The organism is Mesorhizobium sp. ES1-3, from assembly GCF_020164795.1.
In the GTDB taxonomy this organism is placed as follows: Bacteria; Pseudomonadota; Alphaproteobacteria; order Rhizobiales; family Rhizobiaceae; genus Mesorhizobium.
Map to the genome: position 1 here is coordinate 110,302 of NZ_JAIUGW010000008.1, position 55,000 is coordinate 165,301.

At 65.2% G+C, this 55,000-nt stretch carries 59 protein-coding genes (2 of these 59 running past the window's edge); 23 read left to right on the forward strand and 36 right to left on the reverse strand.

The genetic code is table 11. The features are described 5' to 3' along the window. Positions 1-482 carry the 5' portion of an ATP-binding protein gene (locus LB536_RS13805; RefSeq protein ID WP_224593253.1) on the reverse strand. It extends 1,021 nt beyond the left edge of the window, so 482 of the gene's 1,503 nt are visible here — the first part of the coding sequence; its start codon is at positions 480-482; its stop codon lies off the left edge, out of view. 522 nt (positions 483-1,004) lie between these two features. Between LB536_RS13805 and LB536_RS13810 the strand changes: the two genes are divergently transcribed. Both LB536_RS13810 and LB536_RS13815 read left to right on the forward strand, forming a co-directional pair. After that, complete coding sequence (locus LB536_RS13810) at positions 1,005-1,313, forward strand: hypothetical protein (RefSeq protein ID WP_140762202.1); 309 nt, start codon at positions 1,005-1,007, stop codon at positions 1,311-1,313. A gap of 153 nt (positions 1,314-1,466) precedes the next feature. Next, the gene (locus LB536_RS13815) at positions 1,467-1,790 is read left to right on the forward strand and encodes an endonuclease domain-containing protein (protein ID WP_263489052.1); all 324 of its coding nucleotides are present in this window, start codon (positions 1,467-1,469) and stop codon (positions 1,788-1,790) included. Between the two features lie 86 nt (positions 1,791-1,876). Here LB536_RS13815 and LB536_RS13820 read toward each other — a convergent pair whose 3' ends face one another. The 3 genes from LB536_RS13820 to LB536_RS13830 form a co-directional block, all read right to left on the reverse strand. Beyond that, positions 1,877-2,707, reverse strand: a complete 831-nt coding sequence (locus LB536_RS13820; protein WP_224593258.1) for an aldo/keto reductase — start codon at positions 2,705-2,707, stop codon at positions 1,877-1,879. A gap of 85 nt (positions 2,708-2,792) precedes the next feature. Next, positions 2,793-3,425 carry a DUF5074 domain-containing protein gene (locus LB536_RS13825; protein ID WP_224593261.1) on the reverse strand — a complete coding sequence of 211 codons (633 nt, stop codon included), beginning with the start codon at positions 3,423-3,425 and terminating at the stop codon, positions 2,793-2,795. 33 nt (positions 3,426-3,458) lie between these two features. Further along, positions 3,459-4,679 carry a helix-turn-helix domain-containing protein gene (locus LB536_RS13830; protein WP_224593264.1) on the reverse strand — a complete coding sequence of 407 codons (1,221 nt, stop codon included), beginning with the start codon at positions 4,677-4,679 and terminating at the stop codon, positions 3,459-3,461. Positions 4,680-4,972: 293 nt separating this feature from the next. Here LB536_RS13830 and LB536_RS13835 point away from each other — a divergent pair, with 293 nt between their 5' ends. Continuing rightward, positions 4,973-5,719, forward strand: coding sequence for a DUF899 domain-containing protein (locus LB536_RS13835; protein WP_224593277.1), 747 nt, complete (start codon positions 4,973-4,975; stop codon positions 5,717-5,719). A gap of 97 nt (positions 5,720-5,816) precedes the next feature. Continuing rightward, positions 5,817-6,080 (forward strand): hypothetical protein, encoded by a 264-nt coding sequence (locus tag LB536_RS13840; protein WP_224593280.1) that lies wholly within the window; start codon positions 5,817-5,819, stop codon positions 6,078-6,080. 13 nt (positions 6,081-6,093) lie between these two features. Here LB536_RS13840 and LB536_RS13845 read toward each other — a convergent pair whose 3' ends face one another. Beyond that, positions 6,094-7,092, reverse strand: coding sequence for a bestrophin family protein (locus tag LB536_RS13845; protein ID WP_224593283.1), 999 nt, complete (start codon positions 7,090-7,092; stop codon positions 6,094-6,096). Between the two features lie 421 nt (positions 7,093-7,513). On the opposite strand from LB536_RS13845, the gene LB536_RS13850 reads away from it, so the two are divergent. Further along, positions 7,514-7,786 carry a hypothetical protein gene (locus tag LB536_RS13850; protein ID WP_140762182.1) on the forward strand — a complete coding sequence of 91 codons (273 nt, stop codon included), beginning with the start codon at positions 7,514-7,516 and terminating at the stop codon, positions 7,784-7,786. Positions 7,787-7,904: 118 nt separating this feature from the next. Here LB536_RS13850 and LB536_RS13855 read toward each other — a convergent pair whose 3' ends face one another. The 4 genes from LB536_RS13855 to LB536_RS13870 form a co-directional block, all read right to left on the reverse strand. Continuing rightward, entirely contained in the window at positions 7,905-9,290 is a 1,386-nt protein-coding gene (locus LB536_RS13855) for an amidase (RefSeq protein WP_224593286.1), read from the reverse strand. A 68-nt stretch (positions 9,291-9,358) separates the two neighbouring features. Next, on the reverse strand, positions 9,359-9,814 hold the full coding sequence (locus LB536_RS13860; protein WP_224593289.1) for a carboxymuconolactone decarboxylase family protein: 456 nt from the start codon (positions 9,812-9,814) through the stop codon (positions 9,359-9,361). A gap of 109 nt (positions 9,815-9,923) precedes the next feature. After that, positions 9,924-10,889, reverse strand: a complete 966-nt coding sequence (locus LB536_RS13865; protein WP_224593293.1) for an RNA polymerase sigma factor — start codon at positions 10,887-10,889, stop codon at positions 9,924-9,926. A gap of 231 nt (positions 10,890-11,120) precedes the next feature. Further along, complete coding sequence (locus tag LB536_RS13870) at positions 11,121-11,741, reverse strand: TetR/AcrR family transcriptional regulator (protein ID WP_224593296.1); 621 nt, start codon at positions 11,739-11,741, stop codon at positions 11,121-11,123. Positions 11,742-11,993: 252 nt separating this feature from the next. Here LB536_RS13870 and LB536_RS13875 point away from each other — a divergent pair, with 252 nt between their 5' ends. The 6 genes from LB536_RS13875 to LB536_RS13900 all read left to right on the forward strand — a co-directional run bounded on the left by LB536_RS13875 (position 11,994) and on the right by LB536_RS13900 (position 19,653). Next, positions 11,994-12,491: a (2Fe-2S)-binding protein gene (locus tag LB536_RS13875; protein WP_140762169.1), complete on the forward strand. Its 498-nt coding sequence runs from the start codon at positions 11,994-11,996 to the stop codon at positions 12,489-12,491. After that, positions 12,488-13,546, forward strand: a complete 1,059-nt coding sequence (locus LB536_RS13880; protein ID WP_224593298.1) for an FAD binding domain-containing protein — start codon at positions 12,488-12,490, stop codon at positions 13,544-13,546. Before LB536_RS13875 ends, LB536_RS13880 begins: the two co-directional genes overlap by 4 nt. Then, positions 13,536-15,794: a xanthine dehydrogenase family protein molybdopterin-binding subunit gene (locus LB536_RS13885; RefSeq protein ID WP_224593301.1), complete on the forward strand. Its 2,259-nt coding sequence runs from the start codon at positions 13,536-13,538 to the stop codon at positions 15,792-15,794. Before LB536_RS13880 ends, LB536_RS13885 begins: the two co-directional genes overlap by 11 nt. A gap of 90 nt (positions 15,795-15,884) precedes the next feature. Continuing rightward, positions 15,885-16,367: a (2Fe-2S)-binding protein gene (locus LB536_RS13890; protein ID WP_224593302.1), complete on the forward strand. Its 483-nt coding sequence runs from the start codon at positions 15,885-15,887 to the stop codon at positions 16,365-16,367. Beyond that, positions 16,364-17,347, forward strand: coding sequence for an FAD binding domain-containing protein (locus LB536_RS13895; protein ID WP_224593305.1), 984 nt, complete (start codon positions 16,364-16,366; stop codon positions 17,345-17,347). The genes LB536_RS13890 and LB536_RS13895 overlap by 4 nt, the downstream gene beginning before the upstream one ends. Next, complete coding sequence (locus LB536_RS13900) at positions 17,344-19,653, forward strand: xanthine dehydrogenase family protein molybdopterin-binding subunit (protein ID WP_224593307.1); 2,310 nt, start codon at positions 17,344-17,346, stop codon at positions 19,651-19,653. The genes LB536_RS13895 and LB536_RS13900 overlap by 4 nt, the downstream gene beginning before the upstream one ends. Before the next feature lie 200 nt (positions 19,654-19,853). On the opposite strand, the gene LB536_RS13905 is transcribed toward LB536_RS13900, so the two are convergent. Then, positions 19,854-20,864, reverse strand: a complete 1,011-nt coding sequence (locus LB536_RS13905; protein WP_224593309.1) for a zinc-dependent alcohol dehydrogenase family protein — start codon at positions 20,862-20,864, stop codon at positions 19,854-19,856. A 97-nt stretch (positions 20,865-20,961) separates the two neighbouring features. On the opposite strand from LB536_RS13905, the gene LB536_RS13910 reads away from it, so the two are divergent. Continuing rightward, complete coding sequence (locus tag LB536_RS13910; RefSeq protein ID WP_224593510.1) at positions 20,962-21,891, forward strand: LysR family transcriptional regulator; 930 nt, start codon at positions 20,962-20,964, stop codon at positions 21,889-21,891. A 41-nt stretch (positions 21,892-21,932) separates the two neighbouring features. On the opposite strand, the gene LB536_RS13915 is transcribed toward LB536_RS13910, so the two are convergent. Continuing rightward, complete coding sequence (locus LB536_RS13915; RefSeq protein WP_224593311.1) at positions 21,933-22,604, reverse strand: helix-turn-helix transcriptional regulator; 672 nt, start codon at positions 22,602-22,604, stop codon at positions 21,933-21,935. A gap of 14 nt (positions 22,605-22,618) precedes the next feature. Here LB536_RS13915 and LB536_RS13920 point away from each other — a divergent pair, with 14 nt between their 5' ends. Then, positions 22,619-22,873, forward strand: a complete 255-nt coding sequence (locus tag LB536_RS13920; RefSeq protein ID WP_224593514.1) for a helix-turn-helix transcriptional regulator — start codon at positions 22,619-22,621, stop codon at positions 22,871-22,873. 179 nt (positions 22,874-23,052) lie between these two features. Beyond that, entirely contained in the window at positions 23,053-23,178 is a 126-nt protein-coding gene (locus LB536_RS31095; RefSeq protein WP_263489054.1) for a hypothetical protein, read from the forward strand. A gap of 157 nt (positions 23,179-23,335) precedes the next feature. On the opposite strand, the gene LB536_RS13925 is transcribed toward LB536_RS31095, so the two are convergent. The 4 genes from LB536_RS13925 to LB536_RS13940 all read right to left on the reverse strand — a co-directional run bounded on the left by LB536_RS13925 (position 23,336) and on the right by LB536_RS13940 (position 26,650). Beyond that, complete coding sequence (locus LB536_RS13925; RefSeq protein WP_140762149.1) at positions 23,336-23,626, reverse strand: hypothetical protein; 291 nt, start codon at positions 23,624-23,626, stop codon at positions 23,336-23,338. A 322-nt stretch (positions 23,627-23,948) separates the two neighbouring features. Next, complete coding sequence (locus LB536_RS13930) at positions 23,949-24,707, reverse strand: slipin family protein (RefSeq protein WP_140762146.1); 759 nt, start codon at positions 24,705-24,707, stop codon at positions 23,949-23,951. Next, the gene (locus LB536_RS13935; RefSeq protein WP_224593313.1) at positions 24,704-26,071 is read right to left on the reverse strand and encodes an NfeD family protein; all 1,368 of its coding nucleotides are present in this window, start codon (positions 26,069-26,071) and stop codon (positions 24,704-24,706) included. Before LB536_RS13935 ends, LB536_RS13930 begins: the two co-directional genes overlap by 4 nt. 219 nt (positions 26,072-26,290) lie before the next feature. Beyond that, positions 26,291-26,650: an SPW repeat protein gene (locus LB536_RS13940; protein WP_140762141.1), complete on the reverse strand. Its 360-nt coding sequence runs from the start codon at positions 26,648-26,650 to the stop codon at positions 26,291-26,293. 452 nt (positions 26,651-27,102) lie between these two features. On the opposite strand from LB536_RS13940, the gene LB536_RS13945 reads away from it, so the two are divergent. Further along, positions 27,103-27,729 (forward strand): DUF1326 domain-containing protein, encoded by a 627-nt coding sequence (locus LB536_RS13945; protein WP_140762138.1) that lies wholly within the window; start codon positions 27,103-27,105, stop codon positions 27,727-27,729. Positions 27,730-27,860: 131 nt separating this feature from the next. Continuing rightward, complete coding sequence (locus tag LB536_RS13950) at positions 27,861-28,661, forward strand: DUF2182 domain-containing protein (RefSeq protein WP_224593316.1); 801 nt, start codon at positions 27,861-27,863, stop codon at positions 28,659-28,661. A 40-nt stretch (positions 28,662-28,701) separates the two neighbouring features. On the opposite strand, the gene arsC is transcribed toward LB536_RS13950, so the two are convergent. The 3 genes from arsC to LB536_RS13965 are packed head-to-tail and all read right to left on the reverse strand — an operon-like array spanning position 28,702 to position 30,175. Continuing rightward, positions 28,702-29,121, reverse strand: a complete 420-nt coding sequence (arsC, locus tag LB536_RS13955; protein ID WP_224593319.1) for an arsenate reductase (glutaredoxin) — start codon at positions 29,119-29,121, stop codon at positions 28,702-28,704. Continuing rightward, on the reverse strand, positions 29,118-29,825 hold the full coding sequence (locus tag LB536_RS13960) for an aquaporin (protein ID WP_224593336.1): 708 nt from the start codon (positions 29,823-29,825) through the stop codon (positions 29,118-29,120). The genes arsC and LB536_RS13960 overlap by 4 nt, the downstream gene beginning before the upstream one ends. Then, positions 29,822-30,175, reverse strand: coding sequence for an ArsR/SmtB family transcription factor (locus LB536_RS13965; protein ID WP_224593340.1), 354 nt, complete (start codon positions 30,173-30,175; stop codon positions 29,822-29,824). The genes LB536_RS13960 and LB536_RS13965 overlap by 4 nt, the downstream gene beginning before the upstream one ends. Positions 30,176-30,217: 42 nt before the next feature. Between LB536_RS13965 and LB536_RS13970 the strand changes: the two genes are divergently transcribed. Continuing rightward, positions 30,218-30,757, forward strand: coding sequence for a DUF6428 family protein (locus LB536_RS13970; protein ID WP_224593343.1), 540 nt, complete (start codon positions 30,218-30,220; stop codon positions 30,755-30,757). A 66-nt stretch (positions 30,758-30,823) separates the two neighbouring features. On the opposite strand, the gene LB536_RS13975 is transcribed toward LB536_RS13970, so the two are convergent. From LB536_RS13975 to LB536_RS14000, 6 genes are all read right to left on the reverse strand, one after another. Then, entirely contained in the window at positions 30,824-31,510 is a 687-nt protein-coding gene (locus LB536_RS13975) for an aspartyl/asparaginyl beta-hydroxylase domain-containing protein (protein ID WP_224593352.1), read from the reverse strand. A 58-nt stretch (positions 31,511-31,568) separates the two neighbouring features. Then, complete coding sequence (locus tag LB536_RS13980) at positions 31,569-33,062, reverse strand: efflux transporter outer membrane subunit (RefSeq protein ID WP_224593355.1); 1,494 nt, start codon at positions 33,060-33,062, stop codon at positions 31,569-31,571. 11 nt (positions 33,063-33,073) lie between these two features. Further along, positions 33,074-36,229, reverse strand: coding sequence for an efflux RND transporter permease subunit (locus LB536_RS13985; RefSeq protein ID WP_224593358.1), 3,156 nt, complete (start codon positions 36,227-36,229; stop codon positions 33,074-33,076). Between the two features lie 4 nt (positions 36,230-36,233). After that, on the reverse strand, positions 36,234-37,508 hold the full coding sequence (locus tag LB536_RS13990) for an efflux RND transporter periplasmic adaptor subunit (RefSeq protein ID WP_224593517.1): 1,275 nt from the start codon (positions 37,506-37,508) through the stop codon (positions 36,234-36,236). 222 nt (positions 37,509-37,730) lie between these two features. Next, positions 37,731-37,958: a hypothetical protein gene (locus LB536_RS13995; RefSeq protein ID WP_224593363.1), complete on the reverse strand. Its 228-nt coding sequence runs from the start codon at positions 37,956-37,958 to the stop codon at positions 37,731-37,733. Between the two features lie 102 nt (positions 37,959-38,060). Further along, positions 38,061-38,741, reverse strand: coding sequence for a hypothetical protein (locus tag LB536_RS14000; protein WP_224593366.1), 681 nt, complete (start codon positions 38,739-38,741; stop codon positions 38,061-38,063). 207 nt (positions 38,742-38,948) lie between these two features. Here LB536_RS14000 and LB536_RS14005 point away from each other — a divergent pair, with 207 nt between their 5' ends. Together LB536_RS14005 and LB536_RS14010 are read left to right on the forward strand one after the other, a co-directional pair. Next, positions 38,949-39,677, forward strand: a complete 729-nt coding sequence (locus LB536_RS14005; RefSeq protein ID WP_140762106.1) for a response regulator — start codon at positions 38,949-38,951, stop codon at positions 39,675-39,677. Continuing rightward, complete coding sequence (locus LB536_RS14010) at positions 39,674-40,915, forward strand: ATP-binding protein (protein WP_224593368.1); 1,242 nt, start codon at positions 39,674-39,676, stop codon at positions 40,913-40,915. The genes LB536_RS14005 and LB536_RS14010 overlap by 4 nt, the downstream gene beginning before the upstream one ends. Positions 40,916-41,011: 96 nt before the next feature. On the opposite strand, the gene LB536_RS14015 is transcribed toward LB536_RS14010, so the two are convergent. Continuing rightward, the gene (locus LB536_RS14015) at positions 41,012-42,478 is read right to left on the reverse strand and encodes a hypothetical protein (protein WP_224593370.1); all 1,467 of its coding nucleotides are present in this window, start codon (positions 42,476-42,478) and stop codon (positions 41,012-41,014) included. Positions 42,479-42,658: 180 nt separating this feature from the next. Between LB536_RS14015 and LB536_RS14020 the strand changes: the two genes are divergently transcribed. Both LB536_RS14020 and LB536_RS14025 read left to right on the forward strand, forming a co-directional pair. Next, the gene (locus tag LB536_RS14020; protein ID WP_263489056.1) at positions 42,659-43,012 is read left to right on the forward strand and encodes a sulfotransferase family protein; all 354 of its coding nucleotides are present in this window, start codon (positions 42,659-42,661) and stop codon (positions 43,010-43,012) included. Positions 43,013-43,043: 31 nt separating this feature from the next. After that, positions 43,044-43,307, forward strand: coding sequence for a sulfotransferase (locus tag LB536_RS14025; protein ID WP_318013447.1), 264 nt, complete (start codon positions 43,044-43,046; stop codon positions 43,305-43,307). An 84-nt stretch (positions 43,308-43,391) separates the two neighbouring features. Here the strand turns inward: LB536_RS14025 and minE are convergent, their stop codons facing one another. The 3 genes from minE to minC form a co-directional block, all read right to left on the reverse strand. Further along, the gene (gene minE, locus LB536_RS14030; RefSeq protein ID WP_023774842.1) at positions 43,392-43,664 is read right to left on the reverse strand and encodes a cell division topological specificity factor MinE; all 273 of its coding nucleotides are present in this window, start codon (positions 43,662-43,664) and stop codon (positions 43,392-43,394) included. Then, a complete protein-coding gene (minD, locus tag LB536_RS14035) occupies positions 43,661-44,476 on the reverse strand; it encodes a septum site-determining protein MinD (RefSeq protein WP_140762098.1) in 816 nt (271 codons plus the stop codon). The genes minE and minD overlap by 4 nt, the downstream gene beginning before the upstream one ends. Positions 44,477-44,634: 158 nt before the next feature. Further along, positions 44,635-45,477: a septum site-determining protein MinC gene (minC, locus tag LB536_RS14040; RefSeq protein WP_224593373.1), complete on the reverse strand. Its 843-nt coding sequence runs from the start codon at positions 45,475-45,477 to the stop codon at positions 44,635-44,637. Between the two features lie 714 nt (positions 45,478-46,191). Between minC and LB536_RS14045 the strand changes: the two genes are divergently transcribed. After that, positions 46,192-46,716, forward strand: a complete 525-nt coding sequence (locus tag LB536_RS14045; protein ID WP_224593376.1) for a DUF4145 domain-containing protein — start codon at positions 46,192-46,194, stop codon at positions 46,714-46,716. A 74-nt stretch (positions 46,717-46,790) separates the two neighbouring features. On the opposite strand, the gene LB536_RS14050 is transcribed toward LB536_RS14045, so the two are convergent. The 8 genes from LB536_RS14050 to LB536_RS14085 all read right to left on the reverse strand — a co-directional run bounded on the left by LB536_RS14050 (position 46,791) and on the right by LB536_RS14085 (position 51,314). Then, positions 46,791-46,940: a hypothetical protein gene (locus LB536_RS14050; protein ID WP_149906712.1), complete on the reverse strand. Its 150-nt coding sequence runs from the start codon at positions 46,938-46,940 to the stop codon at positions 46,791-46,793. 56 nt (positions 46,941-46,996) lie between these two features. Continuing rightward, complete coding sequence (locus tag LB536_RS14055) at positions 46,997-47,284, reverse strand: PRC-barrel domain containing protein (RefSeq protein WP_224593379.1); 288 nt, start codon at positions 47,282-47,284, stop codon at positions 46,997-46,999. Between the two features lie 210 nt (positions 47,285-47,494). Then, complete coding sequence (locus tag LB536_RS14060; protein ID WP_224593382.1) at positions 47,495-47,818, reverse strand: DUF2934 domain-containing protein; 324 nt, start codon at positions 47,816-47,818, stop codon at positions 47,495-47,497. 124 nt (positions 47,819-47,942) lie between these two features. After that, on the reverse strand, positions 47,943-48,524 hold the full coding sequence (locus LB536_RS14065; RefSeq protein ID WP_224593384.1) for a BA14K family protein: 582 nt from the start codon (positions 48,522-48,524) through the stop codon (positions 47,943-47,945). Positions 48,525-48,624: 100 nt separating this feature from the next. Continuing rightward, the gene (locus LB536_RS14070; RefSeq protein ID WP_224593385.1) at positions 48,625-49,140 is read right to left on the reverse strand and encodes a DoxX family protein; all 516 of its coding nucleotides are present in this window, start codon (positions 49,138-49,140) and stop codon (positions 48,625-48,627) included. 340 nt (positions 49,141-49,480) lie between these two features. Beyond that, positions 49,481-49,960 carry a tetratricopeptide repeat protein gene (locus LB536_RS14075; RefSeq protein ID WP_224593387.1) on the reverse strand — a complete coding sequence of 160 codons (480 nt, stop codon included), beginning with the start codon at positions 49,958-49,960 and terminating at the stop codon, positions 49,481-49,483. Positions 49,961-49,990: 30 nt separating this feature from the next. Continuing rightward, on the reverse strand, positions 49,991-50,968 hold the full coding sequence (locus LB536_RS14080; protein ID WP_224593389.1) for an MBL fold metallo-hydrolase: 978 nt from the start codon (positions 50,966-50,968) through the stop codon (positions 49,991-49,993). Positions 50,969-51,092: 124 nt separating this feature from the next. Further along, positions 51,093-51,314, reverse strand: a complete 222-nt coding sequence (locus tag LB536_RS14085; protein ID WP_224593391.1) for a DUF680 domain-containing protein — start codon at positions 51,312-51,314, stop codon at positions 51,093-51,095. 634 nt (positions 51,315-51,948) lie between these two features. Here LB536_RS14085 and LB536_RS14090 point away from each other — a divergent pair. Further along, positions 51,949-55,000: the 5' portion of a Pls/PosA family non-ribosomal peptide synthetase gene (locus LB536_RS14090; protein WP_224593393.1), read on the forward strand. Its footprint extends 1,061 nt past the window's final position; the window shows 3,052 of its 4,113 coding nt (coding positions 1-3,052); it begins with the start codon at positions 51,949-51,951; its stop codon lies beyond the right edge, outside the window.

Sequence of the window (55,000 nt, forward strand, 5' to 3'; positions counted from 1 at the left end):
AGCGAGAGCTTGCGCGCCTCGTCCGACACCTCGCCGGCCACCGCCGGCGCGAACAGCTGCGCCTCGTCGACCACCACCAGCATCGGGTACCAATGGTCGCGCGCGACCTCGAACAGCCCGCCGAGGAAGGCGGCCGCGCGCCGCATCTGGTTCTCGGCATCGAGCCCTTCGAGATTGAGCACGGTCGAAACACGGTGGATGCGCGCCCGCTCGCCGGCCGCCTGCAGGCCGCGCTCGGTATGCTCCTCGGCATCGATCACCAGATGGCCGTAGCGCTCACCCAGCGAAACGAAGTCGCCTTCCGGGTCGATAATGGTTTGCTGCACCCAGGGCGCGCTCTGTTCGAGCAGCCGTCGCAAGAGATGTGACTTGCCGGAGCCCGAATTGCCCTGCACCAGAAGGCGGGTCGCCAGCAGCTCCTCGAGATCGAGGTTCGCCGGGGTGCCCGCCGTCGTGTTTCCCATCTCGATCGCAACGGTCATGCCAGACTCATCAACTCCTTCGCAGACGGGCTTACCAACCCGATCGCGGCCCGTCGAGCGGCGCGGAGCCTGCGATTCGCGTTGCGCACAGCCGATAGAACGATGACGTGGCCACGATGGACGACCGGAAACCGGCGGGCCGCCTGCCGTTTACAGCCGCGGCCCTGTGGATAGTAACCACCTGTTCACCATGGGCCGGTGTTCCAATTGCGGACACCAGGCATCCGCCTAACCTGACCCTGCATCGCGCCCCAATGTGATGCACCCAACGCCCCCAAATGGCGACCGGCGTCTTCAAGTTCTTCTGTGTATGCGCCGGTCGTCAGCACGTCACGTCATCGCATCCTGCCGTGATACCGGCGGCAACTGCGGTGCGGCTGGTGCAATCCGACAATCATACATGCCCCGCGGACCGGGCGGAACAAGCAGCCCCATCGAAACAGGATGGGCGTGCAAAGTTTGGGTTGACCGCCTCCGATGGCGAGGCGACACTTCATCCCACAGCAAGGCAGGAGAAAAACGATGGATGAGCCCGACCGCTGGCGCCACATGTCCAGCGCGCCGAAAGACGGCAGCCGGATACTCGTTACGGTCCGCCCGTCCGAACAGGGGCCAGCGGAAGTCGACCTCGCCTATTGGTCACGCGCCGATCAGTTCGGTGACGAAGGCTGGCGTGCCTCCGATTCCTCGCCCGGCCGCGTCGTCGAATATGTCGAGCCGGAGCTGAAATGCTGGATGCCGATGCCCTCGGCCAATCTCAGCCGGGGCGCCTCGATGCCGGCGCCATGGGAAGGCGACGACGCGCAACAGCTGGACGGCTCGGGGATTTAACGCGCCGAGGGCTATGGCGCCGATCTCCCCCCTCGTGGGGGAGATGTCCGGCAGGACAGAGGGGGGCGCCGTAGAGCGCCAACCTCAATCACAATCGAAACTGCCATGCCGCATAGGCCATTGCCCCCACAAAACCGCGCAAACGCTCGATCGATGCGCAAGATCATGACCGACGCAGAGTTGAAGCTCTGGAATGAACTTCGCGCGCATCGGCTGATGGGACTTGGCTTTCGAAGACAATTTCCGATTGCCGGCTATATCGCCGACTTTGCGTGCCCGCAGAAGAAGCTCGTCGTCGAACTCGATGGATCGCAGCACGGCGACGCAGAGCTTGCAGCGGTCGACACCTTCAGAACGAAGCGGCTGGAACAGGACGGCTGGACCGTGCTCCGGTTTTGGAATGACGATGTCATCCGCGACATCGACAATGTCTGCCAGCATATTGTCATTGTGGCGGGTTTGGGTGGTACTGACTGAGTGGCCGGCGGGACAGTGCCCCCCTCTGCCCTGCCGGGCATCTCCCCCACGAGGGGGGAGATTGGCAAGCTTCAACGCCAGCTCCTTTAAAACAAAAACGCTGCCGTCGCCGGGTTCGGCCCGTTACGGCCGTCGGCCGAATCCATGCCGCCGATCGTCTCCAGGTCTTGCGCGTCCAGTTCGAAATCGAAGACGTCGAAATTGGCCGAGATACGGTCCTGGCGGACCGACTTCGGGATGACGATCAGCCCTTGCTGGAGATGCCAGCGGATCATCGTCTGCGCGGCGGACTTGCCGTGTTTGCGGGCAATGCCTGATATGGTCGGGTCGCTCAGCAAGCGGCCGCTGCCCAGCGGACTCCAGCTTTCCGTATGGATGTCGTGCCGGGCGTGAAACTCCCTGAGCGCGCGCTGCTGGAAGCGCGGATGTAGCTCGATCTGGTTGACGACGGGTGTCACGCCCGTCTCGCCGATGATGCGTTCCAGATGATCAGGATTGAAATTCGAGACGCCGATCGACTTGATGCGGCCGGCCTGCTTCAGCTCGACGAGCGTCTTCCACGCCTCGACATATTTGTCCTGGCTGGGCACCGGCCAGTGGATCAGGAACAGGTCGAGCTGCTCGACGCCGAGCTTCTGCATCGTGTCGTCGAAGGCACGAAGCGCCGCATCGCGCTGGTGGGCGCCGTTGCGCAGCTTCGAGGTGATGAACAGCTCGCTTCGCGGCACGCCGGCGGCACGGATCGCCTCGCCGACCCCTTCCTCGTTCTGATAACCCTCGGCGGTGTCGATCAGTCGGTAACCGGCCTGGATCGCCCAGCCCACCACTTGCGCGGTGATGTCGTGATCGACCTGCCACACGCCAAGGCCAAGCTGGGGAATGGCGGCGCCGTCGTTCAACGTGATCTGTTCGGGCATGGTCTGGTCCTTTTGCGGGGGATGGTCCAGCCTATCTAGGCTCGACATCGCGCAGCGGCCAGTCGGTGGGGGAAAATTCGTGTCCTCACTTCGGTCGGCGCACCGCCCGCACCACGCCGGCGTTTCCGCTGCCGCAGAAGAGGCGGTCGCGGCCATCGGATTCCAGCCCCGAGACGCCCATGCCGGCAGGCATGTCGAGCTTCTCCAGAACCTTGCCTGTCCGTGGGTCGATGCGGCGCAGATCGCTTTCGTCGCCCTCCCAGGTGGCGTGCCACAACTCGCCGTCGACCCAGGTCACCCCGGTGACGAAACGGTTGGATTCGATGGTGCGCAGGATCGCCCCGGTCTCGGGATCGATCTGGTGGATCTTGCGCTCCCGGTGCTGTCCGACCCAGAGCGCGCCCTCTGCCCAGGTGAGCCCGGAATCGCCGCCATTGCCGGGTGCCGGAATGGTGGAAAGCACCTCCCCCGTGTCGGGATCGATCTTCTGGATGCGGTCCTTGGCGAGCTGGAAGAAATGCCGGCCGTCATAGGCGGTGCCGGCATGTGCGGCGACATCGATCGAGCGCAACGCCTGACCGCTCTCCGGATCGAAGGCGTTCAGCCTGTCGCCCGAGGCAAACCAGACGTTCTTGCCGTCAAAGCTCACCCCGGCCACCGTATTGGCACCGGGAAAGGGTCCGTATTCCCTCAAAATTTCGGCCGCTGAATGTTTCATGTCTTGATCCTCGATGGTGGTCCTCATCGCTTCCTAGCCGTTCGGCAGCGGCGCCGGGAGTAACAAGGTGGTCGTGAAACCCGCCACCGGCGGCGTCATCCAGCGGCGCGCCCGGCCATGGCCGAAAGACTGCACCTTGCCGGCCTCGGCAAGCGGCTCGAGCGCCCGCTGCACGCTGCGCTGGCCGGTTCCAAGCGCCAGCGCCAGGGCCGAGCTCGACCAGGCCTCACCGTCGGCCAGCAAGGCCAGCACGGCCGCGTGCCGCTCTTCGATCGGCCGCGCCAGCACCATCACGGCGCGCGCCTGGCGCGGCGCCAGCGTGAAGCCATGCTTGGTGGCGCTGATGCCGGCCAGTGCGCGAAGCTCGGCGCGCAGCCGCCCGATCTCGACGCGCAGGCGCGCGCGGTGCGATTCATCGGCATGCCTGCCGCCGAAGGCCCGCGCCACGAGTTCCCCCCGCGACACGTCCCCGGGCCAGGCTTCGGCGAGCGAACGTGCCAGCGAAAAAAGCACCGGCCGGCTCGCCAGCGAGACCGTGACCCCGCTGCTGCGCACGGCGTAGCGGAAAGCATCGACGACCAGCGCCGGCGATCCCTGCAATGCCTCGACCTCTTCGAGCAGCAGCGGCTGCTCCCTGCCCTGCACGATCAGCCGCGCAGCGGGTGTCTCCAGCGCCAGCCATGCGCTGTCGACCTCCGCGATCAGGCCGGGAATGCCGGCCTTGCGGGCGGCATGGCGCGCCCACTCCAGCGCCGCGCGCGCCGGCCTGGTCCGCAGGCGCCGCATGGCGATGCCGGCGACGGCGAGTTCGTGCGCGGCCCTGGCCGCCGGCGGAAGCGGCGCGGGGTCGAGCCCGGCCAGCACATGTTCGGCCTCGTCGAGGCGGCCGATCAGCAGCAACCGCCGCACCTTGAGATGGCCGGCATGCGCCGCGTTCAACCGGTCGCCATGCTTTTCCAGCGCCGTGCGGGCCGCGTCGAGCGCCTTTGCCGGCCAACCGAGATCACGCGAGACCAGCGCGATCTCGGCCTCGGCGACGACGCATCTGGCGCGCGCCACCGCCTCTTTCGGGCTGAAGGCGCGCACGGCCCGCCGCAACAAGAGCTTGGCGCGATCGAAGTCGCCGAGCTGCGCCATGGCGATGCCGCGCAGCGCCAGCGCCGGCGCATCCTCGCGCAGGGCGACGCGATCGAGCGCGCCGAGCGGATCGCCGGCCGCCAGCGCCAGCGCCGCCGAGGTGATCAGCGAGTCCATTCAAATCCCGTCACACTTGTAACTCCCACCTCGGCGCCGCGCCGCCCTAACTTAAGTCAGTACCGTCAACCAGCAAGCCGGCAATGACGGCACGCATTGGAGAACAAGAAGATGCCTGCTTCCACTGACCTCCAGCTCGACGTCGAAGCGTCGAATGATACGGCCAAGCACGCCGGACGCCACCCCTGCTGCGCCGGGCCGGATCTCTCGGACACCGCCGTGCCTGCGGCACCCCGACATCCCCAGGCAACACCACACCGCAACGACGCCACGACTGGCAAAGGAGAAGACCAATGACCATGACGATGAAGACCCCGCCGATCGTTTCACGGCAAGATTGGGAAGCCGCCCACCAAAAGATGCTGGTGAAGGAAAAGGCGACGATGCGCGCCAGGGACGCGCTGTCGGCCGAACGCCGGCGCATGCCATGGACGGAAGTGGACAAGGCTTATGTCTTCGAGGGCCCCGATGGCAAGGTGAGCCTGCTCGACCTGTTCGAAGGCCGCCGCCAGCTGATCGTCTACCGCGCCTTCTTCGAGCCCGGCGTCTATGGCTGGCCGGAGCACGCCTGCCGCGGTTGCTCGCTCGGCGCCGACCAGGTCGGCCACCTCGCCCATCTCAACGCCCGCAACACCACGCTTGCCTATGCCTCGCGCGCCCCGCAGGCCGACATTGCGCGGCTGAAGCAACGGATGGGCTGGGAGATGCCCTGGTACACGATCACCGACAGCTTCGACAAGGATTTCGGCGTCGACGAATGGCACGGCCACAACGTGTTCATCCATGATGGCGACCGCATCTTCCGCACCTATTTCATCAACAACCGCGGCGACGAGGCGTTGGGTACTGTCTGGAGCTATCTCGACGTCACGCCGCTCGGCCGCCAGGAGACCTGGGAGGACTCGCCCGAAGGCTACCCGCAGACCCCGCTCTACAGCTGGTGGAACTGGCACGATAATTACGAAGCCGGAGCCGACAAGAAATGGGCCGAAGTGTCCGCCGCCGGCGAGGCCGCCTTCCGCGACAAGGCCAACCAGTAGCCGGCGCGAGACTGTCCAGCCTGGGTTCCCCTCCCGCCTCCGGCAGGGCCGAGGAACCCAGGTCCCGACGGGTCGCAACCACCAAGGGAATAAGACCATGAGCGATATCCATTCCGGCATCGGCAGCGCCGAAAATGCCGCCCCTCGTGGCATCGCCGACTGGCTGTGTCTCGCCGCGGCGCCCACCTTCGCGGTGATGGCGCTGGTCTCCTGTCTTCAGGGTGGCGATGCCGCCATGCTATGCATGGACGCTAATCCCTCGCCGCTGGCCGGCCCGATCCTGACCGGAATGCCTGCCATGTATCTGCTGATGAGCGCTTTCCATCTGGCGCCCTGGCTGCGGGTGATCTCCCGCCGGTAGGCGCCTGCCCACCTCACATGGCGATGTCGTTGACCGGCAGCAAGGGCTTGGGAAGGTCGCTCTCGCCGAGCCCGGCGCGCATCTCGATCTCGATGTCGCGGCAGATTTGCGAGATCGGCACATCGTTGGCGTTGCCCTCGAAGGGGTTGGCGCTGCTCTCGCCGACCTGGTCGAGGGACATGTAAGCCCAGCCCAGCAGCGTGCTGAACGGGATCGTCAGCCAGATGGCGATGGAGCCGAGCATGCCGTCCAGTTTGCCCATGTCGGCGAACACCGGAACAACGCCGAACGGCAGCAGCGTGCAGAAGATCATCACGAACATGGAACTGACGATGGCGTATTGCCGGGGATAGGGATTGTTCTTGATGCGGTCGCAGCGCGCCTGCTGGTCGTGGAAGTCGCGGATCAGCTTCGTCAGTTCGACATAGACCTGCGGCGGGACCTTGGCGTCCTTGAGCAGCCCGTTGACCTGGACCGACTGCAATTCGAGCAAGGCTATCGCCGGGCGAGGCGATTTCAGGACAGCCGCGGTCTGGTCGCCCAGCAGCGGGCGCAAGTCGTCGGCGATCGAGCCCTTGTCCTCCTGGATGTGGTAACGGCGCCGGTATTCGATGTTGGCGGCCTTCCCCATCGATTCCCACGGCATCGGCCGCCGCAGCGCGTATCGCAGCGCCGTCATCCAGGCGATGTGGCGGTAGACGAGCTGCCGAGCCGTCGGCGCATCGAGGAAGTCCCGGCAGAAATTGGACCACATCCGGCTGCTGGCCGTGATCTGCGTGAAAGCCTGCAGCGCCTCACCGCTGCGGGTGAACACCTGCGAATTCTTGAAGCCTGCGACCAGCGACACCGTGGTGCCGAGCACCAGCACCACCGACCATGGCACGGAGAACCCGGCAATGCCCGGCAGGCGGTAGGCCGCCACGGCCAGCCCGCTCACCACCACCATGTAAAGGACGCTGCGCCGCGACCAGAGCGCGAAATCGACCACCTTGTAGGAACGGCCTACATACATTGAATGCCCTCGAAAACGTGGATAGCGGACAAATCGAGCTATCCTGCCGTGACGCCTGGCGCAATTCCAGGAAACGCTCCGCCGCTCTAGCATGCCGCATGTCCGGGATGAATGGCCGTTCTTGGTAGAGAGCCGCACAAGGCCGGCGCATGTGGTCGCGCGCCGTCCGGGTCCTCGGGCTCCGGCCCGGTGGCCTTGAGCGGACCGTCCTTGGCGATCTCGATCGCCGACTGCGGGCCGGGATCGACCGCGGCGATCGACGACAGCCCTTCCAGCCGGCATTCGCGAGGGCGCCTCGCCGCTCACTGGCCCCAGCAATTGCTAATTGACAGGTCGAAGGAAACGGCGCTCACTCGCTCGCGAAGGTGGATCGCTGCGAAAGGCGGGATCTCGACCGTCGGCGCCACCTCGGGAGGATGCCATGCCGACAGTCATTGCCCACCACAACATCACCAAAGATGCCAAGCACTGGCTCAATTCACCCAAGCGGGCGGAGCTTTTCGGTGCGCTCGGGGTAACCAACATCCGCACATTCATCGATCCCCAGAACCCGACCCGGGTGGCGGTCATGATGGACGTTCCCGACATGGCTAAGTTGGCGGGAATGATGCAGAGCAAGGCTGCCGCCGATGCGATGGCCCATGACGGCGTGGTGCCGGAATCCCTCGTGGTCCTGGTCGAAGCGAGGAAATAATCGCTTCGCTACAGCGTCGAGAGGAAGTCTTGGCGTCGTTGCGGTTCGGCTTGACCTTCAAGCACGCGGACACGACACCGTGACCGCGGCGGCGCGGACCGCCGCACGCCGCGACCGTTCACAGTCCAGGCGGCCTGACAAAGCCGTCGGTGAGCCTGGCCAGTGCCCGAGCAATGGCAAGCAGTCTCAGGTCCGCGTGGCGGCGGCCGACGAGCTGGACGCCGATCGGCAGGCCCTCACGGTCGAGGCCGATCGGGATGACTGCCACCGGATGGCCGGTCAGGTTGAAGCGGCAAGCGTGGCTCAGCGCGGCCCAGTACGGCGTTTCGACGCCGTCGACCGGGATCGGCACGCCCATCTCTCGGTGGAGGAAGGCGGTGCATATCGTCACCGGGCAGACGAGCACGTCCCAGTCGTCGAAGAAGCGCTCCCAGGCGAAGATGAATTCATCGCGCTGGTTGAGCGCCTCGATATAGGCCGACAGCGACGGCGAAGCGTCGCGCGGCAGCTGGAAGACCTGCGAGTACCAAGTGATCAGGTCCGAGAACAGCGCCCGCTCGGCAGCGAAATCATGCGACGGCAAGGCCTGCCCCACGCGCGCGCCGCCGGCCTCGATGACGGCGGCGAAGCCGGCGATCGCATCGGCGATGTCGAGCGCGACCGGCACCCGGGGAAAAGTCGGCGCCCAGGCGACCCTCAGCCGGTCGAGCGGCGGCTCCGGCCCTTCTTCCAGCGCGACCGGCGGAACCTCCGTATCGAGGCCGTCGGCGCCGGCGATGATGCGATGAGCGAGGATGAGATCGTCGACATCGCGGGCCAGCGGCCCGATGCCTAACAGCAGGCGGAAGCTGCGCGGCATGTCGGGCGGATCGCCATAGCTGCCGGTGATCGGCACCGTCGCCTCCGTCGGCTTGAAGCCATAGATGCCGCAGAAATGCGCCGGTACCCGGATCGAGCCGCCGGCGTCGCTGCCGATCTCCAGCGGCACCAGCCCGGCAGCGACCGCGGCCGCGGCGCCGCCGCTGGAGCCGCCCGGCGTGCGTGCGACATCCCAGGGATTGAGTGTGCGGCCGAAGATCGGGTTCCAGGTCTGCAGGTCGCGGAGCCTGGGCGGAACATTGGTCTTGCCGATGATGATGGCGCCGGCCTTGCGCAATCTGGCGGCAATGGTGCTGTCCGTTGTCGGAATGTGATCGGCCCAGGCCGTCAGGCCGACCGTGGTGCGCATGCCCGCGGTGGCGTGGCCGTCCTTCAGGGTAATCGGCACGCCATGCAGCGGGCCGACGGCATCGCCGCGCGCGATCGCCATATCGGCGGCCTTCGCCCCGGCGCGGGCCGCCGCCTCGTCGAGAGTGACGATGGCGTTGATGAGCGGATTGACCAGGGCGATACGGGCCAGCTGCGCCTCCATGGCCTCGCCGGCGCTGATCCGCCGTTCGCGGATCGCCGCCGCCAGACGGGTGGCGGTCATGAAGGTGGAGTCGTTGGCGAGGGCGTCGTTCATGTCCTTATCCTCCCTGAGGAGGGAACTGGGGAATAGGGAGTGCGGATCGACCACATTCCCCTATTCCCCTACTCCCCGGCCATCTCCTTCTTGAACGTGTCGAAATCGACCTGCATGCCGTTGAAGATGGTGCTCCAGTGGCGCGTCAACGCCGACATGGCGACCGCCTCCTGGATCTCCTGGTCGGTGGCGCCGGCCTTCCTGGCGGCCTGCGTGTCCGACCAGATGCAGTAGCTGCACGGGATCTGCGCGGCGACCGCCAGTGAGATCAGCGACTTCACCTTCGGCGACAGCGCTGTGTTCTCGCTGAGCTCGATGGCCTTGACCTCGGCCCAGGCGCCGGGCAGGCCGGCCTTCGGGAACTGCTTCACGAAGCTCGGCACGCCGCCCATGGTCGACTGGATGTCCTTGAGGGTAGCGTCGTAATCGTCGGCATGGGCGGGAGCCAGGGCCGGAATGGCGAGGACCGAGCCGAGAACCATGGCACGGGCGAGAGTGTTGCGAATACGGCTGACGGCAGACATGATATTCCTCCTTTGCTGTGGGTTGGCGCGCCGGAAGCCGGCCGCGTGACCCAGAAAGGATGAAGCGGCCAACCGGAAAGTTCGCCGCCGCCGGATTTTCACGAAGACGTTATTCCTCCGAGCGGGCCGGCCGTGCGGAATTGTAGATGCGCATGCCGCGCACCTGGTGCTCGCCATGGAACAGAACGAAGGCAAAGCCCGGCGGGCAGTGGAACGGATCTTCCGGCGGATTGAGGAAATTGCCTTCGAGCACGGTGACATTGCCGCTGGCCAGCGCCCGCACCGGCTCGGCGCGCACGCCATCGCCGGTGTCCTCGTCGACGATCTCGGCAAACAGATGACGCCCGAGGCGCCGCGGTCCCCCCGCCAAGCCGATTTCGAGGTCGTCGGCGTAGTGGGCCAGGAAGCGGTCCCTGCCACCGCCATAGAGCGAGCGGAATTCCGCGACATAGAAAGCAAGACGCTCCGCCACCAGCTTCTGGTGATCCCTGTCGGACAGGCCGGCCGATGCCAGCAAGAGCTCCGAAAGCCTGACTTTGGCGTTGGACAGCCGGCTGCGCACCGTGCCGACCGGCACGCCCAGGATGGCTGCAATCTCCTCATAGCTCGGCGAGCTGCCGAAATAGCGCAACATGACGGTGGCGCGTTGCATCTCCGGCAGCCGGCCAAGCGCTGCCCACACCCAGTCCCGCAGGTCGCGGCTTTCGATCCGGCTTTCGATGCGCTCCTCGTCCGCGAGCTCGCGGAAAACACGGTCGGTTTCGGCCGGCTTGGCGCAGGGCCGGCGCCGGCGCAGCGCCATCAGGCAGTGGTTCCTGAGGATGGAATGCAGCCAGCCGCCGACCGCGGCGGGATCGCGTAGGCCATCCAGCCGTGTGAGCGCGGTGACGAAAGTTTCGTGGACCGCGTCCTCGGCATCGCTGGTGTAGCCTAGCATCGACAAGGCGATGGCATAGAGCTGCGGCCGGTAGCGTTCCAACAGCAGGCCGAGACTGGGCGCCTCGCCACCGCGTGCCGCCATCACCAGCTCCGCGTCGGGCTTGCTACCGTCACGGTGAAAATTGGGCTGCCCCATGTCTGCATTCCCTGCCGCGATCATATCACAAATGGACAGGATGCGCTGAGGGGTCGGAAAGTTCGGCGGGGAAGGCCGGCGCGTCGGACTCCTCGCCAGGAAACGTGGTCGAATTATGCCGGGCCGGAGCTCAGATGCTGGATGCCGCTGCTTGCGGCCAGCCCATGGCTAGAACGAATCCGGCGTGCAAGCCCGATTGCGCCGCGCCGATGCCGATCGTCCGAACTGTTCTCATTCCGGCCGCTTCACGGCCCCGAACCGCAACCCGTCCATCAACAGCTTCACCAGCCGGCGCGAGCGGTCGCGCCATTCTGGCGTGTCGGGCGCCGAGTAGATGCCACCGAGCGCATGCAGCACGTCGGAGGCATCGACGTCGCCGCGGATCGTGCCGTCGGCCACCGCCGCCTCGACCAGTTGCCGCAAGGCCTGCGACACGCGTCCCGACGTGTCGGAAAACAGCGTCGAATTGGTGGTGAACAGGATGCGCAGGCTGGTCGCCAGGCCGCGCTTGGTGGCGATGTAGTCGACGAAGCGGTGCATCCACTCTTCCAGAGCGACATCGGAGGGATGTTTTGCCGCAAGCTCGCCGGCGGCAGCGCACAGCGCCTCCGCCTCGCGGCGGTAGACCACCTCGACCAGATGCTCGCGCGTCGGGAAATGCCGGTAGAGCGTGCCGATGCCGACGCCGGCGCGCCGCGCGATCTCCTCCAGCGAGGCGTCGATGCCGCGTTCGGCAAACATGATGGCCGCCACCTCGACCAGCTTGTCGCGGTTGCGCCGCGCGTCGGCGCGCAACGGCTTGTCTGCGGCGGCGGGGTTTTGTTCGACAGTCGTGACAGGCTCAAAAGCCAATTTTTTTCTCCACCAGGGATATGGGGGCTTGAACCATGCGTGGCCAGCCCCCACGTAAATAAACGGAGGCACCTCCGCTTTTAGTGGAGAACCTTTATCATATAATCAGGGAGCCCGGTATGTCACGTCTTTCGAAGCCGCAAGCTGTCACCTTCCCCGCCTGCGGCGGATTGGCTGTCGCCTGACCTTGTCCTTCCCTGCCAAAGCGCCAGATCATCCCCCTCAGCGTCAAGCAACTGGAGCCAGACGCCCATGACCACCCTTCCCCTCTCGCTTACCGTCAACGGACACCACCATGAACTCGAGGTCGACACCCGCGTCACCTTGCTCGACCTGCTGCGCGAGCGGCTTGAGCTCACCGGCACCAAGAAGGGCTGCGACCGCGGCCAGTGCGGCGCCTGCACGGTCCTGGTCGACGGCAAACGCATAAACTCCTGCCTAGCGCTGGCGGTCAGCCATGACGGCGCCGAGGTGCTGACCATCGAAGGTGTCGCGCACGGTGAAGAACTGCATCCGGTGCAGGCCGCCTTCATCGCCCATGACGGCTTCCAGTGCGGCTTCTGCACGCCCGGCCAGATCATGAGCACGCTCGGCCTGATCGCCGAAGGACAGGCTGGCGCCGATCCCGAGCGCATCCGCGAGGGACTGAGCGGCAACATATGCCGCTGCGCCGCCTATGGCGGCATCGTGGAGGCCGTCCTGGAAGCCCAGCAACAACTTGCCAGAACCGACCGGAGGACCGCGGCATGAGAGACTTCGATTACGTCAGGCCGGCCACCATCTCCGAAGCCATAGCGGCGGCGGCCGGACCGGGCTCGGCCTATCTCGCCGGCGGCACCAATCTGCTCGATCTGATGAAGGGCGGCATTACCAGCCCCGAACGGATCGTCGACATTACCCGCCTGCCGGAACTCAATCGCATCGAAACGCTCGATGATGGCGGCTTGCGCATCGGCGCCCTTGTCCGCAATGCCGATCTCGCACACGATCCGGCCTTCGCCAAGGCCTATCCTGCGGTGGCCGAAGCGCTGCTTTCGGGCGCCTCGGCGCAGCTTCGCAATGCCGCCACCGTCGGCGGCAATCTGCTGCAGCGCACGCGGTGCAGTTACTTCTACGACACCGCCAGCGCCTGCAACAGGCGCGAGCCCGGTTCCGGCTGCTCGGCACTGGGCGGCGAGAACCGCCTGCACGCCATTCTGGGTTGGAGCGATGCCTGCATCGCCACCCATCCCTCCGATTTCTGCGTGCCGCTGGTGGCGCTGGATGCCGTGGTCGAGATCGAGGGCAAGCAAGGCCGGCGCCATGTGACACTGGAGGAATTCCACCGGCTTCCTGGCGACACCCCTCAGCGCGAGACTGTGCTGGAGCCGGGCGAGTTGATCGTTGCAGTGCGCCTGCCGGCGGAAGCAGCCTCCTTCGCCGCTCACGCCCGCTACCTGAAAGTGCGCGAACGCACCTCCTATGCCTTCGCCGTCGTTTCGGCGGCCGCGGCACTTGTCGTCGATGGCGGCAAGATCCGCGGCGCAAGGCTGGCGCTGGGCGGTGTCGCGGCCAAGCCATGGCGCGCGCGTTCGGCGGAAGCCGCTCTGCTCGGCGCCGATGCCGACGAGGCGAGCTTCGTTCGCGCCGCGGACGCCGCGTTGGCAGACGCCAGCCCCTCCGGCGACAATGCCTTCAAGATCGAGCTTGCCCGCCGCATTGTCGTCAGGGCGCTGATATCAGCAAAGGCCGGAACGCCCGAGCGGATCCCGGCCCTTCCTGCCTCACCCTTTTCCTCCATTCCAGGAGTGCGCCATGACGCTTGAACTCGGCCTCAACCAGCAACACGCCCATACGCGTCAGGGCTCCAGCATCGGCCAGCCGCTGACCCGCCGCGACGGATTCTTGAAAGTCACCGGGACGGCGCGCTACGCCGCCGACAACCACCCGCCCGGCATGCTTTATGCGGTGCTCGCCGTCTCGAGCATCGCGCGCGGCCGGGTCGTGTCGCTGGATATCGAGGCGGCCAAGGCGCATCCGGGCGTGGTCGAGGTTATGACGCCACTGAACCGGCCGGCGCTCGCCGTCGATCCGGATGCCAAGGACCATCCCTTCATGTTCCGGCTCGACCTGCTGCAGAACGATGCGGTTCGCTACGCCAACCAGAGTATTGCCGTGGTGATCGCGGAGACCCTGGAAGCGGCGACCGAAGGCGCGGCGCTGCTTTCGCCGCGCTATGAAGCGGAGCCGGCGCGCGTTGGTCTCGACGGCGCCAAAAGCTTCGTGCCCCGCGGTGTTGGCGTCGGCAACCCGGCGGTGCAGCGGAAGGGCGATGTCGAAGCCGGCCTCGAATCGGCAAGGACGCGGATCGAGGCGACTTACGAGACGCCAGCGCAATACCACAACGCCATGGAGCCCCACGCAATCGTCGCTGCCTGGGATGGCGACCGGCTGTCGGTCGACACGCCGAGCCAGGGCCTTGCCATGGCGCAGGGCCGCATCGCCGGCCTGTTCGGCATCGCGCCGCAAAACGTCCATATCCGCAGCCCGTTCCTGGGTGGCGGTTTCGGCTCCAAGGGCATGATTTCCGGGCCGCAAGTGCTGGGCATACTGGCGGCGAAGCTCGTCGGCCGCCCGGTCAAGCTGGTGCTGCGACGCGAGCAAATGTATGGACCGGTCGGTCATCGCGCCCCGACGCGCCAGACATTGCGCATGGGTATGGATGGCGAAGGGCGGCTGACCGCGATCTCCCATCACGCCAGGACCACATCGAGCACATTCGACGATTTCTTCGAACCGGCGGCCGACGCATCGCACACGCTCTATGCCAGTCCGGCCATCGCCACCTCGCACGATGCCGTGCGGCTCGACACCGGCACGCCGCTGTTCATGCGCGCGCCGGGCGAGGCCACCGGCTCGATCGCGCTGGAAAGCGCTATCGACGAGGCGGCGCATGCCTGCGGCATGGACCCGCTGGAATTCCGGCTCAGGAACTATGCCGAAGTCGAGCCCATGACCGGCAAGCCGTTCTCCTCCAAGGCGCTGCGCGAATGTTACGAACAGGCGGCCGAGGCGTTTGGCTGGGCGAGCCGCCCGCCGCAGCCGCGGCGGATGCGCGACGCCCACGGTTTCCTCACCGGCTGGGGCATGGGCACGGCGACGTTCCCGGCCCTCATGTTCCAGGCCGAGGCACGCGCGGTGCTGAGGGCCGACGGCAGCGGCTTGATGGAGACCGGCGCCCAGGACATGGGGCAAGGCGCCTGGACCGCCTTTGCCCAGATTGCAGCCGACGGGCTGGGGCTCGACATCGACCAGGTCGATTTCAGGGCCGGCAGTTCCGACCTGCCCAATGCGGGCATCGCCGGCGGGTCGGGTCACACGGCAACGGCCGGCATGGCCATCCACAATGCGGGTGCGGCGGTCATCGCCAGACTTGCCGACCTCGCCACCCGCAACGAAGCCTCGCCCCTGTTCGGCGCCGGCAATGAAGGCGTGCTGGCGCGCGGCGGACGCCTCTACCGGCGCGACGATGAAAGCCGCAGCGAAAGCTATAGCGAGATCCTTGCCCGCGCGGGCCTTGCCGAGATCGAAGGCCATGGCAAGGGTGCACCGGATCCGGCGTCGCAGGAGGCCTACGCCAAGCACGCGCATGGTGCCGTCTTTGCCGAGGTCAAGGTCGACCCGGATTTGGGCCAGATCCGCGTCACCCGGCTGGTCGGCGCATTCGCTGCCGGACAGGTCATCAATCCGCGGCTGGTGCGCAGCCAGTATTATGGCGGGATGATCTGGGGCGTTTCCTTTGCGCTGCATGAGGAAGCCGTCACCGACCGGCGCTCCGGCCGGATCCAAAATGCCAACCTCGCCGAATACCATGTCCCGGTGAATGCCGACGTGCCGTCGGTCGAAGCGCTGCTGGTTCATGAGGACGATCCTCACGTGAACGCACTCGGCATCAAGGGCGTCGGTGAAATCGGCATCACCGGCACGGCCGGCGCCGTCGCCAATGCAGTCTGGCATGCGACCGGCGTGCGCCCGCGGCGCTTTCCGATCCGGATCGAGGACCTGCTGGGGTGAGGAGCGGTCCGCCCGAAGGAACGGTTGGACCCTCCCTACCCCTAACTCCAATGCATCCCCCAAGCGTCAAGCAACTGGAGCCAGACGCCCATGACCAGCAAGACCACAATTCCCGTCCATCTCGATATCAACGGCAAGCATCACACGCTGGAACTCGAACCGCGTGTCACACTGCTCGACGCCCTGCGTGACCGGCTCGGCCTGACCGGCACCAAGAAGGGCTGCGACCATGGCCAATGCGGTGCCTGCACCGTCCATGTCGACGGCGAGCGCGTGCTGGCCTGCCTGACACTGGCCGCGCAAGCCGAGGGCCGCACCATCACCACCATAGAGGGGCTTGCACGGGAGGGCGAACTGCATCCCGTGCAGGCTGCCTTCCTCGAACAGGACGCCTTCCAGTGCGGCTATTGCACGCCAGGCCAGATCATGTCGGCGGTCGCCTGCATCCGCGAGGGCCATGCCGGATCGGACGAAGAAATCCGCGAATACATGGCCGGCAATCTCTGCCGCTGCGGCGCCTATCCGCACATTGTCGCCGCCGTGCGCCAGGCAGCGCTGGAGGCCGCGTCATGAGGGATTTTTCCTATCTTCGCGCCACCTCGGCCGACGCCGCCCGCCAGGCGGCCGCGCTCCCCGGCGCCATGCTGCTTGCCGGCGGCACCACGTTGGTCGACCTCGCCAAATGCGGCGTCGCCAACCCCGACACGCTGGTCGACATCACCCATCTCGAGGGGCTGGACCGGATCGAGATCGACGAGCGCGGCGCCATCATCGGCGCGCTCGCCAGGATGGGCCATGTCGCCGACCACGCGGACATCAAGAACCGCTTTCCCGCCATCTCGGAGGCGCTTTGGCAAGCAGCCTCGGCGCAGATCCGCAACATGGCAACCATTGGCGGCAATCTGATGCAGCGCACCCGTTGCCCCTATTTCCGCGATCCCTCGAATTTTGCCGCCTGCAACAAGCGTGTATCAGGCAGCGGCTGTTCGGCGATCGGCGGCGTCACCAGGGGCCATGCCGTGCTCGGCACCAGCGAAGCCTGCATCGCCATGTATCCCGGCGACCTCGCCACCGCGCTCGTCGCCTTCGACGCAACAGTCCATCTCGGCGAACGGCGCATCCCGGTCGACGACTTTTTCCTGTCGCCTGGCACGACACCGGACAAGGAACACGCGATCGAGCCGGGCGAGATGATCACCGCCATCGAAATCCCCTCCTCCGCCGCCGCCCGCCGTTCGACCTACCTCAAGATCCGCGACCGGCAATCCTATGAGTTCGCCGCGGCCAGCGCTGCCGTCGGGCTCGAACTGGAGTCCGACGGACGCACCATCCGAGACCTGCGCGTGGCGCTCGGTGGCGTCGCCACCAAACCCTGGCGGGCACGCGCCGTCGAAGACGCGCTGAAAGGCAAGGTGCTGGAGCCGGAAGCTGTTCGCGCCGCAAGCCTGCTCGCCGTCGAAGGCGCCGTCGACCATGGCGCCAACCACTACAAGATCGAGCTCGCGCCGCGCGTCGTCGCACGGGCTATTCTCAAGATGGGAGAAACGGCATGACCGTTCACAGCATCAGAGTTGGTGAATCGAAACGGGGCGACGCCTCCGACGGCGGCGCGGAAGCCGTCGGTGGCCGGCTGTCGCGCGTCGACGGCCCGGCCAAGATCACGGGTGCGGCCAAATACGCCGTCGAGCAGCAGCTCGAAGGGCTCGCCTATGCCGTGCTGGTCGAAAGCACCATAGCATCCGGCAAGGTGCGCGCCATCGACAGCAAGGCGGCCGAGGCAGCACCGGGCGTACTCAAGGTGCTGACACCGGACACGATCATCAGCCTGAAAACCGCCTCGGACTGGTTCGGCACCCCGCCGCCCGACAAACCCTACTGCCCGCTGGCGCGCGACGTCACCTTCTCGGGCCAGCATGTCGCCGCCGTCGTCGCCGAGACCTTCGAGCAGGCCGTGGCCGCCGCAGCGATGGTCAAGGTCAGCTATGACGAGACGCCGGCAATCGTCGACCTCAGCGATGGCAAGGCCGGCGACGGCATTCCGATCGACGCCATGACCAAGGAATGGGGCGACGCGCAGGCCGCCTTCGCCTCCGCCCCGGTGCGCATCTGTGCCGCCTACAACACGCCGCGCGAATACCAGGCGCCGATGGAACCGCATGGCCTTATCGCCCGCTGGGAGGGCGACCACCTCACCGTGTGGGAGCCGAGCCAGTGGCTGGACGGCATGGCGCGCACCTATGCCGAATGGTTCGGCGTGCCGTTCGAGAATGTGCGGCTGGTGTCGCCCTATATCGGCGGCGGCTTCGGTTCCAAGGCGCTGGCGCTCAGCCATGGCGCGATTGCCGCGAGTGCCGCGAAAATGCTCGGCCGGCCGGTGCGGCTGGTGATGACGCGGCCGCAGACCTTCACCGGTTACGGCGGCCGCGCCGCGACCCGCCAGACGGTGACGATCGGCGCCGACCATGACGGGAAAATCCAGTCGATCGTGCATCGCGGCGTCAACGAAACCTCGATCGACGGCATGTGGGTCGAGCCGCTGGGCTCGGTCACCTCGATCATGTACGCGACGCCGAATTTCTCCTCGAAACAGAATGTCGTGCGGGTGAATTCGGTGGTGCCGGGCGCCATGCGCGCGCCGGGCGAAAACCCTTCGGCCTTCGGCATCGAAAGCGCCATCGACGAACTCGCCTACGAGGTCGGCATCGATCCGCTGGAGATCCGGCTGCGCAACTACGCCGAACAGGACCCGCACGCGAAAAAAGCCTGGTCGACCAGGCAGTTGCGCGAGGCCTTTGCAGCGGGCGCCGACCGCTTCGGCTGGGCCAGGCGCACGCCTGAGCCACGCTCGATGCGCGATGGCAACCACCTGATCGGCTGGGGCGTCGCCGCCGGCACCTATCCGGTACGGCGCGCCTATGGCGAAGCGATCGTGCGCATCCTGGCCGACGGTTCGGTCGAGGTCGAAAGCTCCTCGATCGACATGGGCCAGGGCACCTACACCATCCTGGCGCAGACCGCCGCCGAGACGGTCGGCGTGCCCGCCGACAACGTCGTGGTGAAGCTCGGCGACTCCCGCTTTCCCCGTGCCGGCGTCGCCGGCGGGTCACGGCTGGCCGGCGTGATGACGGGCGCTGTCCACAAGGCGGCGACCTCGGCACTCGACCATCTGATCGGTCTGGCGATCAGCGATCCGCGCTCGCCCTTCCACGCGCTGCAGGCCAACACTTTGGTCGTCGCCAATGGCCGCATCACCGCACCACGCGGCGAAGGTCCCGATGTCTCGATCGCCGAACTGCTCAACAGCGTCGGCCGCGACCGCGTCGAGGCGACCGGCGACACCATGCCGGCCAATTCGACCGCCGAGGATCGCTACAAGAACTACACCACCATCGCCATGGCGCTGCCACACACCGAGGGCGATTATTCCCGCCACTCCTGGTGCGCGCATTTCGTCGAGGTGCGCGTCGACGAGGATTTCGGCACGGTGCGCGTGTCGCGCGTGGTGTCGGCGCTGGATTCGGGCCGGCTCTACAATCCGAAGCTGGCCGAAAGCCAATGGAAGGGCGGCATCATCATGGGTATCGGCCAGGCGCTGCTCGAGGAAGGCATTGTCGACCGCCGCCACGGCCGCATCGTCAACAACAACCTCGCCGACTATCTCGTCCCCACCAATGCCGACGTCCCCGACATCCAGGTGATCTCGGTCGGCATCCCCGACCTGCACTCCTCGGTGCTTGGTGGCAAAGGCGTCGGTGAACTGGCGATCGTCGGCATGGCGCCGGCCATTGCGAATGCTGTGTTCCACGCGACGGGCAAGCGGATTAGGGATCTGCCGATCACGTTGGAGAAGCTGATCTAAGGGTGGAACTGCCAATCTCCCCCCAAGTGGGGGACATGGCCGGCAGGCCAGAGGGGGGCGCTGTCCCGCCGGCATGTCAGCAGTTTGCGATCGCAAGTTTATGCAGATCCTCAGCGCTCTCAGATTGACCGAAAGGCCGCGATCCTTCGCGCCCCCTCTGCCCTGCTGGGCATCTCCCCACGAGGGGGAGATCGGCTACTTCACCACTCCAGCCCGAACACCAGCTTGCCGAAATGCAGGCCGCCGGCGGCCATGTGGGTGTAGGCTTCGGTCGCTTGATCGGGTGAAAACATCTTGTCGACCACCGGCTCGATCCGGGCCGCGCCGATGGCACGGGCGGCGTCGAAGAGATCGGACACGGATCCGGTGTTGTTGCCGACCACCTTCAGCGCCTTGATGATGATCGGCAGCAGATTGACCGTGGCCTCGGCGCCGGTGACGAAGCCGATGGTGAACAGCGTGCCGCCGGGCGCGGTGGCGTTGACGGCGCGGGCGAAGGTTGCGGTTCCGCCGGTCTCGACGATGAGGTCGGCGCCGAGACCGCCGGTCAGCTCCAGCACCTTGCCGTCCCAGTCGGGCGTCGCGCGGTAGTTGATGAGATGATCGGCGCCGAGTGCCTTCGCCCGCTCCAGCTTTTCGTCCGACGACGAGGTGATGATGACGGTGGCGCCGGCGGCTTTCGCGAGCTGCAGGGTGAAGATCGAGACGCCGCCGGTGCCAAGCAGCACGACGACCGAACCCGGCCCGACATTGGCGGCGCGGATGGCGTTCCAGGCCGTGGTGCCGGCGATCGGCAGCGTCGACGCCGCCTCGAAGGAAAGATACGCCGGGACCGGCACCAGCGAATTGGCCGGCAGCGCCACATATTCGGCCAGCGATCCCGGCAGCGAGATGCCGCGCATCTGTGTCATCTCGTAAGGTCGCGGCGGCCCACCGATCCAGCGCGGCTTGGCATGCGCGACGACGCGATCGCCGATGGCGAATCTGGTAACGTCCTCGCCCAGCGCGACGATCTCGCCGGCGGCGTCGGCGACGGGGATGAGCGGGAAGCTCGGTCCGGGATAATTGCCGCTCGCCACCGCCACATCGACGAAATTGAGGCTCGCCGCACGCTGACGGATCAGCACCTCGCCACGCTGCGGTTCGGGGGTTGCAACGGTGACGGCGCGGAAGGCGTCCAGCCTGGGCTGGCTGAGTTCGATGGCTTTCATGGTTTCACTCCGGTGGGACGATTGATGGATTGAGTGAACCTATTTGCTGCGCTATCTCTGGATAATCCTTGTTTTCTGCAATTGAGAACTGTGAATGATGCAGCAATCTCACGAACCCGCGGCCCTTGCCGAGATGGCCGCCTTCGCCGCCATCGCCGAGGCGCGCTCCTTCACCCGCGCGGCGGCGCGTGTCGGGCGCGACGCGACCATCCTGTCGCGGCGCCTGCAATCGCTTGAGACGCGGCTGGGGGTGAGATTGCTCTCGCGCACGACGCGCAGCGTGTCGCTGACCGAAGCAGGCGCCGAATTCCTGGTGCGTGTGCGCGCCATCCTCGCTGCCGTCGACGAGGCCGAGGCCGTCGCGTCCGCGCATGCCGGGGGCGGCCCGCGCGGCGTGCTCAGGCTGGCCCTGCCCGGCACGTTCGGGCGCATGTGGATCGGGCCGCTGCTGCCTCAATTCCTTGCCGAATTTCCCGATGTGCGCATCGAGGCCGAATTCTCCAACCGCTTCACCGATCTGGTCGCCGAGAATTTCGATGTCGCCGTGCGGCTGGGCAGCCTGGAGGATTCGCGCCTGGTGGCACGCAAGGTGGCGACGCGACGCCGGCTGCTCTGCGCCGCCCCCTCCTATCTTGCCCGCAGGGGCAGGCCGGAGACACCGCAGGCACTGCTCGACCATGCCTGCCTGGGCTTCTCGGGCTTCCAGACCTTTCCGGCCTGGGAGATGACCGACCGCGAGGGCCGGCGCGCGCGCGTTGAGGTTTCCGGGCCATTGGTCACCGACGATGCCGAGGTGCTGGTCGACGCCGCCGTGCAAGGCGTCGGCCTGATGATGAGCACCGACTGGCTGGTCGGCCGCGAGCTTGCCGATGGACGGCTGGTGCCCGTGCTGGAGGAGTGGACGCTGGCGGACGAAGGCGCGGTCTATGTCGTCACGCCCTCGGCCAAGGGAAAGGCCGCCAAGACCCGCGCCTTCGCCGACTGGATCGGCAAGCGCTTCGCGCCGGAGCCGCCCTGGCGGCGGTGAGGCCTCTGACCCGCTGGCGGTAGAGACCACGCGCTCCGCCCTCAGGGTCCATGAGCCGCCAGCGGCGTGCCGATGTCCGACACGAGTTTGACGAGGTCGGCTTGGCGTCTCGTGCCGGTTTTGGCGAAAATTCGATTGAGGTGGGTCTTCAAGGTGTTTTCACCGATGCCGAGCGACGACGCGCTCTTGGAGGCTGACAATCCGCTGCCGATCCGCAGCAGCACCCGCGCCTCCGCGGGTGTAAGGTCGAACAGCGTGGTCAGAACGGCCTCCGGGAGGGGAGAAGCCGATGTCGTCGTCGATATGAACACAGCCGCGCATGCCGGCCGGAAAACCGCGCGCGCCGTTCCTTCAGTCAGCGGCAACACATAGGCAACGGCGGGCGGCTGGCCCTGGGCCGAAACCGGCAGCCCTATGCCGCGCGCGCCAAGCGAAGCATCCGCGCTCGCCGCACTGGCGATCGCGTCCAGCAGGGCGCGAGCCACCACCGGATTCTGTGCCTGGAGCAGGCCGTTCCTGGAGAGAATGGGACCCTGCGCCGAAAACATCTGTTCGGCGGCCGCATTCGCATGGAGGATTGCTCCGTTGGCGTGGGTAAGCACGAAAGGCACAGCCAGATGATCGAGCGCCTGGCGATAATGATGGGTGATGACGCGGCCCTGATCGAGCAGATCGCCGATCAGCGAAGCACGGCGCAGATGCGGCGAGAGCAATTATCGATCCCGGCATTTCCGCCCAAAGTGTCGCGCAACAACTCGGCCTGTCGGTGCGCTATGTCCACGACCTCCTTCAAGAGACGGGAATGAGCTTCTCTGAACGCGTTCTGGAACTGCGTTTGCAGAGCGCCCACAGGATGCTCTCGCACAAACACAGCGACATGCGGGTCAGCGACATCGCCCTGACAAGCGGATTCAGCGACGTATCGTACTTCAACCGCTGCTTTCGTCGCCGCTTCGGCTATACGCCGACAAGCGCCAGATAAGTTTTGCAGCTTTCGGCAGCTGTCCGATACCAGCCCGTGCGAGGCCGAGACCGATGACGCCGAACTGCCACAGTGCGCGCAAAAGACGCTGCTTTTCGCTCCAGTCCAATTCCAGTGCGGGCCTACCCAAGACAAGGCCGGGCTCCAATGACATGTCAGCCTCAGGGTGAAACAGCGCGGTGATCGAGACCGGCTTCGACCTGCCGATGTCGGCCAATGCGACACTCGGCCTGTCCTATGTCGGCCAGTTCGGCGGCCACAACACCGACAACGGGGCCAAGGCAGATCTCAGCGTCAGGTTCTGACAGTGAGAAAAGATCAGGCGGACCCAGCAAGGACGCAATATCTGGCGGGACAGCGCCGTTCCTGCCGGGCGACCGCCCAGGGATGGACAAAAGAGACCTCGCGGCCCTGCGGACCGCGAGGTTCAGCGATGCTAAAAGGCTTTGTAGCCGCTCTAACCTATCTATCCTTGCCAAGGCACGGATCGAACACCGGGATCAATGCCAACAACACCGCGGCTTCCTGGATCAATCCGGCCAATGCATGGTCGGCGAGCACGCAATCAGGACACAGCTGTCGCACCCTTTTCATCACATAATTGGTGGAAATTACTGAGCGGCGACGATAGCCCCGCAATGTAAGGAGAATGGCTGTCTGAAGCTCCATTGCCCCATGATGTACCGATTTTGACTGCTCGGACAGGCTATCCTGTTTATTCCGGTATTCTGAACTCAAATGAAGGGTCGACATCCGCCATCCTCTCCAAAATATCGCAGCGGACGCCCTGTTACCCGAAGAAACCACTCTCGACTTTGATCTAGGACAAAGACTTATGGTTTATTTCTCACTTATTTTGAGTGTGCCTTGCAGTGCGTAAGAACGCCTTCTTGACGGAAACTGTTCCACATTTTTCCTGGACTTGTTGTTGTAGCGTTGAGCCAGACCAGGCCGAGCCGAGAGTGGACGATATCGAGAGCCCGGAAGCGAGCGTATCTGACGTCCGTGGGACCGGAAGCGCAGGAACCTGCAGGCTGGCTGAACTCACCCAGTTGGGAGGCGGAAAGGGGGTTGCTTACTTCCCCTGCCCCTTCAGGAATTGACCGAGCAGGTCCACCGGCAACGGGAACACCACGGTGGAGGAGCGCTCGCCGGCGATGTCATGCAAGGCCTCGAAATAGCGCAGCTGCATGGCCTGCGGCTCGGCCGCCAGCATGCGGCCCGCCTCGACCAGTTTCGCCGCCGCCTGCTGCTCGCCTTCGGCATTGATCACCTTGGCGCGCCGCAGCCGCTCGGCCTCGGCCTGCTTGGCGATGGCGCGGACCATGTTCTCGTTGAGGTCGACATGCTTGATCTCGACATTGGACACCTTGATGCCCCACGCATCGGTGCGCTGGTCGAGGATTTCCTGGATGTCGCTGTTGAGCCTGTCGCGCTCGGCCAGCATCTCGTCGAGTTCGTGCTTGCCGAGCACCGATCGCAGCGTGGTCTGCGCCAGCTGGTTGGTGGCGGCCATGTAGTCCTCGACCTGGATGACCGCCCGTTCGGCGTCGACGATGCGGAAATATAGCACGGCATTGACCTTCACCGAGACGTTGTCGCGCGAAATCACGTCCTGCGGCGGCACGTCCTGCACCACCACGCGCAGGTCGACCTTCACCATCTGCTGGACGAAGGGAACGAGGATGATGAGCCCGGGCCCCTTGACCCCGGTGAAGCGGCCGAGCGTGAAGACCACGCCGCGCTGATATTCCCGGAGGATGCGGATGGCCGCGGACAGGAATATGACCACAATTAGCGCTAGTACCAGATAGGCCACATAGCCGATGTTCATTGCCTTGCTCCATTCCTTCCCGCGTCGCGCCGCCGCACGGTCAGCACGAGATCGCTGATGTCCGTCACCTCGACGCTGTCGCCGGCCGCGACGGGTTCATCGGCCTTCGCCCGCCAGCGCTCGCCCAGGGCCAGCACATGGCCCTCGCCGCCCTGCCAGTCGAGGATCTCGGCCGGCTGGCCGCGCATCGCTTCGCCGCCGACGCGCGGTGGGTTCCGGCGCGCCGCCCAGAGATAGGTACCGCTCAGCAGCGCCAATCCAAGCGTCAGCGCGGCGGCCGGACCGATGACGGCCCATGACATGGCAAAGCCCGGCCCCTCGACCCGCAGCAGCATGGCGGCACCGAACAGAAAGGCGGCCACGCCGCCGAGCCCAAGCACGACGGTGGGATTGAAGGCCTCGATGATGAGGAAAACGATGCCGAGCAGCATTAGGGCAAGGCCGGTATAGTTGATCGGCAGGAGATCGAGCGCATAAAGGCCGAGCACGAGACAGGTGGTGCCGATGACGCCGGGCGCGACCGCGCCCGGGCTGGTGAACTCGAAGACGATGCCATAGACGCCGACCAGCATCAGGATGACGGCGGTGTTCGGATCGGTGATGACGGAAAGCAGCTGGATGAACCAGCCCGGCTCCAGCGTCTCGACCGGCAGCCCCTTCGTCGCCAGCACCACTTTCTTGCCGGCCACATCGACGGTGCGCCCATCGGCCAGTTGCAGGAGTTCGGTGGTGTCGCGGGCGACGAAATCGATCACATGTTCCTGCAATGCCGCATTGGCCGACAGGCTCGCCGCTTCGCGCACGGCCTTCTCGCCCCAGTCGCCATTGCGATTGCGCAGTTCGGCGAGCGAGCGGATCAGGGCGACCGCGTCATTGGTCACCTTGGTCATCATCGCGTCGCCCGCCGGCCGTCCGGTGGCATCCTTCTGGTTGTCCTTCTGGTCGCCCGGAAGCGCCGGCAGCCCGCCCATCTCCACCGGTGTCGCGGCACCCAGATTGGTGCCGGGCGCCATGGCCGCGACATGGGTGGCATAGAGGATGTAGGTGCCGGCACTCGCCGCATGGCCACCGGCCGGCGCGACATAGCCGATGACGGGCACCGGCGAAGCCAGGATATCGGCGATCATCTCGCGCATCGAGGTGACCAGCCCGCCGGGCGTGTCGAGTTTAAGGATGAGAACCGCGGCGTCCCGCTTGGCGGCGACGTCGAGCGCTTCCTCGAGCTGCCTTGCGCTTGCCGGCCCGATGGCGCCATCGATCGCCATGCTCAACGCAACCTTCTCGCTCCCGGCCGAAGGGAAGAGAGAAACGACAGCTGCGGCGACTAAGGCCGCGGCGAAAAGGGCCACCCGCGCGAAGATCACGCTCAAACTCCTACCCAAGATATGGGTTCGATCTCATCGAAATCCATGGGCGGGCCTGCCGATCGCAAGCGATGGCCAGATCGGCACGGGCGGACCGGCAAAAAGATGCCGGCACCGGAGCGCCAGCCCAAATTTCGCGTACCTTGGGCGCGCAATTCCAGATCTGCGGGAGGAGCCCGTCACTCGCGCGCCGAGCCCCCACCCTTGGTCCGTCCCAGATCACGCGTGCGCGTGCGGGTGACGGAAGTCCCAGACGGCCCAGCCGGATACGGCAACCACCAGCACGCCGAGAACGACGTCGGTGGCCATCGCATGTGTGTTCGCCATGAAACCGAGTAGCCAGGGCGAAACGATCAGCCAGAGCCCGAGAACGACACTCACCCATTCTTCCCACTCGGCGAATGCGGTAAGCGCTGCCAGAGCCATGACACCCAGCACGACGCCAACAACCCAGGCGTTCCATGCAGGTGCGGTCTCAGCAGCGAAGCCGATTACCCAAGGTGAGATGAACAGGCAGATGGCAAGGACCAGATTGAGCCAGTCCTGGCCCTTCTTTCCTTCCATGAGCATATTAGCCATGACAACCTCCATAGATGAAGCTTGACCAAAGCAATTCGCGTGCGACGCACGCTTACCCATTGATGTAATTATGCTTCACGTGGCCTTCAAGAGCTGCTCGGCGGCAGGCTCGGCCGGGCGTAGCTAGGGTTCCCTGCACCCTTTGCGGTCGCCTCGCTCCCGAACGGGATCAGTGCGCGGCATTCCCAGTGCAGGGATTGCAGCCGAGGTTTTGCCCCGGGGCGCGAATCCCAGGGTTGTCGTTGCCGACAATCGTGAGAAATTCGAAGCGCGGCACCTTCTCCGCTGGTGCTTGACAGTGCCGGGCAACGGCGTAGCGTATGCCTACTGGTCTGGCGCGCCGATCGTTCGCGGGGTTGGACTGTCTGCCGCTCGAAAATGCAAAGAAAAGCGGCGCCACCTGGCCAAGAAAGCGGCGATATTCCGGCCCGCCTCGCACTCGGGAGGAGCCAATGGCAACCAGTTGGCAGTTGTCCGGAAATTATTTCGAAAATTGTAACTGCGACGTCGTCTGTCCCTGCCTGATGTCACCCAAAGCGCAACTGACGTCAAAGCCGACGCAAGGCGTCTGCGACGTTGCCCTGGCCTTTCACATCGACACCGGCAATTTCGGTGATGCGCGGTTGGACGGCCTCAACGTCGCGATGGTCGCGCGCACGCCCGGTCCGATGGCGGAGGGCAACTGGACGGCCGCTGCCTATATCGACGAACGGGCCGATGACACGCAAATGGAGGCGCTGGGCGCGATCTTCACCGGCGCCGCAGGCGGCCCGATGGCTATGCTCGCGCCGATGATCGGTACAAACCTGGGAGCCAAGAAGGCGCCGATCAGGTACCAGATCGATGGCAAGAAGCGGTCGGTGGAGATACCGGGGGTCATGCATGTTGCGGTCGAACCGCTGCCAACGATGCGCGAGGACGGAGAGATGTGGGCGGCCACCGGCCATCCCATCAACCCCGACAAGCTGTTCATGGCGATGGGCGTGCAGGACAGCACGTTCAGCGACCACGGCATGCGCTGGGACAATTCCCGCCGCAACGGGCACTACGCGTCGATCAACTGGTCGGGCCAACAATAGGTCCGGCCGCCAGAGCGAGACGCTCCACTCGGTCAATGGGTCCCGCTCTGTCTCTTTGTTTCAGGGGTGTTTCTGCAATGCCGGCGGACTGAGTTCGGCTGCGAAATGCTCGATCGGAACGGACTTGGGCCATGCTCGATGCTGGGACCCCGTCACTGGCGCTGCAGCGAAACATCATCGCTGCGCTGCTGATCGCCGTTGCCGCCGCGGCCTGGGCCATGCTCATCCGGTGGCAGATCGGCATGGACATGCCGATGGCCATGAACACGCCCACGATGGGCATGAATGCGCTACTGTTCCTCGTCGTCTGGATCATCATGATGGTCGCCATGATGTTCCCGACGGCCGCCCCCATGATCCTGACGTTTCACCAGGTCCAGGCCGGGCGGCGGGGGCCCGGCGCAACCTTTGTCTCGACCTGGGCATTCGTGGGCGGGTATATGCTGGTCTGGGGCCTGTCGGGCGTACTCGCTTTTGCCGGCGCGGCGGGCGCGGAGAATATTGCCGGGCGAGAGGGAATGTCCACGGCGACGGCCGCTCGCATCGGCGGCGCGCTGCTGATGGTTGCGGGTGCCTACCAGCTCTCGCCGCTGAAGGATTTGTGCCTGGCCAAATGCCGTACTCCAATGAGCTTCATCCTGACCTCATGGCGCGACGGGCACTGGGGCGCGGTGCGCATGGGCTTGGAGCATGGGCTCCTTTGCCTGGGCTGCTGCTGGCTCCTGTTTCTCACTCTCTTCCCGCTCGGGATCATGAACATCGCGGTCATGGCCGTGGTCACGCTGCTGGTCTTTGCGGAAAAGACCTTCCCGATGGGAGAGAGGGTAGCAAGGCTGGCGGGCGCCGCCTTGCTGCTCTACGGGGCGGCGGTGCTGGTCGTTCCACGGTTGCTGCCGACTTTTCCGGCAGCCGAAGCCATGGCTGGAATGTAATGACTTGATCGCATTCGACGGCGCCCGAGCCCCTCTACAGTCAGTCTGGTATCGTGCCACGGTCACCGGTGACCACCTCGCCGTCTTCCTTGGTGAAATGGTTCACCGGATGGTCAAGCAGGTCGAGTACAAGCTCGGACGGCCGGCACAGCTGCGTCCCCCTGGGTGTTTCGACGATCGGCCGGTTGATCAGGATCGGATGCTCCAGCATGGCATCGAGCAGCTGCTCGTCGGTCCATTTGGCATCAGCCAGGTCAAGCTCGGCATAGGGCGTGCCCTTTTCGCGCAGCAAGGCGCGCACCGGAATTCCCATGGCGGCGATAAGCTGGCGCAGGCGCTCCCGGCTGGGCGGATGTTTCAGATATTCGACGACGACCGGCTCCTCGCCGCTCGCCCTGATCATGGCAAGCGTGTTGCGCGAGGTGCCGCAGTCGGGATTGTGATAGATGGTGACGGTCATGGCCTGGCCTCGACGACAAGAGGTTGGATTTCGGATTGCGGTTGCAGCAGCCACGTCATCAACGCCAACGCTAAGCCGGCGCCGGCGAGCTCGGCGGCGATGAAGCCGGGAAGGCTTGCCCAGCTGATTCCGGAATATGTGTCGGTGAACGCCCTCGCCACCGCGACCGCGGGATTGGCGAAGGACGTCGAGGCGGTGAACCAGTAGGCAGCGGTTATATAGAGGCCGACAAGCCAGGGCACGGCCGCGCGTTCGAAGCGCAGGCCGGCCAGAATGACCGCGAGCAGGCCGAAGGTGGCAACGCCCTCCGAAAGCCATTGCGCGGCGCCGGTGCGGCCATGCGTCGACAGCGCCAGCGGCGCCAGGCCGAACATCAGATGAGCGATCATCGTTCCGGCGATGCTGCCGGCAAGTTGGGCCAACATGTACAAGATGCAATCGCTGGCCGACAGGCGGCGCGAAAGCGTCAGGGCGAGCGACACTGCCGGATTGAAATGGGCACCGGATATTGGGCCGAGGATTGTGATCAGCACGACCAGGCTCGCACCGGTTGGCAGCGTGTTGCAGAGAAGTGCCAGTGCGCCGTCGGTCGTCAGCGACTGCGCCATGATGCCTGAACCGACGACCGTAGCCACAAGCAGCGCCGTGCCGAGGCCTTCGGCGACCAGGCGTCGCGGCAGGTCGAATTGACGCTCGACTGTCATCGAACCATCTCCTGCGCATCGGCCGCGCAGCAGCTCGGCGCCAGCGCCGGAGCGCAGATTTCGGGCCTTCCGGAGCAGCAATCCTCCATCAAAAAGCGGATCAGCCCGCTCAGCGCGTCATATTCGGCGCTGTAGACCATGGATCGGGAATCGCGGCGCACGCTCACCAGCCCTGCCCGCTCGAGCTCCTTCAGGTGGAAGCTCGCATTGGACGCCGAGACCTCGACTTTCTCTGCGATAGCGCCTGCGGCAATTCCATCCGGACCCGCAATCACCAGATGCCGCAGGATGCGCAGACGCGTCTCCTGCGAAAGGGCCGCGAAGGCAGACAGGGCTTGACGTTCATCCATATTTCAACAATCCTAGAAATGTTGAAACAAGGATTACCGCACATGCTCGTCTCTGACAATCGGGAATTTGAACCCACCATCGTCAGTGATCCCGAGGACATCGCCATCGCTGGCCTCCTGGGGTTTCTGGCCGGTCACAAGGACAGGCCGTTGGTGTTTTTCCATGATGGCCGACCGGTAAAGCCCGGCTACCACGTCACCGAGGTGAAGGCGGGCACGTTCGCCGCGCTGGATTGCGGCGCCAATCCGGAAGCCTGGGCCGAGATCTTCATCCAGCTCTGGGACGTCGACGAGGGCGACCGCACGCATATGCCGGCCGGGAAATTCTCCGCGATCATCCGCAAGGTGACGGAGCATGTCGACCTCGACCCGTCCGCCCGGCTCACTTTCGAGGTCAGCGACGGTGTACGCCCGATCGCGCTTTATCGGGCCGCCCTTCCCCGGCTGGCCGACGGCGCGGTACATGTCGAGCTTTCGCCCCGGCCTGCAAGCTGCAAGCCGCGCGACCGTTGGCTGGAGGAAGAGCGGAAAGCCAAGGCCTGTTGCGAGCCTTCCGCCGGCTCGCAACCTTGCTGCGGATAAATCGCTCGCCTCAAAGCAGGAAAGGCCCTCGCCTCACTCAGAGATAGGGTGCTCGCGCTCCCAGGTTCAGCCGGAGAAGGACACGCCCCTGTGGCGCATCCCCGCCTGGACGCCGCGCACGATCAGCCGGGACAGGACTTCCATGTCCAGCGGCATTCCTGGACGCCAGACGTCGAGCAGCAGCGCAATGCGGGGCTCGTCGGCGTTGTTCATCACCTCGTGCGGGAAAGTGTCGTCCCAGAGCAGGCCTTCGCCATCCGTGATCCGCTTCTCCTGATGATTGATCATCATGATGGTCGCCGGGCGGCCATCGGCCTGCCGCGGTATGACCAGGCCGAGGTGAAAGCGCATGATGCCGCGAAACGGTCCGCGATGGCTGGGAATGTGCTTGCGCGGCGCCAGGAACGAGATGGCCGCCGATTTGACTTCGGGGCACTCGGCGAGCAACTGGCTCAGAACCGGCATCCGCGCCAGGTTTTCGGGGATGCCGATGTCGTAGGCCTTGAGCACGAACATGCGCCAGTCGAGACCGTCATTGGCCGAGATGTCGGCCTGTTCCGGCATGATGTCGTGGAAGCGCGGCGCCCCGCCCAGCCGCACGGCAAGCGCTTCGTCGCGTATGCCGCGCCAGGCGGCGGTGAATTTCGCCGCGTTCGGAAAATCGCTGGCGGCATCGAGGATAGCCGGCGCGTCTATGCGCTTTTCATAGACACGCCGGACCCCATTGGATGCAAGATCATAGATGCGCGACATCTCATAGCCTCAAGGACACTATAAACGGACTGCCGATGGTTCGGGTTGCACATTTTGTTCATTGCGTCGTGAGCGTCGATACTATCCGTGGCGCGGTCCTGACGTCGACGATCTCAGGCCTGGTGCTATCGACCGCGCCGTTCCAGCCGCCGCCGAGCGCCTTGTTGAGGGCGATGTAGTTGGTCGCCAGCAAGACGCGGCTCTGCAACAATGAATCCTCGGCCGAGTAGAGCGAGCGCTGGGCGTCGAGCACGTCGAGAAGACTGGTCTCGCCGGCCTTGTAGAGCGTGCCTTCGAGACGTGCCGCATCGCCATAGGATTTCGCCGACGCGGCAAGCTTGCCGAAGCGGATACGCTCCTGCGCCAGCGCAACGAGTGCGTTCTCGACATCCTCGAGCGCGGTCAGCACCGAAGACCGGTAGGCGATGAAATACTGGTCGCGCTGCGCCTGGGCGACCTCGACGGCCGCTTTCAGCTGCCCGGCATTGAACAGCGGCACGCTGAGCGTCGGCCCGAAGGACCAGCCGATGGACGAATTCTTGCCGAGGTCGCCGAGATTGAGGGCCGCCGTACTGATGTTTCCCGTCAGGCTGACCGTGGGATAGCGCGCGGCCTCCGCCTGGCCGACCTTGGCGTTGTATTGCGCGTATTGCCGCTCGGCCATGCGCACGTCGGGACGCGACAGCAGGATATCGGCGGGAATCCCGGTCGGCATCGGCAGGCGTGGCGCCGGGATCGGCTTGCTGCGCTTCAGGCGCTCGTTGAGTGCCGCCGGCGGCCGGCCGGTGAGCACCGACAAGCGATGCAGCGCTTCGGCATAGCTTGCCTCCAGCGTCGGCACCGCGGCCTCGGTGCTGGCCGCTTGGCCCATCGCCTTGGCAACATCGGCGGCGGTCGCAGTGCCCGCCTGCGCCATGGTGCGGGTGAGTTCGGCGGTCTGCCGCTGCGACGCGGCCGAACGCCGGGCGAGCGCGATGCGCGCCTGGTAGCCGCGTGCCTGGGTGTAGTCGGACGCGACATCGCCGACCAGGGTCAAAAGGGTCGAGCGCAATTCCTGCTCGGACGCGTCCACCCCATAGCGTGCCGCCTCGACACCTCTGCGGTTGGCACCGAACAGGTCGAGTTCCCAGCTGGCGTCGAAGCCGGCCTGGTATTCCGCGTAGACGGAATTGGTGCCAGATGTCGTCTCGGCTGACTTGTTGCGCGTGACCGAGCCGGACCCATCCGCCGACGGCGCCAATGTGCCGGCGGACTGGCGATAGCTTGCGCGCGCCTCGCGGATCTTGGCTTTCGCCGTGGCGACATCGAGATTGCCGGCGACCGCTTCCTCGACAAGCGTGTCGAGCTGCGGGTCGCGCAGGCGCTGCCACCATTGCGAAAGCTGCGCCGGCTGGACGGACTTCGTCGGCTTCTGGCCGCTCCAGTTTGCCGGCATCGGCAGGATGGCTGTCCGGTAGTCCGGGCCGACGACGCATCCCGCGAGCAAGGCCGCGCCGAGAACAGGCGCAAGGAGCCGCCCCGCGGCCAGCGGGCCACGTTCAAAACCTGTCATGTGAAGAACCCTTATTGCTGGTTGGCCGTCACCGGCGTTTCGCCCGTATCCTGCCCGGGATCTGGTTTGGCCACCCTGCCCTTGAAGATGCGCCGCACCGTGACGAACAGCAGCGGCACCAGGAACACGCCGATCACGGTCGCCGCGATCATGCCGCCCATCACGCCGATGCCGACGGAGTTCTGCGCGCCCGAGCCGGCGCCGCTGGCGATCGCGAGCGGCGTGACGCCGAGGATGAAGGCCAGCGACGTCATCAGGATCGGCCGCAATCGTTGTCGCGCCGCCTCCAGCGTCGCCTCCACCAGCCCCATGCCGGCCGTCTGCCGCTCGATGGCGAACTCGACGATCAGGATGGCGTTCTTGGCGGCGAGACCGATCGTTGTCAGCAGACCGACCTTGAAATAGACGTCGTTGGTCTGGCCGAACAGGCTTGCCGCCGCCAGCGCGCCGAAGATGCCGATCGGCACCGACAGCATGACCGCGAACGGGATCGACCAGCTCTCATAGAGCGCCGCCAGGCACAGGAACACGACCAGGGCCGAGATCGCGTAGAGCGACATCGCCTGGTTGCCCGAAAGCCGCTCCTGATGCGACAGCCCGGTCCATTCATGCGAATAGCCGGCCGGCAGCTGCGCGACGAGTTTGTCGATCTCGTCCATCGCCGCGCCCGAGCTCACGCCCGCTGCCGCCGCGCCTTGGATTTCGACCGCCGCCGAACCATTGTAGCGTTCGAGCCGGGGCGAGCCGAATGTCCAGTGGCTGGAGGCAAAGGCCGAGAACGGCACCATGGCGCCGCTGGCATTGCGGACCTGCCATTTGTCGAGATCCTCCGGCTGCATGCGGAAATTCGCGTCCGACTGCATGTAGACCGGCTTCACCCGTCCGCGATCGATGAAGTCGTTGACGTAATCGCTGCCCCATGCGCTGGACAGCGTGTTGTTGATGTCGGCAAGACTGACGCCCAGCGCGCTTGCCTTCTCCTGGTCGATGTCGACCGAGAATTGCGGCTGGTCCTCCTGGCCGTTGGGGCGCGTGTTGGCGAGCAGCTTGCTTTGCGCCGCAAGACCCAGAAGCTGGTTGCGCGTCTGGATCAGCGCGTCATGCCCGGCGCCATTGACGTCCTGCAGGTAGAAATCGAAGCCGTTGGTGTTGCCGAAACCCTGGATGGCGGGGGGCGCCAGCGCGAAGACCTGCGCATCCGTGATCTTGCGGAAGGCGCCCATCGCGCGCCCGGCAATCGCCTGCGCTGCTGACGCCGGCGACTTGCGCTGGGCGAAATCCTTCAGCCGCACGAAGCCGATGCCGACATTCTGCCCGGCGCCGCCGAAGCCGAAGCCCGACGCGGTGAAGACCCCGTCGACAGCGTCCTTTTCGTCCTTGAGATAATGATCGGTCACCTCAGCCAGAACGCGCTCGGTTCGGTCCTGCGTCGCGCCGACCGGCAGCTGCACGCTGGTGATCAGGATGCCCTGGTCTTCTTCCGGCAGGAACGAACTCGGCAGGCGAGCGAACATCCAGCCCACGGCGACGACGATGGCGAGGAAGATGGCAAGAAATCGCCACGACCGCTTGATGATGCCATGCGAGCCGTCGCGATAGGCCGTCGTGCCGCGATCGAACATCCGGTTGAACCAGCCGAACGGACCCGTCTGCGTCGCATGGTCCTTCGGCCGCCGCAGGATCGTGGCGCACAGAGCCGGCGTCAGCACCAGCGCCACCAGCACCGACAGCACCATGGCCGAGACGATGGTCACCGAGAACTGCCGGTAGATGATGCCGGTCGAGCCGCCGAAGAAGGCCATCGGCACGAACACGGCCGACAGCACGGTGGCGATGCCGACCAGCGCGCCGGTGATCTCGTTCATCGATTTTCGCGTCGCCTCTTTCGGCGACAAATCTTCCTCGGCCATAACGCGCTCGACATTCTCGACCACGACGATGGCGTCGTCCACGAGCAGGCCGATGGCCAGCACCATGGCGAACATGGTCAGCGTGTTGACCGAATAACCGAACAGCGACAGCACGCCGAACGTGCCGAGCAGCACCACCGGCACCGCGATGGTCGGGATGATCGTCGCCCGCAGGTTCTGCAAGAAGATGAACATCACCAGGAACACCAGCACGATCGCCTCGGCCAGCGTCTTGACCACTTCCTCGATCGACAGCCGCACGAAGGGCGAGGTGTCATAGGGGTAGACGACCTCGACCCCTTGCGGGAAGGTCGAGCTCAGCCGGTTGATCGTCGAGCGCACCGCTTCGGCGGTGCTGATGGCATTGGCGCCGGTCGCCAGGTTGACGGCGACGCCGGCCGCCGGCTTGCCGTTGTAGTGGGCCTGCGTCGTATAGCTTTCGGCGCCGAGTTCGACGGTGGCGACGTCGTTGAGGCGGACCAGCGAACCGTCCGTCTGGCTCTTCAGGATGATGTTGCGGAACTGTTCGGCGGTTTGCAGCCGGCTCTTGGCGGTCACCGTGGCGTTGAGCTGCTGGCCCTTGCGCGCCGGCAGGCCGCCGAGCTGGCCGGCCGAAACCTGCGTGTTCTGCGCCTCGATGGCGCTCGCCACGTCGTTCGGCATCAGCGCGTATTTTGCGAGCTTGTCCGGGTCCAGCCAGATGCGCATGGCATAGCCCGAGCCGAAGAGCTGCGTCGAGCCGACGCCTTCGACGCGTTTCAGCGTGTCGTTGACCGTGGCGTCGACATAGTCCGCGAGATCGGTCGAGTTCATCTTGCCGTCGCTGGAGACGAAGCCGATGACCATCAGGAAGCCGGTCGACGATTTTGAAACCGTGATGCCGTTGCTCTGCACCACCTGCGGCAATTGCGACTGCACCAATTGCAGCTTGTTCTGTGTCTGCACCTGGGCGGTGTCGGGATCGGCCGTACTGGTGAAAGTCAGCGTAATCGAGGCCGAACCGGTCGAGGTCGACGTCGCCGTCATATAGTCGAGATTGTCGATGCCGGTCATGCCTTGCTCGATGACCTTGGTCACCGAATTCTCGACCGTCTGCGCGTCGGCGCCGGGATAGGTGGCGCTAATGTTGACCGTGGTCGGCGCGATCTGCGGATATTGCGAGATCGGCAGCGTGGTGAGCGCGAGCAGGCCGCCCAGCATGATCACGATGGCGATCACCCAGGCGAAGATCGGCCGGTTGATGAAAAATGCTGACATCGTCTCAGTTCCCGGTCGAGGCGGCGGGTTGCTGGCCCGTGCTGGCCATCTTGGATGGGGCCGGCAAAGCCGATGTCTGACCGCGGTCCTTGATCTCCCCGGTCGCCTCGTCGATCGTCACTTCGACGCCGGTCGCGTCGCCGCCGGGGCGCACGAGCTGCAGCCCCTCGACGATGACGCGGTCGCCATCGCCGACACCGCTGTCGACCAGCCAGTTGTTGCCGACGGTGTTGCGCACGGCGAGCACGCGCGTCTCGACCTTGCCCTGCGCATTGATGACCATGGCCGTCGCCTCGCCCTTCGTGTTGCGGGTGACGCCGCGCTGCGGCACCAGAAAACTGTTCTGGGCGACGCCCTCCTCGACCAGCGCCCGCACATACATGCCGGGCAGAAGCAGGCGGTCGGGATTGGGAAACTCGGCTCTCAACGCGAATGTGCCGGTGGTCGGGTCGACATTGGCGCCGGCGAATTCCAGCTTGCCGGTCTGCGTGTAAACGGTGCCGTTCTCGAGTTTCAGCTTGACGCTGACATTGGGTCCGCTGAACTTCAGCCGCCCTTCCGAGATCGCCTGGCGCAGATTGAGCAAATTGGTGCTCGACTGCGTGACGTCGACATTGATCGGATCGAGCGAACGGATCGTGGTCAGCACCGTCTCCTGGTTGGCGGTGACCAGCGCGCCCGGCGTCAGCGTGGACTTGTCGATGCGACCGGCGATCGGCGCGGTGATCGAGGTGCGGTCGAGGCTGATGCGTGCGGTTTCGGCGCTGGCCTTGGCGGAAGCCACATCCGCCTGCGCCTGCGCCAGCGTGGCGGCGGCGTCGTCATAATCCTGTTTGGAAACAACGTTCTGCTTCAAGAGGCCGGCATAACGGTCGAACTTGGCCTGCGCGGTAGGCACCGCCGCCGCCGCCTTCTGCTGCGCCGCGACCGCACTGTCATAGGCCGCCTTGTAGCTCGCCGGATCGATGAGGTAGAGCGGCTGTCCCGCCGCCACCTCGCTGCCTTCCTTGAACAGGCGCTGCTGGATGATGCCGTCGACCTGCGGGCGTACCTCGGCGATCAACGACGCCGCCGTGCGCCCCGGCAGTTCGGCCGTGATCGCCACCGATTGCGGATGCAGCGTGACGACGCCGACTTCCGGCTTGCCGACGCCGCCCATGCCCGCGGGAGCCTTGGCTTGCTCCTGTGAGCAGGCCGCCACGAGAAGGGCTGCGGCAAGCGCCGTCCAGGGCGCGAGCCGGCGAACCGGCGGGGAGGACTGGCTGGACTGGATAGACATGGGCTGAATGATCTTTCGCTTGAGGTGCGGTGGCTGCCTGGGCATGGGATCGTGCAAGGAGGGGCGAGGCCGAACGTTGGCGGTGTCGAGCAGTGCTTCGAAGCGGCTCATGTCGCGCTCCTGCTTCGCGGGTGGAGCGCACTCGAGGATCGAGTGGCTGGCTGCGATGCCCCTGCGTCATTATGCCGATCAGCGCCGACATGCCAAGCGCCTTGCCAAGTCTCACGCGATCTTGCGGTCATGATTTTCGTCGGGCCGGTGCGCAAGCGGGAGCGACAGGCGCCAGGCGGCGAATTCCAGCCGGATCGCGCCCTTCAGCGTGTCGGCGGGCAGCGCCGCGTCGTTGGCGCGCCCGGGCAGCGCCGCATGACTGGCGCGCCCGGCATGGCCGAGCGATGCGATCAGCCGCAGCAGCATCAGGGCTTCCCACATTGTCGTGCCTTGTTGCATGAGGGTGAATCCGGGATGGCGCGATCCACCACCCCGGAAGGGAAACCGGCCGGCCCGGGAACGGGTTGAGTACCGGAGCCGGCCGGCGCAGCCGGTCTGTTGTCAGCCGTTCCCGGGCTGGGGTGGCGACATCAGGCCATCATCGGGTGGGCCTGCCGGACTGGCCGCATCATTCGGCGGGCCGCCCCAGGGACCGGGGGGTGGTCCGTGGGGCCCTTCCGCCGAAGCGAGGATTTCGAGCTGTTCTGGCGTGAGCTTGGCGCGCAGCTCGGCGATCGCATCCTTCAGCTTCGCGGCCGAGGCGGCGCGCGCCGTGACGTCGTCGGCCAGCCTTTCCTGGAAGGCGAAGGGATCGGGCGTGCCGCCAGCACCCGCATCGGGGCCTTTCGCCTGCGGCGCGCCATCTGGCCTGGCAGGCCAGCCTGGACCACGATCAGGCCGCGGCGGCGACAGCACCGCCTGCAGCGCGCTGGTGTAGTCGCGCCAGGCGTCGAGCTGTTCGCTGCGGATGCCGACGCGGGTTTCGAGCGCGGCCAGCCGGGCGGCCAGCATGAATTCCGGCGGCGGCCCCAGGCGGCGGGGGCCAAAACCTTCCGGGCCGTGCGACATCGGCCCGCGCGGGCCAAAACCCTGCTGCCAAGGCATCGGGCCATGGTCTGGGCCATCCTGCATTGCCATGACCGGCGGCCCGCCGGGTGCGGCACCCGGATCGGGTTGCGCCGCCAGCGCGGGGTGAATGGCGGCGGCGGAAAACAGGCCGAGCGCAAGAAGTCTGCTTCGCATGACGGTTCCTTTCATCCATGCCTTGGACGCCGGGAGGATAGGAAGCGTGTTTGTCTGCTTCGCGTCGGCGTGTTGCCGAAGGTTTCCGCAAAAGGGCAATTTGTTTCCGAACGTTTCCATGAGCCGGCCAGAAACATTGCGTTGCAATTTTCCATGCCGCTTGCACGCGCTCTCCCTATAATCGGCGCCAAGCAGAGGGCACGGCAAATGCAGTCACAACCCCATATCCTCGTCGTCGACGACGACCGCGAAATCCGGACGCTGCTCGGGCGCTATCTCGACGGCCAGGGTTTTCGCGTCTCGGTGGCGGCCGACCGGCGCGAATGCGAGCAGAAGCTGGCCTCGGGCCAGTTCGACCTGACCGTGCTCGACGTCATGCTGCCGGATGGTTCTGGGCTCGATATCTGTCGCGCCTTGCGCGACCGCAAGCCGCATATCCCCGTGATCCTGCTGACGGCGCTGAAGGAAGATGTCGACCGCATCATCGGGCTGGAGCTCGGCGCCGACGACTATCTCGGCAAGCCGTTCAACCCGCGCGAGCTGACCGCCCGCATCCGTGCCGTGCTCAGGCGCTCGACCCCGGAAGAGGCGGCGCCGGCGCCCCCGCCCCGCGCCTACCGTTTCGCCAGCTATAGGCTGGAGCCGGACACCCGCAAAGTGACGGATGCGCAAGGCGCGGCCGTCGATCTCACCGGCGCCGAATTCGACCTGTTGCAAGTCTTCCTCGACCGCCCCGGCCGGCTGCTGTCGCGCGACCAGCTGCTTGATCTCACGCAAGGCCGCGAGCGCGACCCGCTCGAACGCTCGGTCGACGTGCTGATGAGCCGGCTGCGCCGCAAGTTCACCGACACCGGCGACGGGCCGCTGTTCAAGACCGTGCGCAATGGCGGTTACCAGCTCACCGCGCGCGTCGAGACGGTGGAGGCGCAGGCGTGAACTCGCTGCGCCGCCGCCTCATCCTGTTGCTGGTTGCTTCGATCGTCGGCGTCGTCGGCCTGGCGACGGTGGCCGTGCTCAGCGTGCGCGGCGGCGGGCCGCCGCCGGAACTCGTCGTGCCCTGGGTTGCCCAGCAGATGGAGCTCGTGGTGCGGCTGCTGCCGGGGCCCATACCCGATGTGCTGCGGGTGCAATTCAGCGACCGGCCGGCCGATGGCAAGGTGGACCGGCAGGAGACGGCGATGCTCAATGATCTGCTGCGCCGGCGAGGTTTCGACGTCCTGGCCGTCGTCAGCGACAAACCGGGTGAACCCGCCCAGCGTGCCTCCATGCGCCTGCCCGACAGCCGTTGGGCGATCCTGGAAATTGCCCACATCGATCCGCCCAGGCGCGAATGGCTGGTTCTCGCCGGCTGGATCTCGCTGATCGTGGCCGGCGCCACCGCCGTCTCGGTCTATTTCACATCGGTGCTGATCCGGCCGCTCGAAATGCTGGAGGCCACCGTCTCCAAGATCGGCAGCGATGGCGTGCTGGCGCCGGTGCCCGAGGTGGGCTCGGCCGAGGTCAAGGCGACCGCGCATGCGCTGAACCAGCTCTCGTCCAGGCTGAAGACGGCGATGGAAAGCCGCATGCGGCTGGTGGCCGCCGCCGGCCATGACCTGCGCACGCCGATGACGCGCATGCGGCTGCGCGCCGAATTCCTCGACGAGGAGCGCGACAAGTGGCTGCACGACCTCGACGAGCTTGACCGCATCGCCGACAGCGCCATCCGCCTGGTGCGCGAGGAGGTCAACCAGGATGCCGTCGAGCCGCTGGACCTGGAAAAGATGGTGCGCGACATATCAGCCGAGATGGCCACGCTCGGCCATTCCGTCTCGATCGGCCATCTCGACAAGGTTTCGGTGCGCGCCGGCGCGCTCGGCCTGCGCCGCGCGCTCCGCAACCTGATCGTCAACGCCGCCACCCACGGCAAGGCCTGCACGATCGCGCTCGACCTCGCCGGCAGGCGCGCCGTGCTCTCGATTTCGGATGTCGGCCCTGGCATTCCGCCCGACCTCATCAACAAGGCCTTCGAGCCCTTCTTCCGCGTCGACCCCGGCCGCCAGCAATCCATTCCCGGCGCCGGCCTCGGCCTCGCCATCGCCAAGGAAATCATCGAGCGCTACGGCGGCACCGTGACGCTGGAGAACCGCCAGGGCGGCGGACTGGCGCAGACCGTGGTGTTCGCGGCTGTGTGATTGCGTGAGGGCAGCGGCCGTCCGCGTCGTCAAGGGCAACCCAACGCTGGGACACTGCCAGGCAATGGGGCCCGCGACCCTCGCTAGCGGAGCGAGCTACGACGTGGCGCGCAGATTTCTGCGCATGGTCCGCCTGCCCGTCGCACGGGCCTTCTCGGCCACCACGGCGGCGATCTCGACCACCTCGCCCTCGCGCGATCTGCCGTTGGTGGCTTTGTGGAGCCGCTCGTAGGGCAGCAATTCCTTGATCCGGGCGTTGAGCGACGCGATTTCGGCCCGCAGGTCCTCGCATTCCTGCCGCTGGACATCCCGCTGTATGTCCTCCGATGCCTGTTGCAGCGCAATCTGCGAAAGATTGGCGTTCGCTTTGGAAAGGCTCATCTTGTCGGTTTCGTTCTCGTCCGTGAGCGCCGACAATCTTTCATCGGCGATCTTCTTTTCGGCCACTGCGTCGTCCAGTTCGGTCTTGAGCCTGGCGATCTCGGCGGCGGCCGCGCTGTTCTCGTTCGAGGCCCGCTCCAGCCGCGATTCCAGGTCCTGTATCTCGGAACGCAATCCGCGCATTTCCGTCTGGCCGCGAGCCCGTTCGGCTTCCCAGTCGCCTTCCATCATGCTGGCCGACTCGGTCTTTTCCGCCAGCTTCGCCTGCGTGGCCTCGAGCGCCTTCTGCAGCCGGATCTCCTCTTTCTCGCTCTTCCCGAGCGCCGCCATCAGTTCGGCAAGCCGCGCTGCTTCGCTGGCGTGGATTGCCGAAAGCTCGTCCAGCCTGTGGCGCGTCTGGGTCTCCCGCTTCAGCACCTTGTCGAGCTCGGCCGACAGGCTGACATGTTTCTCCCGCAGCATCTTGCTCTCGCGCAGGCGCCTGTTGGCCTCGACCGTCCTGGCCGTCAGCCGGTTGGCGATGTCGCCGAACTCCGCGTCGCGTTTGGCGTTGGCATTGGCCATCTCTGCGAGTTCAAGCCTTACCGCTGCGAGCGTTGCGCGAAGCGTCTCCCGGTCCTGGACCAGGGTCGTCTCGCGCTGCTGCAGCAATTCGCACGCGCCGTCACGCTCGCGCAGCTTTGCCGCCGTGTCGTGCAGCTTTTCCGACAGCGTTCTCTGCTCCGCGATCAGGCCGGCATTCGCGAGCTCCAGCTCATTGGCGCGAAGAATGTCGGTGTGGAGGATGTTGAGGAATTCCCGCGTCAGATGGTGCGAGGTCGAGATCTCCGACAGTTTGCCGTTGATCTCGTCCAGATAATCCCTGGCGTCGTGGAACATCCCTTCGAAGGCATTCAGTGCCGCCAGCCGGGTCTGGGCATGAGGCGTCAGTCGTGGCGCGGTTTCGGCGGTCTCGGCATTGCACGCCGCATCGGGAGCGTCCGCGGCATCCGCTTGTGGCGCATCGGCTTGGACTGGTGAGGCGTCGGCGCCTGACGCGGGATCCGGGACATCGTCGCCCTTTGGCGGGTCCTCGAATTCGCTATCGAGGCTGGCATCCAGGGCGTCGGCCAGATCGTCCTGTAACTCCTGGAGTGCGTTGTCTACGTCTTCAGCACGCTTGATCAGGCTCTTGAAGTTCATACGGAACTCCCTCTTACGCAACCAAACCCAGATATTTAATAAACTGCTAATATGTATCCTTACATCCGCTTATTCCGCAAGGGAAGGCCCCGGTGGGAAATGTAAATTTGCAACATTGGCGATTTGGATGCCGCGAGCAGCCGGCGTTCGCGACGGTGTGAACGTCGCGTGCAGCCTGATATGCAGCCGGCAAACGGCCTGCAGGTCGAACGGGAGGGCGTGGAGATGTCGATCAAGGTGATCGGAACCGGCTTCGGCCGGACGGGCACGGATTCGATGCGCGAGGCGCTGGCCATTCTCGGCTTCGGCCCCTGTCATCACATGCATGAAGTGATCGGCAACGAGGAGCAGAAACGGATGTGGCGTGCGCTGGCGCAAGGTGCCGCGCCGGACTGGAACCAGCTGCTTTCGGGCTATGTCTCCTGTCTGGACTGGCCCTCGGCCTACTATTGGCGCGAACTGATCGAATTCTATCCGGATGCCAGGGTGATCCTGACCTACCGTTCGGCCGAAAGCTGGTGGGGCGAGTTTTGAAAAGACGATCGCTGCGGGACTTGAGCAAAGCGTGGATCGGGAATCGCTGGGCCTTGCCCTGATCGCCAGGCAGGTGTTCGGCGGCCGGCCTGGCGATCGGGCGCATGCTATTGCCTGCTATGAGGCCAATGTCCGTGCGGTGTACGCCGGGGTGCCGCCGGAGCGGCTGCTGGTCCACGCTCTTGGCGATGGCTGGGAACCGCTGTGCACCCATCTCGGCGTTGCGATACCGGATCAGGACTATCCCAATCGCAACAGCGCCGCGGGCTTCAGGTCGAGATTTTCGCTGAACTGACCTGGACGAATGCCGGCGGTGCCGGACCGGCAAATCGCGTTCCTCGCCCCCCTCTGCAGGGGGGCGAGGAAACAGCGCGGCGTTTTACCCCGCCATGGCCAGCGGCACGGCGCTCTTGTTGGGGATCTGGATGTCGATTTCCAGCGTCGACATGGTCTCGCCGCGATCCATCGAGACCTGGAGGTAGTCCTGGTCGATCTGCACATGCTTGGCGATCACAGCCATGATCTCCTCGCGCAGGATGGAGACGAGATCGGGCTGGCCACGGCTGCGGCGCTCATAGGCGAGCAGCACCTGCAGCCGCTCGCGCGCCACCGGCGCGCTGGTGCGCCGCTTGAAGAGGTCGAGGATGCTCATGCGGCCCTCCTTCCGAGCAGACGGTCGAGAAAGCCCTTGCGTTCGAAGGGCACCACCACCGGCAGATCTTCGCCTTCCAGCCGTCTTGCCGCTTCGAGATAGGCCTTGGCGGCGTTGTTGAGCGGCTCCGACAGCGTCACCGGCGAACCGAGGTTGGAAGCGCGCAGCACATCCTGGCTTTCCGGGATGATGCCGAGCAGCGGCACCGACAGGATTTCCAGCACGTCGTCGATCGAGAGCATTTCTCCCCGCGCGGCGCGTGCCGCGTCATAGCGGGTGACCAGGACGTGCTTGGCGATCTGCTCGCCCTGTTCCGCGCGCATGGTGCGGGCGTCGAGCAGGCCGATGATGCGGTCGGAATCGCGCACCGACGACACTTCCGGATTGGTGACGATGACCGCCTCGTCGGCAAAGCGCATGGCGAGCTGCGCGCCGCGCTCGATGCCGGCCGGGCTGTCGCAGAAGACATAGTCGAACACCGAGCGCAGCTTGTCGATCACCTCGCCGACGCCGTTCTCGGTCAGCGCGTCCTTGTCGCGCGTCTGCGAGGCCGGCAGCAGGAACAGCGTGTCGACGCGCTTGTCGCGGATCAGCGCCTGCGACAGCTTGGCTTGACCCTGGATGACGTTGACGAGGTCGAACACCACGCGCCGCTCGGCGCCCATGATCAGGTCGAGGTTCCTGAGGCCGACGTCGAAATCGACCAGCGCCACCTTCTTGCCGGTCTTGGCGACCGCTGCCCCAAGTGCGGCCGTCGAGGTGGTCTTGCCGACGCCCCCCTTGCCCGATGTGACGACCACTACCTTGCCCATGGAAAAAGCCTCCGTTGCCTGTTGTCGTTGCCGTGCGCCGCACGGTTGTTGTCAGAGCCTGCCATCATGCCATCCCAAACCGGTCCGAGGCTTGCGCGCGGCGCCTCGGCGCTTGTCCGGGCCGGAACCGTGAAACCGGGCGTCAGCATCGCGCCGCCCTAGTTCAGCGGCACGACGGCGAGCATGTCGCCTTCGAGGAAAGCCTGCACCGCCTTGCCGCGCGAGACGCCTTCCATCTCTTCGGCCGTCGTGTACCAGCCATCGACCGAAATCAGTTCCGCCTCGTTCTTGCGGCAGAAGATGCGCGCCGACCGATTGCCCTGCGAGCCGGCGATGGCGCGGCCGCGCAGCGTGCCATAGACATGGATCGAGCCCGCCGCGATGATTTCCGAGCCCGACGCGACCGAGCCCAGCACGATGACATCGCCATGCGGATGGAAGATCGACTGGCCCGACCGGATCGGCGACTTGACCATCAGTGTGCCGGCCTGGACAGCATCCACCGCGCCGGCTTCAGCAGCCTTGGCAGCCTTGCCCTTGCCGGCCTCGGCCTTGATCTCGACGGGCTTGCCCTCTGCGGGCTTGCCGGCATCCTTGCCGCGCTCCGAAAACACCGTCTCCAGCTTGCCGGCTTCATCAGCCGCCTCCGCCTTGCCCTTGCGGCCGGAAAGCAGGCCGTCCGAAGTCGCCTCCTTGGCGCCGGAGAGCAGCGGCGGCAGGTCGAGCCCCAGCGAAGCCCCTTCGAGTTCGATCGCATAGACCCGGATGCCACGCGCACCGAGCGAAGCGACCAGCAGCGCGATGTCGGCGACCTCAGGCTTCAGCACGTTCAAATCGAGCACCACCGGCCGCCCGGCAAAATACCCCGGCGAATTGCCGATCCAGTGATCCAGCCCCTCCAGCCAAGCCGAAATCGGCGCCTCCGGCGTGAGCGTGAAGGCCACGAACGACCGGGCGCGGAAGCGAATGGATTTTGTTTCGACGGGGGCGGCAAAGGTCACGGCCAGCGAATCCTTACTGAGAGGTAAACGCTAGGGGGTTAATGGTTAACGAATGGTTAATGGGGAGGGATCAGAGAGAGCTAGAATGAGGTTTCTTGACAGCTTCCACGAGAGCCGCGCTATCGTAATTATCCGCTGCGCACGCCCTTAGCTGAGAGAGTGAAATAGCCAAGAACCAAACTCGCTGCCACGATGGCCATGGCGACTTGCCAAAGGCCTTTGCTTGAAAGCAGGGCCGTAAGAAAATTCTAGGCGGTCCTGCCGCTTACAGCGTCCGCCTTACTGCTACCATCCTTATCATTACTCATCTCTATCGAGCCCCACCTTCGGAGCAGAATTCTCGCTTGCCCGCAGAAAGTCATTCAGAGTTCCATCCAGTAATTGCAACCAGGCTCTAGTCACGTATGCTGGTCGGCGGCAGGCAGCCGATGGCGAGCAAAGTACCGCAGCTAAGCTTGTGCCAATGCAAGCTGCTGAGGGATCCTGGAGTTAGGGGGGAAATTCATGCAAGAGGTTAATTTTAGCTCCGTTGTAAGGTGGGGACCTCAAGGGGCGGCGGGCGCGCGGGCACCTAGTGTGATTAGTGGCATATGTCCGCACTGTAACGAGCGGGTGATTTTCTCACTCAGTCACCATACTGAAGACCCCAACCGGACAACGATAGCGGCAAACGCCGTCTGCCCCGCGTGCCAGCGCGGGGTCCGATTTTGGTCTGTGCGTAACACGCCAAAGCCGAAAGATGAGGTAGGCAATCCCATCGCCGTTTTTATGTACCCACCAGCCGTTGCCCAATATCCCTATCCGACTTTGTCGGACGGAATCCCTGAACGCCTGCGCAACTCTCTTTTCGCAACGATAGATGCGTTCAATGCCAAAATTTACGGGGCTACGGCGGTGGCCGGTCGCGTGACGTTGGAAGGCATTTTTAAATACAGAGTCCCGGAAGGGAAGCGAAAAGAGTCCCTTATGAAGCTTATCGAAATCGTGAAAGCTGATTCCAGTCTCGCGGAACCGCTGACAGCTTTATCACATGTGATTCGAACGGGAGGCAATCTTGGCGCCCATTTTCACGAAGAACGTGAACCTACAGAAGCCGTAGCTCGGGGCATAGTCGAATTGCTGGATTATTTGATATCTTATCTCTACGTGTTGCCTGAAAAGATCAAAGCACTTGAGAAAGATCTTGGAGCAAAACCTGCAACTCCTCTGTCGCCCCCAGACGGGGCTCCGCCGTCCTAGGAGAGAAGTTTGCCCCATTAACTAGGCAGAGAATTGTCTGTCTGTTTCGCAGACTAGATAGACACTCACCCCCCTCACCCCCGCTTAAAATACTGCACCTCCTTCTCATGCTTCTCCGCCGCTTCCCTCGTATCGAACGTCCCCAGATTCCGCCGCTTCCCCGTCTTCTCGTCCTTCTTCCGGGAATAAAGCCGGTATTTTCCGTCTTTCAGCTTCCTGATCATCGGTCTCTCCCTTGGAAAAGACGAAGGGTCCGGCCATCGCCGAGCCCTTCTTTTTGTCAGTCGCGGTGTTCGGGCATGGCTTTCAGCTGGTCCTTGGTCCAGTTGGTAACGGCGTGGACGTCGCCGTCCTCGTCGCGCATAAAATCGAGTTCGTTGGCGACGACGGCCACCGGTTTGGCGCCGATGCCGAGGAAGCCGCCGACATCGATGACGACCAGGCCGCTGCCATGCATATGATCGACGGAGCCGATCTTCTCGTCGTTGGGGCCGTAGATGGCCGCGCCTTCAAGCGTGTCCGGTGTCAGTTCGGCGGGGCGGAGCCTTACGTGATTTGCGTGGTCCATCAGTGCATCTCCTCTCGGGTTGGGACAGGGTGAACCTCCCAGGCGGCCAAGGGTTCCGACCGATTTCATGTCGCCGATGCCTTTGGGGTAACGCCGGTCAGACAGCACCAGGCCACCGGCGCCGGGTACCGGTGGCGCCGCGTTTTCGTGCGCTGATCAGGGCAATTCCAGGAAAAGCCTGAAACGGTTTTCCCTTGGAAATTGCGTGGCCTAGCTGCGCTTCTTCGCCTTGAGGCTGCGCGCGGCCTGCTCGATCGCGGCGCGGTCGTTGCCCAGGCGGTCGAGCAGCTCCTGCGCCTCGTCGCCCGATATGCCCGTGCGGACGGCCAGTTCCTCCACCGTCAGCACGTCGGTGCTGGCGATCTCGCCGGTCTGCGGCAGCGCGTCATCGGCCGTCAGCGGCAGGGCGGCTTCCCGGTCGATCTCCATCTCCGCTTGGCGCCAGTGCCGGTCATGGTCGCCATGCGCGCCGCCTTCGCGTTGCCAGATCTCGTAGGCGCGGTTCCTGATCTTGTCGTCGCGGTCGTCGCTCATTTCGATTCCTCCACTCATGTGAGGCATGAACGCCGCGCCGATCCGAACGATCCAAAAAATCTGCGTGATCGCCGGGCATCGCAAGGCGCCGCCTTTCAGCCGCGCCCGGTCCCATTCGGCGCGCCTACTCGCACTGGCGCCTGGGTCCGCCGGAATAGGGCTGATAGCTGTTGTCTTCGGGCCGGTAGGAGCGGTAGCGGCTGAAGCAGGAATCGACATGGTCGGGGGAAAGCGCCGTCGTGGAAGCGGCGTCGCCCGTCTCGGCATAGCTGACTTCGGCCGAAGCGCCCCGGTCGGCGCCGGCGTCGAGATATGGCGAGACGCAGAGGCGCAGCCGCCCGCTATAGGACATGTAGCTGTTGTCGTCGGGATGGTAGGAGCGGTAGTGGCTGGCGCACCACTGGAGATGCGACGCCGGCAGTTCGGCCGCTGCGGGCGCGGTCGAGCCGGTCGCGGCCGGGTCGGGTGCCGGCTCCTTGGCCGCGATATCAGGCGGCGCGGGCTGGTCGGCCGGCAAGCGCTGGAGATTTTGCGCCGCCTTGTTCACCGGCCGCGCGTTCCTGGTCCACAGTTCCGCCACGCTGACGGTCGGCCTTGCCTCATGCGCGGGCTTGGCGGCAAGCAGCCAGGCGGCGAAGCCCAGCCCGCTGCCGAAGACCGCAAGCGTCAAGACGAAGCCGCCGACCAGTGCCAGAATCGCTTTCACGTCACGCTCCTTCAGTCCCTGCTTATAGAATGCGGAGCATCAAGGCCGGTTCCAGCACAGCGCGCGCAAGCGTGCGTGGGCGCGCGGGCTCAGCTCGTCCTCAAACCGGCAGCCTCAGGGAAAACTGGTTCTCCACCGCCAGCAGCGCCGCCACCATTTCCCTGTCGCCCCGCCGCTGCTGCAAATAGCCGGCCAACAGCCAGTCCAGCGAGACCCTGCCGGCGCCAGCCACGGCCAGCACGAACATGCCGCCTGATATGGCCAGATCCTTCTCGAAATGCAGCAGTTCGTTCTGGCTGGCGAAGTTGGTGTGGAACAGCATGGCCGTGGCCAGGCAGAACAGGCCGAGCCCGACTGCGCCCGGCCGCGTCAGCAGGCCCGTTGCCACCGAGAGCCCTGCCCCCAGTTGCAGCGCGATGGTGGCGACAAACAACGGCAGGCCGACGCCGAGGGCTGCCATGGCCTTGGCGGCGCCCTCGAAATGCGTGACCAGCGTGACGCCCTCATGCAGGAAGATGAGGGACAAAAGCAGGCGACCGGCGAGCAGGGTCACATCCCTGACGTAGAGTTTGGTGGCGAGGCCGTACAGCTTCGCGGCGCGTTCGTTCAGGGTCATGGTCGGGCTCCGATATTTTTGACACCGTGCAGGCATCGTGCGCGAGAATGGCGCTTGCCGCATGTGATGCTTGAAAGGGCCGGAGCCGGCTCGAGGGAGAGGCGCCGGCTCCGGCATGGGCGCCAGCCACGAGCGCCCGAACTTTGGTTCATTTCGCGTTGAGGTTGGCGCCAAGGCCCCCTCATCCGGCCGCTTCGCGGCCACCTTCTCCCCGCTGGGGAGAAGAGGCAGATGCCGGCGCCAGCGCCCTCCTCTCCCCTCGGGGAGAGGTCGGATTGCCCCGAATTGCTCTTTGCAATTCGGTTGGCAATCCGGGTGAGGGGGAACTTGCGCCGCCGCCCTACTTCGTCACCTTGGTATCGATGGCCTTTTGCAGGTCGGAAAGTTCCTCGCAGCCGGCGGGGCACAGTTTCTGCAGCGAGGCCAGCTGCTCATTGGCCTTGGCCATGTCGCCGGTCTCGACATAGAGCTCGCCCAGATACTCACGGGCGGCCTTGTGGTCGGGCTTCAACTCCAGCGCCTTGTCGTAGTAGGTCAGCGCGGTGGCGGTGTCGCCGGTCTTGCGCAGCGTGAAGCCGAGCAAATTGTAGACATCGGCCTGCTGGTTGTCCTGCGCGAGGTCGCGCAGGTCCGCCAGCGCGCCCTTGTAGTCCTTGGCGTCGAGTTTGGCCTTGACGGCGGTGAGGTCGGGCGCGTCGGCGCCCTCGATGTTGTCGACCGCATAGGCCGGCATGACCGTGGCGACGGGAACGACGGTCAACACGGCAATGGCGCCGAGCAGGCCGAACAGGGCGTGCTTGCCCAGGTAGGATTGTTTCATTGTCTGTCTCGCTTGGTTGGGAGCTCGCGCTCAAATCTGGACGGGAGTGAAGCCGTAGGCATTGCCGTCCTTGACGAAGACGCCGGTGCCGGGGAACGGGAAGTGCGAGCCGGAAATGCGGATGTTGTCCGCGATCACCCGGTCGATGAGCTTGTGGCGCGTGGCGATCGCCGTCGGCCCGTCCTGGTCGTAAGCGCCCTGCCATTCCGGGTGCGGCGCCAGAAGCGCCGGCACATACATGGTGTCGGCCGAGATCATCAGCTGCTCCTTGCCGGAGTTGGCGAGATACACCGAATGACCCGGCGTGTGGCCGGGTGCGGCGATGATCTGGATACCGGGCACGACCTCGGCGCCATCCTCGACCAGCTTCCAGTTCTTCCATTTCGGGAAGTTTTCGGCGATGCGCTTGCCCGCCGGCTTGCGCCCCTCGGGCAGCTTGGCCAGGCGGCTGGGATCGGTCCACCAGGTATATTCGGTGGCGTTGACGATCAGCTCGGCATTGGGGAACACCGGCGTGTTGGTGCCCTTCTCCATCAGGCCCCAGACATGGTCGGGGTGGAAATGCGAGATCATGACGGTGTCGATCGCCTTGTAGTCGATGCCGGCGGCGGCCATGTTGGCCGGCAGATGCGTGGCATTGGCCTGCCACTGGCCGACGCCCGAGCCCGCATCCATCATGATCAGCCTGCCGCCCATCTTGAGAACGGCGACGGTGAGCGGGATGGGCATGAAGTCGGTGGTCAGCCCGGCCTTGGCGAGTGCCGCCTTGGTGTCTTCGACCGAAACATTCTTGATGAAGGCCGGGTCGTGCGGCTTCTTCCAGATGCCGTCATAGATGGCGGTGATTTCGATGTCGCCGACCGTGTATTTGTAGAAGCCGACAGTCGGTTCCACCGGCGTCTGCGCGAAGGCGGGCCGGGTGAATTCGAGCTTGCCGGCAAGGCCGAAGGCGGCAGCGGCGGCGGCGGCGGCGGATTGAAGCACTGTGCGGCGTGACATGCTGAACATGGCGTATTCTCCTGTGGGTTTCGGTGGCGGTGGCGGTGCAGGTGACGGAGGAGCCACGCCACATGGCCCTCCGTCCTGATTGCGGACGGGGTCAGGACCTGGAGGATGGTCCGAACCCCTGAACTCAGTTGCCCCAGATGCCCTGGCCTGGTTCATCCGCATCAGATTTCATCGTCGCCCGCATGCCGTGGCGGACAATCTCCGGCTTGGCGGTCGAGGCGGTGTAGGTGTTGTCGATGGTGGTGAGCGTCTGGTCGGCGGCGCTCGAGCCGAAATGGTCGCTGCCGGCAAAGGCGAAACTCGAGGCGAGCAACATCGCAGCCACGCTGAGAGCGAGCTTGGTCATTTCGGTAAATCCTTGTTTCGTTTTCCAGGGGTCGCGGACCGCAAGATTGCCCGCTTGCAGAGAAGACCCGCAGGGGCCGCGCTTTATTCCCGAGCGGGGCGGGATTTTTTCTGGAAGGGCAGAAACCGGCGGCAGCGGCCATGCGGAAGCGCGCCCAGACACAATCCAGAAACAAGTTTCAACAGTTCAGAAAAACTGGCGAAAAGATCGGATGACATAACCATCCCTCAACGGCCGGAAATCTGGCCGCCGCACAGGGCGCACGGACACAAGCGCACGGGGTTGGGTACGGGCGATGCTACGAGGTTCGAACCGACGGATGGGGGGCCTGCCCTGCATGTCGCCCGCCGCCGGCAGCCTCCAGGCGATGCGCACGCCTGCGCCCCGCGCTCGTGCTGCCGAATATGTGAAGACAGGGCGGCCGATTTCGTGATAACCGCCCGGCCAAAGAGGATCCAGCGGTCAGCGATCGCCGGTCGGGATTCCGGAATCTTCCGTTTTGGACGCTTCGGTCATTCCACCTCCATCAACCACGATCAAATTGCAGCGGCGGCACAGCCGATAATGCCTGCTCGAGCGGCGGCATGATCGAGATGTGCCTGTGACGGCTTCGCCAGGACGAGAAAGTTTGGAAATGGACCACGGTATCGATATCGCCGAACTGGACAGGGAAGCGGCAAGATCGGGCGGAGAGCCCGAGACCAGACCCGACAGCGCCGATGCACTTGCGGAACTTGCCTCGGTAGCGCGCAGCCAGATCCTGGTGGGTGCCGACTTTGCCCGGGCAGGTCAGCCGGACGAGCGGCTCGACAAGGTCTTCGAGCAACTCGCCGAAACATTCGCCACGCTGCCGGCGGTGATTTCCGAAGGCCGCACCTGGACGTATCAGGAGCTGGACAAGCGCGCCAACCAGTTCGCCCGCCTGCTGGTCAAGCGTGGCGTGCGGCCGGGTCACCGGGTCGGGCTCATCCTCGACCGGTCCGCGGAAACCTATGTGGCCCTGCTCGCCGTGGCGAAGGCGGGCGCCGCCTTCGTGCCGCTGGCCACAGCCTTTCCTGAAGAGCGCATGGCGCTCATCGTCGAAGACGCCAGCGTCAGCCTGATCGTCACCATTGCCACCTACGCATCGCGTGCCGGCCAGTTGCCGGTTCCGCATCTGTTGATCGACAGTGCCGCCGCCGAGATCTCAGCCCAGTCCGACGCGCCGCTGAAGCCGCACAAGGCGCCGGCCGCAATCGAAGACATCTGCTATATCCTCTATACGTCGGGCACGACCGGCCGGCCCAAGGGCGTGGCCATCCGCCACCAGAGCTTCGTCAACTTCATCCGCGTCGCCGCCGCATCCTACGGCTACCGGCCGGGCGACCGCGTCTACCAGGGCATGACCATTGCCTTCGACTTTTCCTCCGAGGAGATCTGGGTGCCGTTCGTCGCCGGCGCGACCGTCGTGCCCGCACCCGGCCAGATGCCTCTGGTGGGCGAAGAGCTCGCCGATTTCCTGCGCCATCACGACATCACCTGCATGGCCTGCAGCCCGACGCTTCTGTCGTCCATGACATCGGAGGTATCAAGCCTGCGCACGCTGCTGGTCGGCGGCGAGGCCTGTCCCCACAATCTGGTGGTGCGCTGGTCGAAGCCCGGCCGGCAGATCCTCAACACCTATGGCCCGACCGAGGCGACCGTCACCGCAACCATGGGTGCGCTGACGCCGGACCGGCCGGTGACGATCGGCGCGCCGCTGCCCACCTATTCGATCGTCATTCTCGACCCTTCGCTGCCGCAGCTTGCCGAGCCTTGTGAGCTGGGCGAGATCGGCATTGCCGGCATCGGCCTCGCCATCGGCTATCTCAACCGACCGGACCTGACCGAACAGAAGTTCATCGCCGATTTCCTCGACCTGCCGAACAACCCGTCGAAGCGCATCTACCGCACCGGCGACCTTGGCCGGATCAACGACGCCGGCGAGATCGAGTATGCCGGGCGCATCGACACCCAGGTGAAGATCCGCGGCTATCGCATCGAACTCGGCGAGATCGAGGCCGTGCTGCTGGACCAGCCCGAGATCGCGCAGGCCGCCGTCACCACCTGGGAGATCGAGCCCGGCCGCGTCGAGCTCGTTGCCTATTATGCGCCCAAGGCCGGCCAGCCTGCGCTCTCGCGCGCCGACATTGCCCAGACGATGAAGCGACGCCTGCCGGATTACATGGTGCCCTCCTATCTGGAGGAACTGCCGGCGATCCCGATGACGGTCTCCAACAAGGTCGACCTTCGCCAACTGCCCAAGCCGACCAGCGTCAGGCTTTCGGCCGACCGCGCCATGGTGGCGCCCGGCAATGACGACGAGCGTTTCCTGGCTGAAGCCCTATGCGCCGTGCTGAAATTCGACGACGTGTCCGTCGAGGACAATTTCTTCGACGATCTCGGCGCCAACTCGCTGCTCATGGCGCATTTCTGCGCCCGCGTCCGCACCCGCAAGGAATGGGCGACGACGTCGATGCGCGACATCTATCTCTATCCGACCGTTGCGCGCCTGGCCAAGCACCTGAGCGTGGCGGAAGAGATGATGACGGCCACCAACGAGCCCGTTCTCACCCGCCAGGCGTCCAATATCGTCTACTGGACCTGCGGCGCGGCGCAGCTGCTGTTTTACGCGCTTTACAGCTACGTGGCCTTGTGGGCGATCAACGGCGGCCTCAACTGGGTCTATGACACGCTCGACGATCCGCTTCAGCTTTATGTCAGGTGCGTGGTGCTCTCCGCCGGTGTGTTCTTCGGCATGTCGGGCTTTGCCGTTCTCGCCAAATGGGTGCTGGTCGGCCGCTGGAAGGCGGAAGCCTTCCCGATCTGGGGCCTGCGCTACTATCGCTTCTGGGTCGTCAAGACCCTGATCCGCTCCGCACCCGTCGTCCTGTTCCGCGGAAGCCCGCTCTACAGCCTGTACCTGCAGCTCCTTGGAACCAGGATCGGGAAGAACGTCGTCATCGAATCCCGCGCAGTGCCCGTGTGCACGGACCTGATTTCGATCGGCGACCGAACGATCCTGCGCAAGGAATCGCTGATCCTCGGCTACCGCGCCCAGGCCGGCTATATCCACACCGGGCCGCTGACCATCGGCCGCGACGCATTCGTCGGCGTCGGCTGCACGCTCGACATCGACACCGCGATCGGCGACGGCGGCCAACTCGGCCATTCCTCCTCGCTGCAGCGCGGGCAAAGCATCCCCGACGGCGAACACTGGCATGGATCGCCGGCGGTGCCGACCACGGCGGACTATTGCAAGGTGCGCAACGTCAACCCTCCCCGCATCCGACGCTTCCTCTACGAGGCCGTGCAACTGATAGGGCTGTTTGCGATCGTCACCCCGCTGCCGCTTTTGTTCCACAGCTATTGGGAGAATGTCGGCGACGACTATCAGGAGACGATCGGCCTTGTGGCGATCGGCACCACGGTCACGTTTTTCGGCTACATCGCCGTGGCCTTTTTCGCCGCCACGGTGGTACCGCGCCTGTTCAGCCTGATCCTGAAACCCGGCCGCACCTACACGCTTTACGGCTTCCGCTACTGGCTGCAGACGGTTGCCGAGTTCTCGAGCAACTCGCGCGTGCTTGGGCTGCTGTTCGGCGACAGCTCGGCCATCGTCCATTATATGAGCGCCATCGGCTGGAACCTCAACAAGGTGGTGCAGA

Bases quoted from the DNA above. Each gene is read 5' to 3' on its own strand.
- LB536_RS13810 (WP_140762202.1), top strand. From the start codon at position 1,005: ATGGATGAGCCCGACCGCTGGCGCCACATGTCCAGCGCGCCGAAAGAC.
- LB536_RS13815 (WP_263489052.1), top strand. From the start codon at position 1,467: ATGCGCAAGATCATGACCGACGCAGAGTTGAAGCTCTGGAATGAACTT.
- LB536_RS13820 (WP_224593258.1), bottom strand. From the start codon at position 2,707: ATGCCCGAACAGATCACGTTGAACGACGGCGCCGCCATTCCCCAGCTT.
- LB536_RS13825 (WP_224593261.1), bottom strand. From the start codon at position 3,425: ATGAAACATTCAGCGGCCGAAATTTTGAGGGAATACGGACCCTTTCCC.
- LB536_RS13830 (WP_224593264.1), bottom strand. From the start codon at position 4,679: ATGGACTCGCTGATCACCTCGGCGGCGCTGGCGCTGGCGGCCGGCGAT.
- LB536_RS13835 (WP_224593277.1), top strand. From the start codon at position 4,973: ATGACCATGACGATGAAGACCCCGCCGATCGTTTCACGGCAAGATTGG.
- LB536_RS13840 (WP_224593280.1), top strand. From the start codon at position 5,817: ATGAGCGATATCCATTCCGGCATCGGCAGCGCCGAAAATGCCGCCCCT.
- LB536_RS13845 (WP_224593283.1), bottom strand. From the start codon at position 7,092: ATGTATGTAGGCCGTTCCTACAAGGTGGTCGATTTCGCGCTCTGGTCG.
- LB536_RS13850 (WP_140762182.1), top strand. From the start codon at position 7,514: ATGCCGACAGTCATTGCCCACCACAACATCACCAAAGATGCCAAGCAC.
- LB536_RS13855 (WP_224593286.1), bottom strand. From the start codon at position 9,290: ATGAACGACGCCCTCGCCAACGACTCCACCTTCATGACCGCCACCCGT.
- LB536_RS13860 (WP_224593289.1), bottom strand. From the start codon at position 9,814: ATGTCTGCCGTCAGCCGTATTCGCAACACTCTCGCCCGTGCCATGGTT.
- LB536_RS13865 (WP_224593293.1), bottom strand. From the start codon at position 10,889: ATGGGGCAGCCCAATTTTCACCGTGACGGTAGCAAGCCCGACGCGGAG.
- LB536_RS13875 (WP_140762169.1), top strand. From the start codon at position 11,994: ATGACCACCCTTCCCCTCTCGCTTACCGTCAACGGACACCACCATGAA.
- LB536_RS13880 (WP_224593298.1), top strand. From the start codon at position 12,488: ATGAGAGACTTCGATTACGTCAGGCCGGCCACCATCTCCGAAGCCATA.
- LB536_RS13885 (WP_224593301.1), top strand. From the start codon at position 13,536: ATGACGCTTGAACTCGGCCTCAACCAGCAACACGCCCATACGCGTCAG.
- LB536_RS13890 (WP_224593302.1), top strand. From the start codon at position 15,885: ATGACCAGCAAGACCACAATTCCCGTCCATCTCGATATCAACGGCAAG.
- LB536_RS13895 (WP_224593305.1), top strand. From the start codon at position 16,364: ATGAGGGATTTTTCCTATCTTCGCGCCACCTCGGCCGACGCCGCCCGC.
- LB536_RS13900 (WP_224593307.1), top strand. From the start codon at position 17,344: ATGACCGTTCACAGCATCAGAGTTGGTGAATCGAAACGGGGCGACGCC.
- LB536_RS13905 (WP_224593309.1), bottom strand. From the start codon at position 20,864: ATGAAAGCCATCGAACTCAGCCAGCCCAGGCTGGACGCCTTCCGCGCC.
- LB536_RS13910 (WP_224593510.1), top strand. From the start codon at position 20,962: ATGCAGCAATCTCACGAACCCGCGGCCCTTGCCGAGATGGCCGCCTTC.
- LB536_RS13925 (WP_140762149.1), bottom strand. From the start codon at position 23,626: ATGTCGACCCTTCATTTGAGTTCAGAATACCGGAATAAACAGGATAGC.
- LB536_RS13930 (WP_140762146.1), bottom strand. From the start codon at position 24,707: ATGAACATCGGCTATGTGGCCTATCTGGTACTAGCGCTAATTGTGGTC.
- LB536_RS13940 (WP_140762141.1), bottom strand. From the start codon at position 26,650: ATGGCTAATATGCTCATGGAAGGAAAGAAGGGCCAGGACTGGCTCAAT.
- LB536_RS13945 (WP_140762138.1), top strand. From the start codon at position 27,103: ATGGCAACCAGTTGGCAGTTGTCCGGAAATTATTTCGAAAATTGTAAC.
- LB536_RS13950 (WP_224593316.1), top strand. From the start codon at position 27,861: ATGCTCGATGCTGGGACCCCGTCACTGGCGCTGCAGCGAAACATCATC.
- arsC (WP_224593319.1), bottom strand. From the start codon at position 29,121: ATGACCGTCACCATCTATCACAATCCCGACTGCGGCACCTCGCGCAAC.
- LB536_RS13960 (WP_224593336.1), bottom strand. From the start codon at position 29,825: ATGACAGTCGAGCGTCAATTCGACCTGCCGCGACGCCTGGTCGCCGAA.
- LB536_RS13965 (WP_224593340.1), bottom strand. From the start codon at position 30,175: ATGGATGAACGTCAAGCCCTGTCTGCCTTCGCGGCCCTTTCGCAGGAG.
- LB536_RS13970 (WP_224593343.1), top strand. From the start codon at position 30,218: ATGCTCGTCTCTGACAATCGGGAATTTGAACCCACCATCGTCAGTGAT.
- LB536_RS13975 (WP_224593352.1), bottom strand. From the start codon at position 31,510: ATGTCGCGCATCTATGATCTTGCATCCAATGGGGTCCGGCGTGTCTAT.
- LB536_RS13980 (WP_224593355.1), bottom strand. From the start codon at position 33,062: ATGACAGGTTTTGAACGTGGCCCGCTGGCCGCGGGGCGGCTCCTTGCG.
- LB536_RS13985 (WP_224593358.1), bottom strand. From the start codon at position 36,229: ATGTCAGCATTTTTCATCAACCGGCCGATCTTCGCCTGGGTGATCGCC.
- LB536_RS13990 (WP_224593517.1), bottom strand. From the start codon at position 37,508: ATGTCTATCCAGTCCAGCCAGTCCTCCCCGCCGGTTCGCCGGCTCGCG.
- LB536_RS13995 (WP_224593363.1), bottom strand. From the start codon at position 37,958: ATGCAACAAGGCACGACAATGTGGGAAGCCCTGATGCTGCTGCGGCTG.
- LB536_RS14000 (WP_224593366.1), bottom strand. From the start codon at position 38,741: ATGCGAAGCAGACTTCTTGCGCTCGGCCTGTTTTCCGCCGCCGCCATT.
- LB536_RS14005 (WP_140762106.1), top strand. From the start codon at position 38,949: ATGCAGTCACAACCCCATATCCTCGTCGTCGACGACGACCGCGAAATC.
- LB536_RS14015 (WP_224593370.1), bottom strand. From the start codon at position 42,478: ATGAACTTCAAGAGCCTGATCAAGCGTGCTGAAGACGTAGACAACGCA.
- LB536_RS14020 (WP_263489056.1), top strand. From the start codon at position 42,659: ATGCAGCCGGCAAACGGCCTGCAGGTCGAACGGGAGGGCGTGGAGATG.
- minE (WP_023774842.1), bottom strand. From the start codon at position 43,664: ATGAGCATCCTCGACCTCTTCAAGCGGCGCACCAGCGCGCCGGTGGCG.
- minD (WP_140762098.1), bottom strand. From the start codon at position 44,476: ATGGGCAAGGTAGTGGTCGTCACATCGGGCAAGGGGGGCGTCGGCAAG.
- LB536_RS14050 (WP_149906712.1), bottom strand. From the start codon at position 46,940: ATGATCAGGAAGCTGAAAGACGGAAAATACCGGCTTTATTCCCGGAAG.
- LB536_RS14055 (WP_224593379.1), bottom strand. From the start codon at position 47,284: ATGGACCACGCAAATCACGTAAGGCTCCGCCCCGCCGAACTGACACCG.
- LB536_RS14060 (WP_224593382.1), bottom strand. From the start codon at position 47,818: ATGAGCGACGACCGCGACGACAAGATCAGGAACCGCGCCTACGAGATC.
- LB536_RS14070 (WP_224593385.1), bottom strand. From the start codon at position 49,140: ATGACCCTGAACGAACGCGCCGCGAAGCTGTACGGCCTCGCCACCAAA.
- LB536_RS14075 (WP_224593387.1), bottom strand. From the start codon at position 49,960: ATGAAACAATCCTACCTGGGCAAGCACGCCCTGTTCGGCCTGCTCGGC.
- LB536_RS14080 (WP_224593389.1), bottom strand. From the start codon at position 50,968: ATGTTCAGCATGTCACGCCGCACAGTGCTTCAATCCGCCGCCGCCGCC.
- LB536_RS14085 (WP_224593391.1), bottom strand. From the start codon at position 51,314: ATGACCAAGCTCGCTCTCAGCGTGGCTGCGATGTTGCTCGCCTCGAGT.